Source organism: Aphanizomenon sp. UHCC 0183 (genome assembly GCF_009712065.1).
GTDB classification, from domain to species: Bacteria; Cyanobacteriota; Cyanobacteriia; order Cyanobacteriales; family Nostocaceae; genus Dolichospermum; species Dolichospermum heterosporum.
On record NZ_VILC01000031.1, the window covers coordinates 1 to 43745 of the forward strand.

At 37.1% G+C, this 43745-nt stretch carries 45 protein-coding genes; 16 read left to right on the top strand and 29 right to left on the bottom strand.

Annotation, left to right across the window (positions count from 1 at the left end; genetic code table 11):
* Positions 1 to 68: 68 nt before the first annotated feature.
* Positions 69 to 590 (bottom strand): acetyl-CoA carboxylase biotin carboxyl carrier protein, encoded by a 522-nt coding sequence (gene accB / locus FJR37_RS12580; RefSeq protein WP_039201845.1) that lies wholly within the window; start codon positions 588 to 590, stop codon positions 69 to 71.
* 298 nt (positions 591 to 888) lie between these two features.
* On the bottom strand, positions 889 to 1446 hold the full coding sequence (gene efp / locus FJR37_RS12585) for an elongation factor P (RefSeq protein ID WP_096665417.1): 558 nt from the start codon (positions 1444 to 1446) through the stop codon (positions 889 to 891).
* 315 nt (positions 1447 to 1761) lie between these two features.
* On the opposite strand from efp, the gene FJR37_RS12590 reads away from it, so the two are divergent.
* A complete protein-coding gene (locus FJR37_RS12590) occupies positions 1762 to 2868 on the top strand; it encodes a peptidylprolyl isomerase (RefSeq protein WP_168466173.1) in 1107 nt (368 codons plus the stop codon).
* Positions 2869 to 2957: 89 nt separating this feature from the next.
* Here FJR37_RS12590 and FJR37_RS12595 read toward each other — a convergent pair whose 3' ends face one another.
* Positions 2958 to 3563 carry a hypothetical protein gene (locus tag FJR37_RS12595; protein ID WP_168466174.1) on the bottom strand — a complete coding sequence of 202 codons (606 nt, stop codon included), beginning with the start codon at positions 3561 to 3563 and terminating at the stop codon, positions 2958 to 2960.
* Between the two features lie 238 nt (positions 3564 to 3801).
* Positions 3802 to 4320: a type I restriction endonuclease subunit R gene (locus FJR37_RS12605; RefSeq protein WP_168466176.1), complete on the bottom strand. Its 519-nt coding sequence runs from the start codon at positions 4318 to 4320 to the stop codon at positions 3802 to 3804.
* A 61-nt stretch (positions 4321 to 4381) separates the two neighbouring features.
* Here FJR37_RS12605 and thiL point away from each other — a divergent pair, with 61 nt between their 5' ends.
* Positions 4382 to 5425 carry a thiamine-phosphate kinase gene (gene thiL, locus FJR37_RS12610; protein WP_168466177.1) on the top strand — a complete coding sequence of 348 codons (1044 nt, stop codon included), beginning with the start codon at positions 4382 to 4384 and terminating at the stop codon, positions 5423 to 5425.
* A 98-nt stretch (positions 5426 to 5523) separates the two neighbouring features.
* Here the strand turns inward: thiL and FJR37_RS12615 are convergent, their stop codons facing one another.
* Complete coding sequence (locus tag FJR37_RS12615; RefSeq protein ID WP_039200023.1) at positions 5524 to 6537, bottom strand: type I glyceraldehyde-3-phosphate dehydrogenase; 1014 nt, start codon at positions 6535 to 6537, stop codon at positions 5524 to 5526.
* Between the two features lie 601 nt (positions 6538 to 7138).
* Between FJR37_RS12615 and murC the strand changes: the two genes are divergently transcribed.
* The 6 genes from murC (at position 7139) to FJR37_RS12645 (ending at position 12055) form a co-directional block, all read left to right on the top strand.
* Positions 7139 to 8599 carry a UDP-N-acetylmuramate--L-alanine ligase gene (gene murC / locus FJR37_RS12620; RefSeq protein WP_168466178.1) on the top strand — a complete coding sequence of 487 codons (1461 nt, stop codon included), beginning with the start codon at positions 7139 to 7141 and terminating at the stop codon, positions 8597 to 8599.
* A gap of 173 nt (positions 8600 to 8772) precedes the next feature.
* On the top strand, positions 8773 to 9777 hold the full coding sequence (murB, locus tag FJR37_RS12625) for a UDP-N-acetylmuramate dehydrogenase (protein ID WP_039200021.1): 1005 nt from the start codon (positions 8773 to 8775) through the stop codon (positions 9775 to 9777).
* A 141-nt stretch (positions 9778 to 9918) separates the two neighbouring features.
* Positions 9919 to 10266 (top strand): YbaB/EbfC family nucleoid-associated protein, encoded by a 348-nt coding sequence (locus tag FJR37_RS12630; protein ID WP_168466179.1) that lies wholly within the window; start codon positions 9919 to 9921, stop codon positions 10264 to 10266.
* A 246-nt stretch (positions 10267 to 10512) separates the two neighbouring features.
* On the top strand, positions 10513 to 10986 hold the full coding sequence (locus FJR37_RS12635; RefSeq protein ID WP_168466180.1) for a low molecular weight protein-tyrosine-phosphatase: 474 nt from the start codon (positions 10513 to 10515) through the stop codon (positions 10984 to 10986).
* Between the two features lie 193 nt (positions 10987 to 11179).
* Positions 11180 to 11404 carry a DUF2442 domain-containing protein gene (locus FJR37_RS12640; protein ID WP_235334539.1) on the top strand — a complete coding sequence of 75 codons (225 nt, stop codon included), beginning with the start codon at positions 11180 to 11182 and terminating at the stop codon, positions 11402 to 11404.
* Positions 11405 to 11821: 417 nt separating this feature from the next.
* Positions 11822 to 12055, top strand: coding sequence for a DUF433 domain-containing protein (locus tag FJR37_RS12645; protein ID WP_039200015.1), 234 nt, complete (start codon positions 11822 to 11824; stop codon positions 12053 to 12055).
* Here the strand turns inward: FJR37_RS12645 and FJR37_RS12650 are convergent.
* Both FJR37_RS12650 and FJR37_RS12655 read right to left on the bottom strand, forming a co-directional pair.
* On the bottom strand, positions 12052 to 13536 hold the full coding sequence (locus FJR37_RS12650) for a Fic family protein (protein WP_039200013.1): 1485 nt from the start codon (positions 13534 to 13536) through the stop codon (positions 12052 to 12054). The two genes, FJR37_RS12645 and FJR37_RS12650, sit on opposite strands and share 4 nt — an antisense overlap.
* 95 nt (positions 13537 to 13631) lie before the next feature.
* Positions 13632 to 14330 carry a hypothetical protein gene (locus FJR37_RS12655; protein WP_168466181.1) on the bottom strand — a complete coding sequence of 233 codons (699 nt, stop codon included), beginning with the start codon at positions 14328 to 14330 and terminating at the stop codon, positions 13632 to 13634.
* Between the two features lie 234 nt (positions 14331 to 14564).
* On the opposite strand from FJR37_RS12655, the gene FJR37_RS12660 reads away from it, so the two are divergent.
* On the top strand, positions 14565 to 14705 hold the full coding sequence (locus tag FJR37_RS12660) for a hypothetical protein (RefSeq protein ID WP_235334535.1): 141 nt from the start codon (positions 14565 to 14567) through the stop codon (positions 14703 to 14705).
* Positions 14706 to 14775: 70 nt separating this feature from the next.
* On the opposite strand, the gene FJR37_RS12665 is transcribed toward FJR37_RS12660, so the two are convergent.
* The 15 genes from FJR37_RS12665 to FJR37_RS12725 all read right to left on the bottom strand — a co-directional run bounded on the left by FJR37_RS12665 (position 14776) and on the right by FJR37_RS12725 (position 27560).
* Positions 14776 to 15390, bottom strand: a complete 615-nt coding sequence (locus tag FJR37_RS12665; RefSeq protein ID WP_168466182.1) for a PIN domain-containing protein — start codon at positions 15388 to 15390, stop codon at positions 14776 to 14778.
* Between the two features lie 15 nt (positions 15391 to 15405).
* Positions 15406 to 15858: a hypothetical protein gene (locus tag FJR37_RS12670; RefSeq protein WP_168466183.1), complete on the bottom strand. Its 453-nt coding sequence runs from the start codon at positions 15856 to 15858 to the stop codon at positions 15406 to 15408.
* A 142-nt stretch (positions 15859 to 16000) separates the two neighbouring features.
* A complete protein-coding gene (locus FJR37_RS12675; RefSeq protein WP_340626548.1) occupies positions 16001 to 16252 on the bottom strand; it encodes a type II toxin-antitoxin system RelE/ParE family toxin in 252 nt (83 codons plus the stop codon).
* A gap of 48 nt (positions 16253 to 16300) precedes the next feature.
* Positions 16301 to 16567: a type II toxin-antitoxin system ParD family antitoxin gene (locus tag FJR37_RS12680; RefSeq protein ID WP_039200006.1), complete on the bottom strand. Its 267-nt coding sequence runs from the start codon at positions 16565 to 16567 to the stop codon at positions 16301 to 16303.
* 500 nt (positions 16568 to 17067) lie between these two features.
* Positions 17068 to 18204, bottom strand: a complete 1137-nt coding sequence (locus FJR37_RS12685; protein ID WP_217355261.1) for a hypothetical protein — start codon at positions 18202 to 18204, stop codon at positions 17068 to 17070.
* Positions 18205 to 18234: 30 nt separating this feature from the next.
* Positions 18235 to 18699: a hypothetical protein gene (locus tag FJR37_RS26470; RefSeq protein ID WP_217355262.1), complete on the bottom strand. Its 465-nt coding sequence runs from the start codon at positions 18697 to 18699 to the stop codon at positions 18235 to 18237.
* 750 nt (positions 18700 to 19449) lie between these two features.
* Positions 19450 to 19668 (bottom strand): HNH endonuclease, encoded by a 219-nt coding sequence (locus FJR37_RS27735; protein WP_325064585.1) that lies wholly within the window; start codon positions 19666 to 19668, stop codon positions 19450 to 19452.
* Positions 19599 to 21509 carry a DNA primase gene (gene dnaG / locus FJR37_RS12690; RefSeq protein WP_168466184.1) on the bottom strand — a complete coding sequence of 637 codons (1911 nt, stop codon included), beginning with the start codon at positions 21507 to 21509 and terminating at the stop codon, positions 19599 to 19601. The genes FJR37_RS27735 and dnaG overlap by 70 nt, the downstream gene beginning before the upstream one ends.
* 180 nt (positions 21510 to 21689) lie before the next feature.
* Complete coding sequence (locus tag FJR37_RS12695) at positions 21690 to 22244, bottom strand: protoglobin domain-containing protein (RefSeq protein WP_039199993.1); 555 nt, start codon at positions 22242 to 22244, stop codon at positions 21690 to 21692.
* Positions 22245 to 22340: 96 nt separating this feature from the next.
* On the bottom strand, positions 22341 to 22802 hold the full coding sequence (locus tag FJR37_RS12700) for a hydrocarbon-binding protein (protein ID WP_168466185.1): 462 nt from the start codon (positions 22800 to 22802) through the stop codon (positions 22341 to 22343).
* Between the two features lie 133 nt (positions 22803 to 22935).
* Entirely contained in the window at positions 22936 to 23814 is an 879-nt protein-coding gene (locus FJR37_RS12705; protein ID WP_168466186.1) for a DUF4388 domain-containing protein, read from the bottom strand.
* 77 nt (positions 23815 to 23891) lie between these two features.
* A complete protein-coding gene (locus FJR37_RS12710) occupies positions 23892 to 24437 on the bottom strand; it encodes an ATP/GTP-binding protein (protein WP_168466187.1) in 546 nt (181 codons plus the stop codon).
* Positions 24438 to 24660: 223 nt separating this feature from the next.
* On the bottom strand, positions 24661 to 25032 hold the full coding sequence (locus tag FJR37_RS12715; RefSeq protein WP_039199981.1) for a roadblock/LC7 domain-containing protein: 372 nt from the start codon (positions 25030 to 25032) through the stop codon (positions 24661 to 24663).
* 624 nt (positions 25033 to 25656) lie between these two features.
* Positions 25657 to 26319 carry a response regulator transcription factor gene (locus tag FJR37_RS12720; protein ID WP_168466188.1) on the bottom strand — a complete coding sequence of 221 codons (663 nt, stop codon included), beginning with the start codon at positions 26317 to 26319 and terminating at the stop codon, positions 25657 to 25659.
* 23 nt (positions 26320 to 26342) lie between these two features.
* Positions 26343 to 27560 (bottom strand): sensor histidine kinase, encoded by a 1218-nt coding sequence (locus FJR37_RS12725; RefSeq protein WP_039199977.1) that lies wholly within the window; start codon positions 27558 to 27560, stop codon positions 26343 to 26345.
* A 332-nt stretch (positions 27561 to 27892) separates the two neighbouring features.
* Here FJR37_RS12725 and FJR37_RS12730 point away from each other — a divergent pair, with 332 nt between their 5' ends.
* The 4 genes from FJR37_RS12730 to FJR37_RS12750 all read left to right on the top strand — a co-directional run bounded on the left by FJR37_RS12730 (position 27893) and on the right by FJR37_RS12750 (position 31764).
* Positions 27893 to 28396: a Spy/CpxP family protein refolding chaperone gene (locus tag FJR37_RS12730; protein WP_039199975.1), complete on the top strand. Its 504-nt coding sequence runs from the start codon at positions 27893 to 27895 to the stop codon at positions 28394 to 28396.
* A gap of 538 nt (positions 28397 to 28934) precedes the next feature.
* On the top strand, positions 28935 to 30356 hold the full coding sequence (locus tag FJR37_RS12740) for an AAA family ATPase (protein WP_039199973.1): 1422 nt from the start codon (positions 28935 to 28937) through the stop codon (positions 30354 to 30356).
* 1 nt (position 30357) lies between these two features.
* Complete coding sequence (locus FJR37_RS12745) at positions 30358 to 31365, top strand: DUF4435 domain-containing protein (protein WP_039199971.1); 1008 nt, start codon at positions 30358 to 30360, stop codon at positions 31363 to 31365.
* 99 nt (positions 31366 to 31464) lie between these two features.
* Complete coding sequence (locus FJR37_RS12750) at positions 31465 to 31764, top strand: DUF2887 domain-containing protein (RefSeq protein ID WP_268811996.1); 300 nt, start codon at positions 31465 to 31467, stop codon at positions 31762 to 31764.
* 351 nt (positions 31765 to 32115) lie between these two features.
* On the opposite strand, the gene FJR37_RS12755 is transcribed toward FJR37_RS12750, so the two are convergent.
* The 4 genes from FJR37_RS12755 to speY form a co-directional block, all read right to left on the bottom strand.
* On the bottom strand, positions 32116 to 32883 hold the full coding sequence (locus FJR37_RS12755) for a ChaB family protein (protein ID WP_053540284.1): 768 nt from the start codon (positions 32881 to 32883) through the stop codon (positions 32116 to 32118).
* A 37-nt stretch (positions 32884 to 32920) separates the two neighbouring features.
* Positions 32921 to 33460: a Dps family protein gene (locus FJR37_RS12760; protein WP_152608806.1), complete on the bottom strand. Its 540-nt coding sequence runs from the start codon at positions 33458 to 33460 to the stop codon at positions 32921 to 32923.
* A 504-nt stretch (positions 33461 to 33964) separates the two neighbouring features.
* Entirely contained in the window at positions 33965 to 35932 is a 1968-nt protein-coding gene (locus FJR37_RS12765) for an ATP-binding protein (RefSeq protein ID WP_039199964.1), read from the bottom strand.
* Positions 35933 to 36107: 175 nt separating this feature from the next.
* On the bottom strand, positions 36108 to 37256 hold the full coding sequence (gene speY, locus FJR37_RS12770; protein ID WP_039199960.1) for a deoxyhypusine synthase: 1149 nt from the start codon (positions 37254 to 37256) through the stop codon (positions 36108 to 36110).
* A gap of 311 nt (positions 37257 to 37567) precedes the next feature.
* Here speY and FJR37_RS12775 point away from each other — a divergent pair, with 311 nt between their 5' ends.
* From FJR37_RS12775 to cobO, 3 genes are read left to right on the top strand one after another with little or no spacing between them, the layout of a single operon-like run.
* Complete coding sequence (locus FJR37_RS12775; protein WP_039199959.1) at positions 37568 to 37861, top strand: DUF433 domain-containing protein; 294 nt, start codon at positions 37568 to 37570, stop codon at positions 37859 to 37861.
* Positions 37858 to 38172, top strand: a complete 315-nt coding sequence (locus tag FJR37_RS12780; protein ID WP_168466189.1) for a DUF5615 family PIN-like protein — start codon at positions 37858 to 37860, stop codon at positions 38170 to 38172. Before FJR37_RS12775 ends, FJR37_RS12780 begins: the two co-directional genes overlap by 4 nt.
* A 22-nt stretch (positions 38173 to 38194) precedes the next feature.
* A complete protein-coding gene (cobO, locus tag FJR37_RS12785; RefSeq protein ID WP_039199955.1) occupies positions 38195 to 38881 on the top strand; it encodes a cob(I)yrinic acid a,c-diamide adenosyltransferase in 687 nt (228 codons plus the stop codon).
* A 299-nt stretch (positions 38882 to 39180) separates the two neighbouring features.
* Here cobO and FJR37_RS12790 read toward each other — a convergent pair whose 3' ends face one another.
* The 3 genes from FJR37_RS12790 to FJR37_RS12800 form a co-directional block, all read right to left on the bottom strand.
* Positions 39181 to 39879, bottom strand: a complete 699-nt coding sequence (locus FJR37_RS12790) for a hypothetical protein (protein ID WP_168466190.1) — start codon at positions 39877 to 39879, stop codon at positions 39181 to 39183.
* Positions 39880 to 40315: 436 nt separating this feature from the next.
* Positions 40316 to 41299 (bottom strand): RNA polymerase sigma factor, RpoD/SigA family, encoded by a 984-nt coding sequence (locus FJR37_RS12795; protein WP_039199951.1) that lies wholly within the window; start codon positions 41297 to 41299, stop codon positions 40316 to 40318.
* A gap of 633 nt (positions 41300 to 41932) precedes the next feature.
* Positions 41933 to 43663, bottom strand: coding sequence for an ATP-binding protein (locus FJR37_RS12800; RefSeq protein WP_039199949.1), 1731 nt, complete (start codon positions 43661 to 43663; stop codon positions 41933 to 41935).
* Between the last annotated feature and the right edge of the window lie 82 nt (positions 43664 to 43745).

The following is a 43745-nucleotide window of genomic DNA, read 5'->3' on the forward strand; positions in this document are numbered from 1 at the left end:
CCCCCGACTCCCCCGACTCCCCCGACTCCCCCGACTCCCCCTACTCCCCCGACTTCCCCATTTAATACTTAATCAGGGTTAATTCTCATTAAAGGCTGACCATATTCTACTGGTTCACCATTTTGAACTAAAATTTCCATCACCTGTCCAGAGACTTCGGCTTCAATTTCGTTCATTAGCTTCATAGCTTCAATGATACAGACACTTTGACCAGCTTTGACGCGATCGCCTACCTCCACAAACGCTGCTTCTCCTGGGGCTGGGGAACGGTAAAATGTCCCTACCATTGGTGATGGTACTTCAACTAATTTTTGATTAATTGGTGAAGAAGAATGAGGAGGTTGTGCGACTGAATTATCAACAACTTTATTGGTTACAGCCCCCTCAGTGGAACTTGGTAAGGCTGTAGATACCAACTGGGTTACACCAGCACTCACCACACCACTAACTGTTCCTGGAGCATTATTGCTAAAACTGACAGCTTTTCGGACTGTTAGCTCAAATTCATTATTTTTGAGGGTAACTTCCGCAATATCTGTTTGGGCAATAGTTACTAATAGCTGACGGATTTCATTAAAGTCTAATGTCACAATTATTTTACCTCGACCTAACTGTTAAATTAAAATTCTAAGTAAGGCAGGGATTTAATCCCTCTATAAAAAAGGGATTGAAATCATTAGCACCAATTTTAGATTTTGGACTTCGACTTCGCTCAGTCGAACGATTTTAGATTTTGGATTTTGTGGCAACTTTCCAGGTGATTAGGAACTCAATTGACATGAATTAAACTTATGCCACAACAGGGTTTTACCCCTGACGCTGACTCCTAATTCCTGACTCCTGCTGTATTCCTCACTATTCCAAATTGGTATCAAAAAAATAGGAAAATTATTCCCTGCCTAAATACTTATCTTCTCTGGTATCAATCTTAATCCGTTCCCCTTGGGCAATAAATAAAGGAACCATGATAGTTGCCCCAGTTTCCAGGATTGCGGGTTTAGTACCACCTGTAGCAGTATCACCTTTGACACCGGGATCTGTTTGCACAATTTCCAAAACTACAGAATTAGGAAGTTCTACTTCTAGGACTTGTTCGCCCCAGCGAATCACGTTAACTTCCATACCATCTTTGAGGTACTTGACGCGATCGCCAATTTGCGCTGAAGTTAATCTACCTTCCTCATAGGTTTCCATATCCATAAAGATAAACTCATCGCCTTCTTTATAGGTATGTTGCATCGTCACTTTTTCCAAAGTCGCTTGAGGAACGCTTTCCCCAGCCCGAAAAGTTTTTTCTAACTGTTTGCCAGTTTGGACATTTTTCAGTGTTGTCCGCACGAAGGCAGAACCCTTGCCTGGCTTAACGTGAAGGAAATCTATCACGCGCCAAACCGAACCATCTAATACAATTGAAACACCAGGTCGAAAGTCGTTACTAGAGATCATGAAACTTTCAAATTTTGCAAGACAATCGGCATTTATTGTACCCTTCCAGCGTCATAATTGGTTAGTTGTTATTTGTCAGTTGTTATTTGTCAGTTGTCAGTTGTTATTTGTCAGTTGTCAGTTGTCAGGGAAGAGGGAACAGGGAACAGGCAAAATTAATATTTCTTCCTCTGCCTCCCCTACTTCCCCTACTTCCCCTACTTCCCCTACTTCCCCTACTTCCCCTGCCTCTTCAATCCCTAGTCCCCCAATGTGGGAAGATAATCAATAAGTTACTTCCAGTCAACACTTTGATGCTGAAGAAAGGGAAATTTCATGTTGAACTTATTTAAGTCCTGGGTGAAGAACAGCCTAAAGGTAATATTGCTATTAACAATATTTTTAGGCATAAGTACGGCTGGGTGGACTCCCGCTAGTAACGCCGGCTTACCAGCAGGAAACGCAATTACCGACGGTAAGGCTTTGTTGCGCTATGCACTGCCAATAGATAATCAACCTGTACGTAAACTGCAAGCCAGTTTAGAGGATATTTCTAACCAACTGCGGGCAAATAAACGATGGGGTGCAGTTAATAATGACCTCAAGCAGGCATTGCGGATACTCGATAAACCTTCCCAAATATTAGCAAGCGTTCCGGAAGAACGCCAACCTCAAGCCGAAGCTTGGATGACTGAATTGAAATCTGGCATCATAGAACTGCAAGAAGTGGTTAAAACTAAACGAAAAGAACCCATTCTTGACGGTAGAGCTAAATTACTCAATCTTGTCAGTTTGTTAGAAGAATCAATGGTGAAGGAATTCCCCTTTGAAGTCCCGGCTGAGTATAGTAACTTACCTCAACTCAAAGGACGCGCTAGGATTGCTTTCAAAACTAATAAAGGTGATTTGACTGTAGTTGTAGATGGCTATAGCGCTCCCGTGACTGCTGGTAACTTTGTTGATTTGGTACAAAGAGGTTTTTATAACGGTTTAGAGTTCACCCGTTCGGAAGAATCTTACTTTCTCCAAACCGGAGATCCTGTAGGTAAGGAAGTCGGTTTTATTGACCCTCAAACTGGCAAATATCGGGCTGTTCCTTTAGAAATTTTGGTCAAGGGCGAAAAAGAACCAACCTACGGTATTACTCTCGAAGAAGCTGGGCGTTATTTAGATATGCCGGTTTTACCGTTTTCGTCTTTTGGTGCTTTAGTGATGGCACGTCCAGAAAATGAAGCTAATGGTGGTTCTTCTCAAGTTTTCTTTTTCCTTTTTGAACCAGAACTTACTCCCGCAGGACGTAATCTTTTAGATGGTCGTTATTCTGTATTTGGTTATTTGACTGAAGGTAGAGAGGTTTTAGATAAACTCAAAGCTGGTGATAAAATTGAATCAGCAACTGTTGTTAAAGGAATTGAAAATTTAGTTCAGCCTCAAGCAGCTTAATTAATTATTGAAGAAAAAGATCCCCGACTTCTTTAAGAAGTCGGGGATCTGACTCTTGCAGTGTTCACAAATCAAATAACGTCTTTCAATTAGTTCTTGAGTGTATCCATTATTTTCCTTAATTTAGCTAGAACGTTTTTTTCTAAACTTGTAGACCAACGATATTTATAATCTTCATGCTTGTATCTACTAACCTTTTCCTTGAGGTTTTCTATATATTCGATGAGTTCTGCCAAATCTTTTTCAGTTTTAACACCCCTAACAATACCAGCAGTTTTTAGGTAATAACTCCCTATTACATCTGCTTCTTCTTCTGAAGCATGATGATCTTTACGGTAATGGCGGATTTTACCATTCATTTCTTCAAAATAAGAGCCTAGACTTCTGACAAGAGCAAAATCTAGTTCATCTAGTTTTTTAGTTTCATAATTAATTTGTTCCTGAACTGATTTAGGAGAAGTGTCTGGTTCAGAAATAAAAGCAGAGGTTGGGATTGGATCAGAATTTTGAGATTCAGCATTACTAAAGATATACTCTAGAGTTTTTACACAATCCAGGAAAGATGATATATTGCGGGCAATTACCTGTTTCGTCTGAGTATTGATGATCGCATATCCAGAACCTTCATTAACTACAGCATATTGACCCTGTACTGTTACATAGGCGTTTGTGTTTATTCTTTTGATGTCACTCATTTGGTAAACTAAAAAAAATAACTATCTGTAGTATCCCCTAATTTCGACAAAAACTTGCATAACCAACCATTGTACCGGTTATCGCGCTTGATGCAATACAATTAAGAGGGCGCAGGCCCTGCGCCCCTACAGGCTTCTCCTAATCGTTTTAAAATTTGCAACACTTCAGCTAATTCATGTCGGCGGGGAAATAGGGAAAATGTGCGTGATACGTCATATTCAGGATTGTCTGTAATAGCTAGTTTAATAAATATAAATTCATCGCCATTTGTAGCCATACTAAATACTGATTTATCCCGGTGGGGAGTATAGTTAACATATAGGCTAATAACTGCGGTATTGCTGCGACAACTGGAATGCTATTTCGTTTAGATTCAACCACAAAAATCCAAAGTTTTTCCTGTACAACTAGGACATCAATAAAACCACGAATTGTTTCTTCTGGTTCTTCAATTTCTAAATTTATGCCATAGGGTGAACGAATTCGGTAAGGTGAATCTAGAAAACCTGCAAGTTCCAAAAGTGGTGAAACGACTAAAAGATTAATTGTCCCTTCTAATAATAGACCATCAATGCGATGATAATCATAACGCTGTTTAATGCGAGTAACACCCGATTGTTCTTGTGTATTAAGTTGGGGTAAGTCTGTCAACCATTCGTTAAAAAAGTTTTCATCTTCTGCTTGGTGTAAGTGACAACGAGTTTGTAAATCACTCAAACTTTTAATGGTATCTGTAATGCCAACAGTAGAAACCATCTCAATAGTCTCCTAGATGATACTTTTATTTTAATCTGTAAAGTAATGCGTAAATTTAATTATGAATAATAATTTATCTTCCCTGCGAGTTCGAGATATTGGTGAACAAGGTCTTTTAGAAAGATTACAACGTTTTTGTCCACCCGATATCATTGGTGATGATGCCGCAGTATTGGAAACTTTACCAAATCAATCTTTAATAGTGACCACAGATATGCTTGTTGACGGCGTGCATTTTAGCGATGTTACCACCTCTCCAGAGGATGCAGGTTGGCGGGCTGCGGCGGCGAATTTATCCGATTTAGCAGCAATGGGGGCAACTCCAATGGGAATAACTGTGGGACTAGGTTTACCGCCAGATGTAACTGTAAATTGGGTTGAGCGACTATATCAGGGCATGACAGAATGCTTATCAAAATATCATGTTCCCATAGTAGGTGGTGATATAGTGCGATCGCCCATTACCACTTTAGCAATTACCGCCTTTGGTCAAGCCAACCCCAATTTCATCATCCGTCGTGCGATCGCCCAAGTAGGAGATGCTATTGTGATCACAGGTATACATGGAGCGTCCCGTGCGGGTTTAGAATTACTCTTAAATCCCGAAATAGGTTACAACCTCAAAACAGCATCCAAGGCAGCCTTAATCACCGCCCACCAGCGCCCCAAGCCACGTTTAGATGTCTTACCCATACTCAAAGAAATTCTCACCTCCCCCTGCCCCCTGCCCCCTGCCCCCTGCCTTTTCCCTATCTCTGGCATGGATAGTAGCGACGGTTTAGCCGACGCAGTATTACAAATTTGCCGAGCCAGTCAAGTCGGTGCAGTTATAGAATCTAGTAAAATCCCCTTACCATCAGCCTTTGAAGAGTGGCTAACACCAGAAAAATCATTAGAATATGCCCTCTACGGTGGCGAAGATTTTGAATTGGTCTTGTGTTTACCACCCGAACCAGCATTAGCATTAGTGCAAAAACTAGGCACAAGTGCAGCCATAATTGGCACAATTACCCCAGGTTCAAACGTGATTTTACACCAAGAAAAAGCAGAAATCCCCGACCAAGTTCTCAGCCTCAGCCAGGGATTTCAACATTTTGCTCAGTAGGGGCGCAGTCCCTGCGCCCATTCCATGTAGGGGCGCAGGGCTTGCGCCCATTCCGTTAGTCAGTGGTCTTCAAACAAAGGACAACTGACAAAGAACAATTACGCCCATTTTTCAGCTACTAATTCCGCCAAATCAAGAACACGTTGGCTATAACCCCACTCATTGTCATACCATGCCATAACCTTCACCATGTCATTGCCCATAACAAGAGTCAAGCTGGCATCAACAACAGAAGATTCATCAGTACCTTGATAGTCAGAAGATACAAGTTCCAATTCGGTGTAACCCAAAATGCCTTTGAGAGGACCTTCAGCAGCCTCTTTCAGCGCTTGATTAACTTCTTCGGCAATAGTGCGCTTTTCAGTTTGCACTACAAAGTCCACCATAGAAACGTTAGGGGTTGGTACACGCAAAGCCACACCATTTAACTTACCCTTCAACTGAGGAAGTACCAAAGCTACTGCTTTTGCTGCACCTGTAGAAGTGGGAACAATGTTGATAGCTGCTGCTCTAGCCCGACGCAAATCACGGTGGGAAGCGTCTAGTAAACGCTGATCACCTGTGTAGCTGTGGGTAGTGGTCATTATGCCTTTAATGATACCAAATTTTTCATCTAATACCTTGGCAATGGGAGCTAAACAGTTGGTTGTACAACTAGCGTTACTGATGATGTTATGTTTGTTGTGGTCATAATCATGATGATTTACACCGACGACAAAAGTACCATCTTCATTTTTACCAGGGGCTGTAATCAAAACCTTTTTAGCCCCGGCATTTACGTGCCTCATTGCCCCTTCTTTGCTGGTAAAAACACCTGTTGATTCGATAATCAGGTCAATTCCCCATTCTTTCCAGGGCAAGTTATCTGGGTTGCGATCAGATACGCATTTAATTGTATTTCCATTAATTGTGATGGAGTTATCATCAGCACTAATATCTACACCTTTCAATTTGCCTAGCATGGAGTCATATCTAAGCAGGTGAGCATTAGTTCTAGGGTCGGATGTGTCATTAATCCCGACCAGTTGGATATTGCTATTTTCTCTTCCCACCCAGCAGCGGGCAAAGTTACGTCCAATGCGCCCGAAACCGTTAATTGCAACTCTAATCACTGTGTCTTGCCCTCTGTATTTATGCCTATAAGTTGATATCGTTGACCCCAATCATATCGCAAAGAGGGTGGCCATTTATAACCAGAAAGTTTTAGATCAACAAAAAAATACAGAAAGGAGTTCAGAGTTCGGGGTTCAGAGTTCGGAGTTCGGAGTCAGGAGTTAGAAAGAAGAAGAAAATTCTTCCCCTGTTCCCTGTTTCCAATGATGATTTTTATAAATTGAACAATAATTTCACTACCAATGTACTATTGTAGTCAATTCCGACAGAGGCTTTTAGTAAGTGATGCAAGTTGCTGTCTTTAAACCCATGCTACTTAGTTCTAAAACAATCATAACAAAATGTATTTAAATTTACACAATTTTCTTTCCCGATGTAGCAGAAATTTTCAGAATAATCTTATGGGCAGATTAAAAACAGCAAGAATTTTCGACCGGGGGGTAATCTGGCTCACAGAGCAAAACGAAAGTCAAAATTTAATCATTCAGCAGGGATGAATATTTTGGATGGCATAGTTAGGATCTGTAACAATCAAAATCCTGTTATGATACGCGTGTCTTATGTGGTTCTGGTGTGGTGTGGTGTAAGAGGTAAATAAAAATGAGTAATTCTATAGATTTTAGTGGCAGACCATTTCATTTCATTGGGATTGGTGGGATTGGAATGTCTGCTTTGGCTTATGTTCTAACTAAACGCCAATTGCCAGTATCCGGTTCAGATTTACGTGCTAACCATATTACGCACAAGTTAGAATCCCTGGGCGCTCACATTTTCAGTAAACAAGAAGCCAATAATTTGGCATTTTTTCTGTCAGAAGTAACGGCTAATACCGTACCATTAACTGCTCCAGAAAAGTTGTCTGCTGTGAAAACCGCTTTACCCCAAGTGATTTGTTCTACAGCTATTAATGCTAATAATTTGGAGTATAAAGCGGCTCTAGAATTAGGTTGCCCCATTTGGCATCGTTCTGATGTTCTCGCGGCTTTGATTGCTGATTACTACAGTATTGCTGTAGCAGGAACTCATGGCAAGACCACTACTAGTAGTATGATTGGTTATATGCTATTGCAAGCTGGGCTTGATCCGACAATTTTGGTCGGTGGTGAAGTTAAGGCTTGGGAAGGTAATGCTAGAATGGGTGCAAGCCGTTATTTAGTAGCAGAGGCAGATGAGTCCGATGGTTCTCTGGTAAAACACGCTCCAGAGATTGGTATTATTACTAATATTGAATTAGATCATCCTGACCACTATGAGACATTGGAAGAGGTGGTTGATACCTTCCAAACCTTTGCTCAAGGTTGCAAAACTTTGGTGGGTAGCATTGATTGTGAGACAGTGCGTGATAGGTTTAAACCAACCATTACCTATAGTCTTTACCCAGATAAAGGTGCTGATTACACCGTTACCAATATAGATTATCGTGCTGATGGCACAACAGCTTTGGTATGGGAAAAGGGTAAAGCTTTGGGTTTGTTAAATTTACAGCTATTGAGTCATCATAACCTCAGCAATTCTCTAGCAGCAGTAGCTGTGGGTAGAGTTTTGGGATTAGAATTTGGAGAAATTGCCCAAGGTATTGCTACATTTGAAGGTGCAAGACGACGGTTTGAGTTCCGAGGTGAGGCGGCTGGGGTGACTTTTATTGATGATTATGCCCATCATCCTAGTGAAATTCGCGCTACTTTAGCCGCTGCTCGTCTTCAAGCTAGACCGGGACAGAGGGTAGTTGCTATCTTCCAACCTCATCGTTATACGCGGACATTAACGTTTTTAGAAGAGTTTGCTGAGTCTTTTACTCATGCTGATTTAGTTGTGCTGACGGATATTTACAGTGCGGGTGAACCTGATTTAGGACAAGTGAGTGGACAGGATTTAGCTACTGCGATTAGTAAACACAATCCTGAAGTGGTTTATCAACAAACTTTATCTTTGGTTAGTGAGTTTTTACGGCAAACCTTATGTCCGGGGGATTTGGCACTGTTTTTAGGTGCGGGTAACTTAAATCAGGCTATTCCGGAACTGATTACCATCATGAGTGAACCAGCGATCGCCACTTCTTAGACTAAGAACTTCACTCTAGTAGTGTTGTCATCAATTCACTGCCATGGACAAAGATTCACCGATTCAGGAATAAAACCCTGTTGTCTTCTAAGTTTCACAGTTAATTGATGTCCTCACTATCTTGTCTGTTGCTATAAATAACAAATGTCAAAAATTCACTAATTGAAGTAAAAATGATAACTTCCCAGGGATTTGGCAAAATCTGCGAATTTTCTAATTTCACTCCACAACTGCAAACAAAAGATAATGTGGATAATAGTAAATTAATTTACCTACCAGGGACGAATTGCCCTTTAAAAACCCATACTTCTTTGTCAGCGTTTACTTCTTATCGAGTTGGTGGAGAGGCTGAGTGCTATGTTTCTCCCTATGATTTAGAGGCGTTACAAGTAAGTATTGAGTATGCAAAAGAAAATAATTTAGCAATCACAGTATTGGGTGCTGGTTCTAATTTGTTGGTGAGCGATCGCGGCATACCCGGTCTAGTCATCGCCACTCGTCATCTCCGGTCTAAAAACTTTGACCCAGCTACAGGTCAATTAACTGTATCCGCCGGAGAACCCATTCCTACTCTAGCATGGGAAGCAGCCGCTTTAGGATGGGAAGGATTAGAATGGGCTGTGGGTATTCCTGGAACTGTAGGCGGTGCAGTGGTAATGAATGCTGGAGCGCACAATAGCTGTATCGCAGATATGTTGGTTAGCGCTCAAGTTCTTTCTCCAGATGGAACTCTGGCAACTCTCACCCCGGAGGAATTAGGTTACACATACAGGAGTTCACTCCTCCAAGGTCGTAAGCGGATTGTAACTCAAGCCACCTTCCAACTGCAACCAGGAGCAGATCCTGTGCAAGTGACAGCTAGAACTAAGGAACATAAAAAACACCGACTCAGCACTCAACCCTACAGCTATCCTAGTTGTGGCAGTGTGTTTAGAAATCCTAAACCTTATTCTGCTGGTTGGTTAATTGAACAAACCGGACTCAAGGGTTATCAATTAGGAGGAGCGCAAGTCGCCCAACTTCATGCTAATTTTATCGTCAATCGGGGAGGAGCTAAAGCCAGCGATATTTTCTCCCTTATTCGTCATGTTCAAAATGAGGTGCAAGAACGCTGGTCAATTTGGCTAGAACCAGAAGTGAAAATGTTGGGTGAGTTTCACAAGCAGGTTGCTAAATAAAGGCAATAGGCAATAGGCAAGAGGCAAGAGTAATTAAATTACCAATTACCAATTACCAATTACCAATCACCCATCACCAATGACTAATCGCATCTATAATTGAATTTGATTTCTAAACAACCGTACAGCGGATAACCAGTTATGGCAGAAAAAGGACAGGGATTTGGCTTTGGCTTAGGCAAAATGAAAGAACTAGCCGAAGCATTTAAAAAAGCGCAACAAGTTCAAGAAGGTGCAAAGCGTCTTCAAGAAGAATTGGAGCAAATGGAGATTCTTGGAGAATCTGGTGGTGGACTTGTTAAAGTCGTCGTCAGTGGCAACCAAGAACCCAAACGAGTAGAAATTGCTCCATCTGCTTTAGAAGAAGGTCCAGAAGTGCTTTCTGATTTAGTCGCGGCGGCGATGAAAGATGCCTATAAAAAGTCCACCGAAACCATGCGAGAACGTATGGAAGATCTAACCAGTGGACTGGAATTACCTGGAATGTAGTCACTCAATTTTGGATTGACGATTTTGGATTTTGGATTTGGGATTGACTCCAACCTAAAGTGTAGAAGCTCAAAAATTTTGGCTTTGGGATTGACGTTAGCGAAGCGAGTATTGTTCCGTTATCAAGAATGGGGACTCGTACCAAATTTTTTTATCTAAAATCTAAAATCTAAAATTCCCGGTCAGTGGTCAGGAGTGTAAAATAACTGGCAACTGACACAAAGCTAAAACTTAAATCAAAATATTATGCCTTATAAGCTACTGTTTGTCTGCCTTGGTAATATTTGCCGATCGCCATCGGCTGAAAATATTATGAATCATCTCATTGACCAAGCCAGGTTAAATAATACAATTCTTTGCGATTCTGCCGGTACTGCTGGTTATCACATTGGTGCAGCACCGGATCGACGCATGAGTGCCGCAGCAGAGAATAAGTTAGGATTTAAACTCATTGGACAAGCTCGGCAATTTCAAATCCGTGACTTTCAAGAGTTTGATTTGATTTTGGCAATGGATCGTAATAATTATGATGATATCCTCGCTGTTGACCGCTCTGGGCAATATCATTCTAAAGTTAGGTTGATGTGTGATTTTTGCTCTACACACACCCTCAAGGAAGTCCCAGACCCCTATTATGGCGGGGTTGAGGGCTTTAATCATGTGATAGATTTATTGATGGATGCCTGTGAAGGTCTATTGAAACATATCACTGAGAATTAAAAATATCATCATTCCCAGATCCTCAGATCCCAACTTCTTAAAGAAGTCGGGGATTTAACGTAGGGGTAGCGCCCCCGGTATTTGGGGCATTGCCTTTAATCCCGCTTGGACAAAGTTAGCAATTTTTGATTCATCTTCAACAAATAGGATGTTCATAGATAATTAAAAATTAAGGGATGAAAGAATTAAGAATGTGTTGTTTACTGAAGATATCAGCGTTGATTTAATAGATGGACGCACAATTACAGTACCATTAGTTTGGTATCCAAAACTGCTTAATGCTACTCCTGAACAACGATTAAAATGGGAAACCTGCGGAGGTGGTTACGGTATTCATTGGGAAGAAATTGACGAAGACCTCAGCACAGAAGGTATGTTACGTGGCGCACCTGCACCAAGGAGTAAAATAGTCAGTTAAGGAATGTGAATTAAATAAGGTGCAAAAGTAGGGTGTGTTAGCGACAGCGTAACGCACCATTCCAGGTTACATCAGAATTGCAGGTTATTAAATTTGCGTTCCTTACCATATCCCGTACAGTAGAGTAAGAAGTTTTAGATTTGTGAGATGAACCCTAAACTTGGTGAAATTTGGCTTACTGATTTAGGTATAGCTGCAAAAATACGTCGAATTATCATGGTATCTTGTGATGACCCAGATCCACTATGAGCCTTGGTGATTTATGTACTACTAACCACCCAAAATCAGGTAAGTTTTTATGCTGAATAATTGCTCTCCATTCTACATCAAAAATGTATTAGCAAAGCGCACCAAAGGTATCGCACTTACTTCCATTTATTGTTAAACTAGGAATATAACTTGAAAATATCAAATACAATGTCTAATCATTCTTCAGTTATAAGTGTGTCTCCTGAAATTATGAGTGGTACTCCTGTTTTTACGGGAACAAGAGTTCCTATCCAAACACTGTTAGATTATTTAACAGCAGGAGATTCAATAGATGATTTTTTAGATGGTTTTCCCACTGTTACTAGGGAACAAGTAATTACATTCCTAGAGGAAGCAGGAAAACAAATGATTAGTAAGGTATCGCTCTTACTCTTTTATTAAACACTCTTATTCCAATACTCTAAACCATTGACAATCACATCTTCCAACCACTTCTTAAAACGTTCTGTCAGATTACTCTCTTCATCAGCATAAGAAAACTGAAATAGAGAATCTGTTAAGGCTTGGATATCACTAATATTTCTACTAATATTTCGTTCACCTTCTCCAGTATTATCTCTATGGTATGCACAAGCAGAACAAGCAAGTAATCCGAGATACTCGTGTCCTACTGCATGAAAAGAAAGTAGAATTGTTGTTGATGATTCTACATTGATCACCAATTGTATCCAACTGTGATAGGGGCTAAGATTAGCAAAGTAGCCTAATTGTTTAGCTGTTTCTACAACTTGAAAGCGATGATAGTATGATTTAGAATCTTCGGATGCAGCCGTAACTGTAAAACTCTCAGCATCACTTACTAGATTTTGCACAGATAACTTAATTTCGGTAGCGATATCTTGTAAACGAACAGATGCGATTTTAAACAAATTTTCTGCAAAACCTTCAACTTTTTGACGGCGTTCTGGAATGGTGGCTGATTTATTTTGCTTGATTTTGTTAGCGATGGAAGCAATAACAGCTTGAGCGCGTCTTGTTTCTGCTAAAACCTGTTCAGATAAACCAAGGCTACGAATAAATGACTGTTTTTGACTTTTAGCAAACAAGTTAATCAAGTTTGATAAGTCACCTTTATCTGCTTGTTCTGAAGCTCCAATATAAGCTGCTCTCTCGTCACCTGTAACAACCAAAGGAAACCATCCAGCTTGTATAAAAACTAAACTAGCAAGACAGCGAGCCACTCGACCATTACCATCTTGAAAGGGATGAATTTGTGTGAAGCGATGATGTAACCACGCTGCTTCAACTTCAGGAGGAATTTTTGCTATTTGATGTTCATGATGCCATTGAATCAAATTATCCATTTCAGAAGCGACCTGTTCTGGAGGGCAATATTCATCTATAGAGCCATCTTTTCTTTGTGGATTATTGGGTTGCTTCTTCCAGTCACCTCTGTTCAGATCAACACGAATAATTTGTCCTGTTTGTGTTTTTGCCTCTGTTGTATATTGATTCTGAGTGAGAAGTTGGTGTAACCCTTTGATGTAGGAAGTAGATAAACTTCTCTGTCGACCAACAAAATCAAATAATTCTTCGACCGCTGCTTCTTGATCTTGGATGAGAGATACAATTTGTCTGGTTGGGGGATTGGCAGAATTATTAGGATTATGAGCAATAAGAGCCTCATTAATTCCTTGTTCAATTAGTACACGAGTTATTCCTCTGTCTAGGGTATATAGTCCTTCAATAATTCCAGTTTCAATAGCAATCTCTCGACACAACCTTTCCATAAAGGTTTTGAATTCTCCAGAGGAACGCAGTCGTTCTGCTTGTTCATTCCAAACAGTGACTAAAGGTGGTAACTCGGAACTTGCTAAATCTTCCCAATTGGATGGTAAATTTTCTATTGGTTGCCACTGCATGAATAATCTCCAAAAAATTGATAGTACGGTAAAAAAACTTACAATTGTGTAGTCTCAGATATGGTGAGAAACATCAAACTTTTTTGTTCAAATCACTAATCTTCTATTAATTGAAAATACTTATTAGTATAATTTCTTTTCAAATAATCTTTGAATTCTGAATTAGGCATCTTGTTTACAATGTCTTGCACTGTTTTAGCTGCTGTATTACAAGCCCATTTAGCAGCAGCAGGTGTACTAATCCTTTCCAATAAAGGCACAGGACAATCTTTATTAATAACAGGATTTTTGTAAGTGCTTGGTTCACGAAGAATATTTAGTCCTGATAGTTTGTTTAAAATTGTCCTCTTTGAAGAAGGAAGATCATCACTATCAAGGTTTAAAGTATATTCATCCTTAGGCTTGAGATGAACTAATTCGTTACGCAGATTGAATAGAGTAACAAAATCTTGGTAGGGTTGAATACCTTGCTTTGGTCTTTTACCTGATATAGCTATGTAAGTTACCTCAAGCTTGAGTTTTATTTGTCCATTATATTCCTCAACGGTGGTTAATAGTGTTGCAAGTTTTTTTGCAACATCTTCTGGTTCTTCTTCTGGTTTTATATATGCTGTAGCTAGTTCCGGCAATTCATTTAGAAATGCCTCAATGGACATAGCTGAAAACAAAATAGCGGGAATTGCATCACTAATTCCGCGATCATTGTGAATCGTAGAATTCAAAAGGTAATCATTTTTTGCTTTATCGTGCAGAGGACCAGCATTTAGATGGAATAGAGTTACTATGTTGTCCATAATCTCCTTAAAGTAAACGGTTCTTCGGTTATTTTTATGGAAAACCTGGTTCAAAATCATTGAAAGCCTTATTGTGTAGGCATTTCATTGAAAATATGGAAACAATTGTTTATAACCCTTGTCCCGTAAGGGTTTTGTTATCATCAATCCTCAATTACCATAAAAGAGACGCAAGAGCCAAAAGAATTTGATGTTTTTATTACAGTTGATAGGAATTTATCTTTTCAACAAAATTTGTCTCAGTTCGATATTGCTGTAGTTGTTTTACAAGCATCTTCTAATAGATTAATGGATCTGAAACCTTTAGTTCCAAAAGTTTTAGATATTTTATCTAAAGTAGTGAAAGGTCAAGCTGTAGTTGTTAGTCTTGAATGATAAGGCGATTCCTGCGGATCGCTTCGCTATCGCTCTCACTCTACATTAGAAATGCGATATTACCCAATAATTAAGGCTGTGACTGCAACCAACCTAAAAAGTCTGTCGTTTTTGCAAAATATTTTTGTATACCTACTTTCTGTAATATTTGTTTAATTTCTTTTGTACCAAAGTCGTTAGAATTTCCACTCAAAAAAACTTTCTGCTCATTTAAAGATGTTTGTGCATGATCAAGAATACAATGTAAAATTAAATTGTCTGTAGGATCAGTAATAAGTAAATTATCCAGACTTGCACTGAGTATATCTGGTTTTAATTGTATTAGTTCTACAGAATTTTTAGCCCATTCTAAAATGTCAAAAAGACGAGTATTAATCTCATTAATTCTCTCATTATTCTTAATTATTGCTTGCTCTAGACATCGTTTAATTTCTCTAGAGTATTGAGAGTTAACATCTCCTTTAAGTTTTCTTACTTCATCCTTTAGGTTATCCCCAAACCGATTACTTCTGTTGCGCTCACTTTCTAGTACAGATAGAGCTTCCATACAACAAATTGCAGGAGTTATTATTTTAAGTCTTGTTGTTACTTCAGGATTTTGAGAGTAGACTAAGTTCTCAGTTTCTTGATCTTGGTTTTTTGCAAAATCAATAAAAAAATTTGTTTCTATATAAAGCGTAATCATTAAATTTGCTAACCTTTATTGTGCTGCATCAGCAATTTTATCTACAAAACCTATCTGAGTTAGTTCTTTTGATTTTGGTGGATTATCTGTTTTCCAATTATCAGCCAAATCTCTCAACCATCCTTCAACTAATGTTTCGAGATAATATTCAAAAATCCTCTTCTTATGACTAAATTCTGGATCATATTCAGATAAAACTTCATGAGTTGGAAAAGTGTAAATAGTTTTGAGATTTTCACCATCCCATTGAAAAATTTTAATTTCTTCACGGGTAGCAGTCATAGCATAAGGAATTATAACTTTATTATGTTCATACTCAAACTTGAGGATATCTTCGACTTTGGCAGTAATATCTTCTACAATATTTCTAGCTCTAACTTTTGATACTAAAAGTTTATTTCCGTTTTTATCCCAAGCTGTAATGTCAGATAGTTCTATTGTTTTGTTACTAAGCTGTGTAACGTCCATTTTTTTAATCCTCGTGACATTGACTATTGCAATATCTTCATTATAAATGCGATTCCTGCGGAGCGCTTCGCTATGGCTCTTAACACTACATCAGAAATACGTTAGTGTAGCTCACAGTCTGGTAAAATTTATCCTATTTATTCTATTGAGAATCATCAAAAACAGAGGGAAGATTACGACGACCACCTACTACCCGCAAAATTTCAATTCCATCATCCAAGACCCTATAAAAAATTATATAGCCTTCAATCAGTAATCCTCGTAAATCAGCACGTATTTCTGAGTAGCTTTTACCACTGTTTGGAAAGGAAACTAATTGTTGACATTTGCGATTAAATTCCTGAAAAAATTTTTCACCTGCTTCTAGGTTGTTTTGTGAGAAGTATTCAGCAATTTCGCTCGCTCAGGTCACGACTAGCGAGAATATTAATAACGTAACGATTCATTTTTGTATCTGTCCCTGTTGCTGAAAACGATCTAAAATTTGATTTACAAATGTTTCACCGTCAATAGGTGCTGTGTGTTCTGAAATTGCAATAGCAGCATCAATTTTTTCGCGCACTTCCTTAACCCATGCTGTCTCAGAACGATCATACTCATCTAGCAACTTGAGAGCGATTTCTAGGACTTCTTCTACAGAATGGTATTTCCCAGTTTGCAGCTTTGTTTCAATAAAGCGTTCTTGCTTAGGTGTAAGACTAATGCTCATAATAAATTTTGATTAAGTTGGCTATACATAATAAATATTGTAATATAATTCCAAAAATTTAATTATTTTCAAGGTGTTAGTGAAGCTTACCGTTCACGGTAGCGTTTTAAAGATAAGGTATCGCTCTTAATTTTACATCAGATAATGCGATTCCTGCGGAGCGCTTCGCTATCGCTCTTAACTCTACACCAGAAATGCGATCGCTTTAAGATTATAGGCGTTGCTAATTACAAGTATGAATTTGTTTCGCGCAAAGGCGCAAAGAGGAAGATTTTGAGAAATTTAATTCTTGACTTTTATACCTCAATTCAGCAACGCCAGATTATAAAGCTGACTTTTCCCGTTATCTTTCCAGTTGAGCAATTGCTTATTAGAACCCATGTCCCAAAGTCCTATTTTTTCGTTAATTATTCTCATTAAAGATCGTTTATTGAGAATTGGGCTTTATTCCAAAACCCTTATTATTTGGACGTTTCGGGACTTAACGGGAAAAGTCAGGATTATAAAGGTGGTAAACCTAGTTCCATCCATAATTGTTTCATATATGTATTTAATTTCCTCAAAACATAGTCAGCCATATTACCGGGAGTATTGTCATTTGTATAACAAAACTCTAAACAAATATATTTATTATTATGAACATTAATTAATATGTCTGGTCTAATTGTTGGTAAAAATGGATGGATCTTTTCACAACTCAATTCTAAATTAGATTGGTCTTGAATAAATATCTCATCGAGAGCATAATATAAAGCCTTATTAAAACGTTGATCACTTATTACTTTTTTGTATACATTGTCGTTGAATTTATCAAATGGTTCGGTTGCTGTTTTTAATGCTTGTTTTACAGGCCCACTTTTCCGTTTCCCTACAGTCATTGAACGACCTGATAACTGAAAATATAGAGGAGTTACAGCTAATCTATCTTTAGCGTGTTGTTTACTAATCCAAGATTCAGGAACTTTATAATCATTGATAAATTCTTCTTTTGATATATTTAACCCTGCTTCTTTAGAATAAGCTGCTATACAACCAACCAAAGCATTCGTAGGTAAATACATAATTTTAGTTGTCAGTATACCATTTAATGCAAGATTAAGACGATCAGAAGACCAATCAGCCCTTCTTTGAGTATGTCCACTTATATATGTATAAAGTGCTTTAAACTCAGCATTCCACATTTCATCTATAAAATCGTAAGACTGTTTAGCAAATTGAGCAACAGTATTTTCTGCTTCTGGGTAACAAAATATAAACCAAACTTCTGTAGGTCGAGGAACACTTCTAACTATCTTACTAAGATAATCGGTTTTTCGTTCCCAGATACTTATTACATCATTTAAATAATCTCTGATTAAATGTTTTTCCTTGGGTTTGTTTTCGTATTTATTTTTCAAATCCTCAAAGTCATTATCATTTAATTGAAAATCATAGCAAGTTTTACCATTATTAAAAATTTGAATAGTTCTTTTTGCAATATTTGGGTATTCTTGAATTAGTGGACCAGTAAAATCTATAAATGGAATTGTTCTATGAAACATTGTGCTAGAAAAACTTTTTGCAAAACCTTGCATAGTTTGTAAATCATTCTTTTCTGTTACAGGCCAAATAATAATAATTGGATATTGACGCAGCAATCCGTTTAAATCTCTAAAGAAACCTTTTACTTAATTACCATCTTCATCATCTAAACTTTCTAAATAATCAATAACAATACACAGTTTATTCGTATCATTATCTTTATTTTCCATAAAGAAATTATTTGAGATGCTATCTATGCGCTTAAATAATTTTGTTAATTTGGCAATAGATTCATTATCATCAATTATTAATTTACGTGCATCTATAGATTCGATTTTTTGAATTGGTATATGCTTTCTAAATTCCAATGAACTTATAAAAGTTGATTTACCCACACCAGAAGTTCCATACAAGAATAAAAGATATCCAGATAAATCTATATCACTGACAACTTGTATAATTTTTTCTTCAAACTCTGTAACGGGAACAATCAATTCTGCCATTCTGGCCATGTTTGTACCAATTAATTTAACTATATCTTCAAATTTTATAGGTATAACTAATTTTTTAGTTTCTTCAGCATCTTGACTTCTATTTAATACATTTTGCAATTTGGGATTCTCTATGCAATTGCTATTTAAGTCTATTATGTTAGATTTCAATAAATTATTGTTTTTATTAAAATCTAAATTTTGTTTATTATTGGATGATATTTCGTCATTATTGCTTTGACTATCATTAGATTGTCTAATGCTATCTGATATACTATTGATAATCCTGAACCTGGTACAGGAGTCGCCCGCAGTTTACGAGAACATAGTCAGTAACCCAGCCCTAAAGGGACTGGGCTTGCAAGAGTAATCAAGCAAGCCGTACTGACCAGACCACCCTGAGCGTTGTCGAAGGGTAGCCGTTATTTGAGTCACGACACCTCGGAATGCGTTCGCGCCAGCGTGCCGTCAGGCATAGCTAGTTCCCCGCTCTGTCGCTTGTGATTAAACAGTTCTAAGGTCACTGGAACAGTGTTGCAAGCCTAACAAGCTCTTATAACAGGTCGTTCGCGCCAGCGTGCCGGAGGCATCTAGCTAACATTACCCCAGAAATGGGAGTTGGTTTCCAGGTTCCAATCAAAAATCTGGTTTTAATTTTAATATCCACAGCGGTTAAAACCGCTCGTGCGGTCACTGAGCTTGTCGAAGTGTCGTTTCCCTCTCAGGTCTAAAGACGCTGAGTTTCCCACTTACCGGGTATTCTTATGAATTAGCAGCGCAAATTATTGGTTTAGCTTACGATGTCATGGAACTTATAACGCATCCGGCTCAAGCAAGTCATAAACTACGGATTGTTCCAGAATGTATTTGCTAATGATAGTACAAATATACAAGTATTAGGTTGCCGTAATTGTCACCACCACCCTGAGCCTTTGACTTTTTATGATGAAGATGTAACTGCGTCAGTTTAGAAATCAGGATTTTCAGGATAGAGACACGGATAGAATTATTATTTTTGACTAAATTAAATCGGTAATAGAAAATTGTCGCTGTTTCTCCAAGTCGTGTAAATGGATTTTTTCTATATATATGGCTTCAGCATAATATTTATCTTTTTCTGGTTCGGTTTGAGGGTCTATTTTTTCCCATTGTTCCATAAAATAACGATAGCGTTTTTCTCTGAATACTCTTTCCATACAAGCTAGTGCTGCTTGGATAACGTGAGGAGTTCGCAATATTTCTGTTTTATTTTTTTCATTGAGATGAAATATATGGGAAACTATGTCTAATTCTTCCCCTAATTCTAAATATCTATTTTGCACACTAGAAATTAAATCAACTTCATCAACTATGAATTCTGCCATTTGTTGCCACAAAAAGCGATGATGAGAAAGACTAAATTCTAAATTGCGGGTTTCTAAATCTTCAATAATTATTTGCCGCTGCTGGGAAGAATGAAGATAAATAATTAATAATAATGCCTCGGCTCGTTCTAGTAAACTCCGTTCAGTTGTTACTAAAGATAGCTTTGGGGTTTTAGTAGGTGGTCTGCTTGTGCGCGGAATTGAGGGTTTTATACTACCGGGTTTAATTTGAGTTAAGAGATTTTCAACTCTTAAAGGAATCAGTCTAGTATCTCCTAAACTCAGGATTTCTGCACAGTAGGAAACATAATAATTAAGTGTATCACTATTAACTATATTCTGCAATAGTTTAACTATTTGTTGGGTGACTTGTTGAAAGTCGGTGGCTTGTTTTAAATCTCGATTTTTAATAATATTTTGAATTTGCCAATCTAGCCAAAGTGGCGCATTTGTTAATAGTTGTTGATAATCTGCTGGGGTATGACTATGTAGATATTCGTCAGCATCTTTACCATTAGGTAAATTGAGAATTTTTAATTGGACTTCCCCTGTATAAGCCAAATTAGCAATTTCACCAATTGCCCTTTCTGTGGCGGTTGTTCCGGCTTTATCAGCATCGAAATTCAGGATTAATTGTTTGGATTCTGTGTAACGTAATAAGAGCCGCACTTGTTCTAAACTTAAGGCTGTACCAAGGGAAGCAACGGCGTTATTAATTCCGGCTGCATGGAGAGCGATCGCATCAAAATACCCTTCGACAACCACAGCTTGATCTACTTTAGAAATACCGTCTTTTGCTTCATCTAAAGCAAATAGGGTTTTCCCCTTACTAAATAATTCTGTTTCTGGAGAATTGAGATATTTCGGTTGTTCTTCTGTTAAAGTTCTGCCACCAAAAGCAATAACTCTGCCTTGAATATCACGAATGGGAATCATTAGGCGATCGCGGAATACATCATAATATCCGCCCCCTTCTTTCCGGGGTTTAATTAATCCCGCTTGTTCTACCAATTGCACCGGATAATGTTTACTTTCCACCAAATAACGGTAAAGAGTTTCCCAACCCGCAGGAGCATAACCTAAACCAAATTGTTGAATTGTTCCTTGTTGAAATTGACGAGTTTTTTCTAAATACTCTAATGCTTTTTGTCCTTGAGATTGTCTTAAAGTGTGTTGATAAAATTGAGCAGCGGAGGCGAGAACAGTATATAATTGATCACGTAAAGATATCTGCCGTTGTAATTCTTGTCTTTGTTCAGGTTCTAAAGTTTTAACCGGGACTTGATAACGCTTTGCTAAATCTAGTACCACATCTGCAAATTGGCGTTTTCCCAAATCCATGACAAACTTAATGGCATTACCCGCAGCTTGACAGCCAAAGCAATAATACATTTGCTTATTGGGACTAACTGTAAAACTAGGACTTTTCTCATCATGAAAAGGGCATAACCCGACAAAATCTTTACCCCGTTTCCGCAAGACTACATACTCCGAGACTACATCAACAATATCAGCCCGGAGTTTAACTTCTTCAATAGTGTCTGGATGTAAACGAGGAATTTGCATGAGAGGTAAACAGTGAGAAGTGATATCTATTATAGATGAATCACATCAAATAGACAGATACCGGACTTCTTAAAGAAGTCCGGTATCTTAGTATTACTATTTCATCTCCAGAAGTATCCTATAACCCTTGTAGAGACGTTCCATGGAACGTCTCTACATTGATTTCTGGAAATGTCTATATTACATATCAGATGCACCAGTAGCAATCAAACGTCTGAATAAGGCTGCTGACCAACCAGTTTCTTTAAGTACCGCAGCAGAAGAAACTTCTACATAAGCTTGTTCAATAAAAGCTAAATCAATCATACAAACTTTAGCCAAGGCATCTTTTAATTCATCTGATTTACCATCAGCTTTGAGTTTTTTACCGACTTTATCAACCACAACTGCCATTGCTGGAACTACGTGCTGAGGACCAATACCAATTTTCACATGAACCAAGCCAATGTGCCAACGACATTTTGCATATTCATCACCCCAATTATCCATACCTGTGAACATCTGATTAAACCAGTCAATAAAGGTGGCGTGTAACCGATGAACTCGTCCCTCAGTGGCATTTAAAATACCATTCATTTCTTCATCACGTCCCAGGTAAGCATAAAAATGATTTGCCATTTCTTCAGCAACTGCTGTTCCCCAATCTGTATTTGCTTGCATTACCTTTTTATCTTCAGCTGTCAGACCAATCCGAGTTTCCATGGTGGTCAAAAAAGCGCGAGGTTCAATAGCCATAATGAATCCTTAAAAATAGTTAGGTGTGGATTTAATTAACTTTTGTTGATACTCTATAAAAGATAGAGTATCAGTATTTCTCAAAATTTGGTATTCCTACAAAGGAGTGAATTCAAACACATCATGAGTACCACCTCTGAGAACTGAGTCAGTATGTGTTCCTCTCAACCGTTTACCAATTAGTTGTTCAACAGCACCCCAAACTGCACCCATAGTAAAAGTGCATTTACGGAGTGAACCTGCTACTTCACCAGCAGAACATAAGGTTTCAGTTGTATAGACTCTAATAAGTTCGCCGTCAGCAACAATTTTTTCAACGATACATAAACAAGTACCTTCTTTACCTAAAGCTTGTTTTAATTTATCTGCTGCATCATCTAATGAAAGTGTAGATCCTACTAAACCTAAATCTTCAGCTAACTTTTTACCCCTAGTACGACCGGCTGTAGTTAGGGCAATAGCTGTAGCTTTTTCCCCAAGAGCTTCTTCCATACCTGTAATAGCAGATTTAAAACAGACAATACTATTAAAATCGCCTAGTTCTTTGCGTAATGACATAATTCAAATTCTCAGTTAAAGGATTCTCTTCATTGATAGTCGTATCTGGATTTAATTAATGTCTGTTTTTACTCTGTAAAAGATAGAGTATAGAAATTTCTCAAAATTAAGCTAGTGGCAGTAACAGGATTAATTAAGCAGTTTTACTCCGCAGAAAACCGACTAAATTTTTGAGAAATGATTGACTAACTGCTGGCTTTTGAGTAGGCTCTGGAACTGGTTCAACTATGGGTATTTCGTAAGTAGAAACTTCCTCGGTCATGGAGACAGAAGTAGCCGCAACCATAAAATGTTCTTCTGCTAAACCAATCACAATGAGACGGAAAGCTATTTGCAATACTGTATCTACGGCGAGATTAAGTTGATCGGCGATTTTGGCTAGGGCAACTTCACCATTGGCAAATTCCCATACTTGCCATTCTTGAGCATTTAGCTGTAATTTGGGCTGTTTTGAACTTAGACCTGATAAGCCAGAGGTGGGATCTGGTAGTTTTTCAGCTAAGGCATTCCAGTCTCGTAATGCTCGCAATCCGATTAATATAACTTCGGTTGCGGACATACTCAAACCTGTCATTTCTCCCAATGGTAAAGCTGTAATTGGTTCAAATTTGAACTGACCATCTTTAATTTGAAATAAGGCACAGACTGGACGGAGAACCTGAGAGTTAAACAATAGTTTCAGTTGTTCTGCTTGGATTAAACCTTGAGATTTTAGGCACAGTCCCAAAGGTGAATTAATAAAACAGGCAGAAATGTGAGTCACCCTAGAGATTACCCGCTCACTCACCCATCCTCGTTGAGCAATTAACAATGTTAAACCTTGTTGATCTAAACGATCAGATGCAGCTACAACTCGTCCTTGATGCAGCCAAATATAATAAATTTGCTTGGCGTTAGTTTGATTTTTGTCAGATGACAATTCAATATGAAGTATACCTGTCTTTTTGCCTTGATCTAAAAATTGCAGCAGTTCTGGCAAAGAAAAATCTGCAAAGTTACCATTAATGGACATAATCAGCCTCCTTGATGAAGAAGAGATTTATTAAAACCCAGAACTCAAAATCCCAATTTGTACTTTCAAAAAAGCTCTTAACTCTCAACTGCACAACTTTCCATTAAGTGCTGTACTAAGTGAATTACTGCTTCTGCTACTGAGTCTCTTTCGTTAGGATTCACCTTAACTAAAGGAGGCCGATTCTGCTCATCTACATAACCAATTGCTAAGTATATATCTTCCTCTGCCCAAGCTCCGGGACGATCTGTATGGCTGATACCGATGATCATCGGTACACTAACTCTCGCTTGCATGAAGTTGATAATATTCCGTGCTTGACGAAATTCTCTTGGTCTATGGGCTGCGATGAGTACGATATAAGCGTGTGCTTTATTAATCAAAATATCCCACATAAAGTCAAAGCGAGTTTGACCAGGTGTTCCGTAAAGGTGCAATGCCATATCTGGACCAAATTGCAATCTGCCGAAGTCAAAGGCTACAGTGGTTCTTTTCTTCAGCAATGCTGTTTCATCAGTTGCACGGGTATCTGTATCTACAACTTCAATTTCACTAACGGAACGAATAAAGGTAGATTTACCAGCCCCTACAGTTCCTGTGACAACCAAGCGCATAATTTCCATCTTTATCACCCTTCGATACAAAAATGTTTACAGTTGCTCACATTTTTATTTTCTTCTTGTTTAATTCTGGCAAGGTTGGCACTATCCCGTACTCAGGCTGACACGACCAATCTAGCTACTTACTGCAAAAATAAACACATCCAATTAAGTAAAAAGTTCCCTAGAATCAGCAGTATTTATCTATTGGGGAACTCTGAATAAGTTACCTCCGAGGTGATGTGATTTACATGAGGATCAGCTTTAATTCTGCCAGAACTCGTTTGATTTCTAGCATTAGTAATCCTTGTTTAGCACTTTCACTGGCTAAAACTAGCAGCACGGCATCTTGACCACAACTAGTTAAGATACCAAAGCCTTTATTGCCTTCTACAAAGATTCGGTCAATAGTTCCTCTGGCTAATTCCATACCAATTCTTTCGCCTAAGGATAACATAGATGCGGACATGGCTGATACCCTTTCTTCATCCATTCCACCTGGCAAGCTGGCTGCTAAAGGGAGTCCATCGGGAGTAACAAGTGCTGCTCCCTGTACATCAGTAGTAGCACTAACAAAGTTTTGTAAAACCATGCTGAGTTTTTCTGAGTTGATAGCCATGATGATTATTCTCCGTTGTTTTAAATGGGAAAGTGGGTAGGAAAATCAAGTAAGTACGGAATTAAACAAACTGTTTTCACTTGTAGTAGTACAGTATCATTTATTTTAAAGAAACAATAATGGGACTGTGTAAATAGAGGCCTCTTTTTTAGTATCCTTGCGATTTAAATTATGCACCAGTCAAAACTAAGATGATACCGAAAAAATACGGAATTTAGTTTTTCTTATTATTAATATAAGTTAAGATTATTGCTTTGTTTGTCATCTTAAGCTGTGTAACTTATATGACACAAGCTTTTGAGGTGATTTAATCGGTGTCAATTTTGGGTATTTTGTTTTAGTTTTTGTTGAGAGTGTCAACTATAGGAAGTTTTAAGTATTGTGTATTAATTTTTGTCAATATTATCATTATCAAGTATGTCTAAGTAGGTGAACACAATAAAACCAAACTGTGTAAAGAAATGTAAAATCGCCCAAACCCTCTTCACTCTTGCCTCTTGCCTCTTGCCTTTTGCCTTGCCATAACGACAATTTTCAACACCAACCTACTTATGTAAATGTGGTGCAGACAAAAGGTTGTAATCTGAATAATGACTACATCAAAGAAACTACGTGCTATTTATTTCAAATATCTTGTTCTAAGTATGTCAAAAAACTATTGGCTAGGATAGCAGCTTGTGTGCGATCGCGTAAATTCAGCCGATTCAACATATTGGTGACATGATTTTTGACTGTACCTTCGGAAATATACAGTTTTTTGGCAATTTCTCGATTATTATCACCAATGGCAATTAACCGCAAAACTTCTTTTTCTCTGGGGGTAAGTTCCGTGAGGTTCGGTGGTACAGCTAATACAGCTTGGGGTAAGGTAGCCGGAAATTGAGTGACTAGTTTTTTGACTATTCCTGGTCCTAATTGGGAATATCCTTTGTCAACTGCACGAATGGCAACTGCTAACTCTTCTGAGGGTGTATCTTTGAGTAAATAACCCATTGCGCCATTTTGTAATCCGGCTTTCACATATTCATCATCATCAAAAGTTGTTAATATGAGAATTTTGCATTGAGGAAAATGCTGATTAATTTCTTTGGTAGCAGCAACTCCATCCATGATAGGCATTCTGATATCCATTAAAATTACGTTAGGTTGTAATTTTTCAACTAGATTAATTGCGGTTTGACCATTTTCTGCTTCGCCCACAATTTCTATATCTACTTCTAATTCTAATAAGGCTCTTAGACCTTGACGAATTAAACTTTGATCATCTACAAGTAAGACTGTAATCATTTTTATTGGTAATAGGTAATTGGCTATTCTATTGCTATCTCTGGATATGAATAAGGGATATCAACTATTATTTGACAACCATGATTATGGCTGCTGTTAATCCGAAATTCGCCTCCTAATGCTAAAGTGCGATCGCGCATACTTTGTAAACCAAATCCAGTAGTATTTTGCCCCACTTCAAAACCTTTGCCATTATCCTGAATTATTAACTTCAACCCTGCTAAAGTTGTTATTAATTCTAATTGAACTTCTGTAGCTTGGGCATATTTAGAAATATTCGTTAATGATTCTTGAATGATTCGATAAATAGGAGTGCTGATTTCCATAGACAGTGGAGAGATAATAGAAATTTGACAACTAGGTAAAATGCCATTATAACGCTGAAAATCCGCTGCAAGAACCTTAATTGCCTCCTCTAAGGTTTGTCCCTGTAAAGGATGGTATCTCATAGTAGAAACCGATTGCCGGACATCTTGTAAGGCTTTTGAACCAAGTTCTTTTGCAGTGGCTAAAAACGTCATCGCTCTAGGTATATCATGTTTTGATAATTTTAAAGCAGTTTCTAATTGCAGATTTAAAGCCGTTAGAGAATGCCCTAAAGAATCATGAATTTCTCTAGCAATGCGATTGCGTTCTTCCAAAGTTGCCTGACTTTCAATTTTCAAGGCATATTGACGAAGTTTTTCGTTGGCAGCTTGTAGTTTATCTCTACCTTGCCGTTCAGCTAAAACAGTATTCATTAGTAGTAACACAAATACTAAACTTAAACCAAATAGAACAGCCAAACTGAAACTAAAAAATCTAAATCTCTCCTGCGCTATTGGTGAAAATCTTCCATGAGGTATCCGTTGTCTCAGAGTAAATAGAAATAAAATAAATGAAGATAAAGTAACTGTTAATCGTCCGGGAAGTTGAAAAATTAAACAACTACGAGTTACCAAAATTAAATAGAGAAAGGGAAAAAGTCTGGCACTTCTACCACCGAAAAAACCAGTAATTAAAATTAAGATAACTTCTAATGCTGTATAAATAATTTTATTGGTTTTATTGAAAGTAGGCAATCTTAACCCCATTAAACCAAAAATTGTTAAACTACAAATTGTCAATTCTGGATACATTGCCGAAAAGCGCGGTGAGGGAGATGGCATTAATGCCATTAACGCTGAAAATCCCAATAATAGCCATTCTAAATACAAAAGAAATCGAAAAGGATGATTATTAAACTGAATAGGACGATTCATAATTGATTGATAGTTGATATAGTTACAAGGCTGAAATCCTCAACCTGACTTACAGCAAATTGTCATCAAACCCGGAACAAGAACCCCACCCCCAACCCCCTCCCCGCAAGCGATGAGGGGGCTAAGATGTACCTTATATGATTGGAAATCGCTGTAAAATATTTGTATCACGATTAAATTAAAATGGAACAAGCATAAGATATCTGAATGCTAATGTCATGACTAAAGTAATGGGTGTAGACGTGACTTTTGCCTCATGTGGTTACTGGGTGTTAGTCTCTATGATAGGAACATAGAAAACCGACATAACCAAACATAACCAAAAGGTAATTATGAAACTGAAGACATTATCACTAATTGCTGGTACTCTGGCTTTGACTTTAATCGCAACTCCCTTTGCAGTTCAAGCAGAACAAAATTCATCTTCACCCCAAGCTGGTCAGGAATGGCAAAAAGAAAGTCCAGCTAAAAAGTTGAATTTGACCCCTGAACAAAAAGCTAAAATAAAAGAAATTCGTAGCAATACCCGCACTCAAATTGAAGCTGTTTTGACACCCGAACAAAAGACTAAATTACAAGCTGCAATGGCAGAACATAAAGCACAACGTCAAGCGCAACGTCAACAAGGACAAGAGCAACGCAGAGAAGGACGTGGAAAAAGAGGAGATATTTTTGCTTCATTAGGCTTATCCACTGAACAAAAAGCTAAAATGAAAGAAATTAGAGAGTCATCAAAACAACAAATGGACGCGGTATTAACTCCTGAACAGAAAGCACAAATTAAGCAAATGCGGGAAAATATGCGTTCTCGTCGTCAACAAAATAAACCTCAATAATTTTCAACTATTCAAATAAGATTAAGTAGGTTAGCATTGAAAATCGTCGTTATGGCAAGGCAATAGGCACTCATGCAAGAGGCAAGAGTGAAGAGGGTTTGGGCGATTTTACTTTTCTTTACACAGATTGGTTTTATTGTGTTCACCTACTTAATAGATCAGGGGTGGGTATAAAAGCTCATCCCATTTTTGTGCAGATATTTTTCCAATAAATTAAGAATTATGGCACATTATGCTAGAATCAGGAATACACTTTAATCAAGTAATTAAGATGACACAATCTACACCCCAAAGATTTGTCCGCAGTGGTCGAGTATTTCCCGAAATTCAGTAGATCCAAGAAATAAAGGCTCAGGAAAAAGCTAGAATACAGTCATTTTATGAGCGTTGTTAGGGAATTTTTGAGCGATTAAAACCAGAAATATTAGATAAATACTATGGTTGGTATATTGCCATTGAACCGGATAGTGACGATTATTTTATTGATCAAGATAAAGAAGGCAAAAATTTGAAATAACTTCTATAAATTAAAAAAATCATGTATATACGAAAAGTTGAAATTAAAAATTTGTGGGGAAATAATTATTCATGGACACTCAATCAAGACGTAAATGTTTTGATTGGCAAAAATGGTTCAGGGAAATCAACAATATTACAAATGCTTAATGAAGCAGTACAGCCAATTGAAGACAGTCAACTTAATTTTAGATTATTTGATCCTATTGATGAAATTATTATCGAATTAGAAGATGATATTGTTATCAGAGTTGACAGCGAAAATAGGAGTATCACAGGTAATAAAGAAGGCTTCAACTATACATTAACTACATCATTTATTAATACTTTTGATGTTGTAGAAAAAAGTTTAGATCCATCTCTCACATTACTTGATTACGAATTGGATAAGTTAAAACTGGAATTTGTGACTTATCAAAGAGATTTATCCAATCAAGTAGAAGCAGCATTTAAAGAAAATGATAGAGAAACAAGACTAAATCAATTAGCTAAAATCGAAGCTATATATGAGCCTAAAAGAATATTTATTGAAATTATAAATGAACTATTTAGCCATACAGAAAAAAAATTTGATGAAAAGGAATTTTACTTTATAAAGTCAGGTATTCAAACCCCCATATTACCCAAAAATCTGTCATCTGGTGAAAAACAAATACTGCTTATTTTATTAAAAACATTATTGCAAGATAGAGAAGAATATATATTATTAATGGATGAGCCAGAAATATCATTACATATTGACTGGCAAAGAAGTTTAATTAAACATATCAGAAAAATAAATCCCCATTGCCAAATTATTATCACAACCCATTCACCCACGATTTTTTATCAAGGCTGGATTGAAAAAACAACTAGAATTGAAGAAATTAAATCTGTTGTTGACTTAGCAACAGAAACTCCTACAATTATAGAAAAAACCATACAATCACAAGGGCGCGTACAAAAAATAAAAAATGATTTTAATAGTTTTTCAGGCAGTAGATTTACTAAACTTTATCAATTTAATCGCCAAATTAAAGCGTATACTTCATTTACAAAAGATGAATGTCTGGAATTGTTGGATTTTCTCCAAGAAAATCAGATTGACCCTGATGTAATCACTTTTACTACTCTTATTTCTAAGCTGAATAATTATCCCGATGCAAAATACATTTTTGATTTAATAGAAGCAGAAACTTATACAAAAGTATCTCATGTCAAGCCTAATGACATTACACTTAACACTTTGATAAAAAAAGTTAATAAAGTGGAAGAAGGTCTGGAACTTATTCAAAATATAAGTAATAACGAAAAACTGCAATTATATCCTGATATTATAACTTTCAGCACTTTACTGGGGAAAGCTAAAAATACGGATGAAATTAATTTGCTGGAAGAAATGCGAGAGTATTATAAAATAAAACCAAATTATAGATACTTAAATAAATTAAAATTCAAAAAGTAATATGATGAGAAATCAAGATTATCAAATGTTGGCTGACAGAATGGTAGAAGATGCCTTTATGAAAGGTTGTGATATTTCTGTGTTAGTTGAAGATATTTATGATCAAAGATTTTGGGAATGTATTATTGAAAATGTCAGACCAGATTTAAAAGATAAAATTGATTTTCCAAATCCTACTGCCGAGGGAACTCGCGGAAAAAGTATTTTGAAAAAGTTTAAAAATTGCGTCAGTAAAAAAATTATTATTTGCGTTGATAGTGATTGCGAATACTTATATGATCCTAACATTTGGTATATTGCTGAATATATTTACCACACAGTTGTTTATAGTAAAGAAAATTTCCAATGTCATTATTTATCATTACATCAAATATCAAAGGATTTAACCACTAAACGTTATGATTTTAAAAGTTTGTTGGAAAATATTTCCCAGAGGGTTTCTCCAATATTGTATTTTTGGTTCTATTACAGAGAAAATAATGTCAGAGATTTTGATAATCTTATAAACAGTGAAACATTTAAAAAGATTTTAAGTTTTGAAGGTACACAATTCGATAATTTTGGAGATGATAACATCTTATGTCAGAATATTGAAGATAGAGTGAATAATATATTACAAGATATTAAAAATTCAATGGGTGAAGGTTGGTATGACGCAACTTTTGAACATGATATTCCTGAAATAAGACAACGATTAAGAGAACAATATTCAATAAAGGAAGAAGAGATTTTATTATTTTGCAATGGACATGGTGTGTTTGAGCAATTTGTTCAACCCTTTATGGAAAAAATTATTGAAATCTTGAAGAATCAAAGAATAGAGGAAGAAAAGCGGACTCTAAGTGCAGCCCCAGAAAAAGTTATTAATGAAACAATCAGTCGCATTGAAAATATGGCAAAAAAAGATATTGAAACTAAATTAAGTGACAGTTTTAAATATATTATTTATCATAATGTTGATCAGAATATGGAAAAAATTAAAGAAAAATTAGCTAAAGAATTGATATGATTTAAATAAGCCGGAAATGCAGGGCGATTCCTAAGTATAAAGGCGTAAAAAATTTTCCTCTGTGGAAATCAAAGAATTAGCCTGACGGATATATGGCTTATTTTTACCCTACAACAAGCAAAAAGTTTGATCAACCTGATGGAAAAAGCAGATGCGGCTAAGAGTCGTAATCTTTTAGAATTAGTAGAAAGAATGCTGGTTTACAAATTCTCATCCTATAGCCGTCAGGACTTAGAAGCAATGTTTGGATTAACAGAATGGCAGCAAACTCGGTTTTATCAAGAAGTAAAAGAAGAGACTGAGTTAGAAACTAAGTTAAAAACGATTCCTAGACTGTTAAATGAGGGGCTAACTGTAGAACAAATTGCTCGGATATTTGAGTTAGGGACTTCCAATTAAAAAAATACCCAAAAATTTCTTGTGGTGCGGGCATCTTGCCTGCTAATCATCAAGGACAGGCAGGATGCCCATCCCACAAAATTGGGTAATTTATTTTTTGGTGTTCCCTTAGATATCGAAGTGGTAAAACAAGCAATTAAACAGCAAAGTAGTAAATAGACATTTGATGAATAAATGTAGGGGCGATTAACCTGTTCCTGGATCTAAATAGCGGGCAAGACTTGTACTGAGCTTGTCGATAGCGTAGCGTGGCGTTAGCCATAGTATGCCCGCAACGCAAAAGTATTTCTCCAGATTAATAACTAGATAAATATTTTTTGCTAGATTGTGCAATTTGTTGTTTGCATATCCTTAGCGCAAAACTTTAACTTTTGAAAAAACTCCATTTTCGTCTTCATCAAATTGTTTATGAACTTCATCCCAAGCCATTTGTTCAGATGTAAGTTCGTCCATATTTTCATTCAGGGCGGTGTTATAACGTTGCATGAAGATCCGCTGGGCTTCTGGGGAAAGATGGGTGCGAACTTCAGGCGATAAATCATCTGGATTGTTACAGATTCCCGGACAAGGATGGGGTAGTGTTTTTTCAATGGTGTTAATTTCTTCACCACCAGCACTTTCGAGAATTAATTGAAATTCGCCACTGCGATCGCTCGGTACTTCTACCATCACTAAAAATTCACCAGCTTCTAAGCGGGTTTGATAGAGTGTAGCCTTGTCTTCTGGCATTCCTAAAGCAGTCAGAACTGATACTAAACCTGCACCAGCACTACCAGCGATCGCTCCACTTGCAGCCCCTAATAATATCGCCCCAATTGGACCTGCTGCTACAATTGGCCCAACAAAGGGAACAAACAATACACCTACACCTGTAAGCAAACTCAGGAACGAACCAAACAAAGAACCAAAAATTGCTCCTGTTCTCAAACCTCCGAGAATCACATCTCGCTTTGTAATAAAACCAGAAATTCGCGTTTCTGACTGAAAATTTCGCCCCATTACCGAAATATTATCCTTGGGGACATTTCTATCTAGTAACCGCCGAATTACATTATCAATTTGTTTCTCTTCTTTAAATACAGCGGAGATGGTACGTTCTGCTTGATATGCTTCTGGCACTTCTTTACTCCTAATATTTTGTGTTGACAAATATCAATTACACACCCACCGGAACTTTAGTTGCTGCTGGTTGTTTTTTTCCATCCGCTTCTACTGCTTCTCCTTCAATAAATGAACGCAACATCCAAGCCATTTCTTCATGTTTTTCCATCAAATCAGTTAAAAAGTCAGCAGAACCTTGATCATGAAATTCTTCACTACACTGATCTATATGATTTCTGAAATTGCGAATAATCTGCTCATGATCTTCCACCAATTGAGTCACCATCTTGGTTGCTGTAGGAATTTTATCGCTATGTTCTTTGAGGGTCGCAATACTTAAAAATCCTGCCATTGTACCAGTTGGATAACAGCCCAAAGTCCGAATTCTTTCAGCTATTTTATCAATATTTATTGTCAGTTCTTGATAGTGTTCTTCCCAAAGTTTATGCAAGGTGCGAAACTGCGGACCGACAACATCCCAATGATACTTTTTCGTTTTTACTAGCAGTACATTGGCATCTGCTAAATCAAGATTTAGCAAATTCATCACACCTTGACGCTGCTTTTCTGTCAAACCAATGTTTATCTTATGTATGGTCATTATTATTAATTCCGATTAGCACGTAAACACCTTATATGTTCTCAAAATACAGACATGATCTACATCAATCAAAGGTAAGATTAATGTTCAGTTACTTTTATATATTTAGGAATATGCTGATTATTTTTCTTTTGTAATCAAGCCAAAGCTGAAAATCATCCATATTCCTAAATTTTTGAAGAAAATGAGGAGATCGTGCTTATTCTTGATAAATCATATTTACTTCTTGTTACCTATAATTTTTTCCAAAAAGCCTTCTGGCAATTGGCTTTTATTTATAATTAGTTAATTTATAAAAATCACTCTGAGGAGAGAATAGCAAGAATAAGGGTACGCGGATGAGCGTAGATAAACGCGGATAAAGATGCGTTAATCAATGGATTTATGTAGGATATCAACTGGCTTTGAAAAATAGCAAATAGTTCTTCCTTATCAAATCTACGATAACAACTTTTTAACCGGATGTTAAGCCTCTTCACTTATAAAGTTACAAAAATTTTAATTTTCTGGAATAACACGTTGAGAAGGTTGCACCGCACTATTGCTATGGATATTACTAATGATTTCGTTTGCACTTCTAGCATCCATATTAAGTTGTGCCTTCTCTAATTCAAGTTTGTCATACAAAAATTTATGTCTTAAATCAAACTCAGTGAATATCTCACTCCACTTTTTAACATAAATTTTATAATTATCAACAACCTGTACTAGAGATTTTTCACCATGAGACTTAGCACTTTGTATTTCTCTTTCAATATATTTAGATTTGTCAAAATCATTACCAATTAAATAAAATTCCCAAGTCACGTTAGAAGCATTAAATTCATCTTGTTCCAAAATTACTCCCATATATTTTTTAACCTGCTCTAATTCTTTTGAACCAAGCTTCTTTTGAGGATGTTTTAGCTCTACAACTACATTATTGATAGAAGAATTATTTAAAAGCTGCCGTACCATAAATATATCCATTTCTTTATTCTTGTCAGGATGATCAATAGAAACAATAGGCTTTTCTCCTCTTAATAGATAAGTATACCTACGTAATGCTTCTTCAAACTTTGGTTCAGCAGCAGTTACAAGATGATATTGCTCACCAAAAATCCAGTAATGATTTTCTACAAATTTTTGAATATGATCTCGTTCGTTAGCTTCTAAATCTTGATTGAAAACTAAATTTCTCAACTGATCAATAGCTCTGTATCTATCTTCTATTAATCTTACAGTTTTAATAATATTTGTAAGTTTGGTAACTTTTAAAGATTCAGATAAATGTTCTAAATCAGAAGAAGTTAACTTGATAATTTCTCCTAATACATCAATTAATTTAGTTCTTTCATCTGAATCAAGAATTAAATTCAAAAAATGAACAAATACTTTCTTTTGTTCAATATTGAGAGAACTAAAAATTTTTGGCTCTACCTGATATAATTCTTTGATAAAATCTTCAAGTTCAGCTTTTCTGTATTGATCCCAAGTATTATTACTAAATCTTGGGAAAGCATTATTTCTTCTAAATTCATCTATTATTACATCCGATTTTGTCTTCAGAAAAATTTTTCTTCTATTTTGAAGCTGTTGATTAATAAAATGAATCAAAGAATTATAAATTTGCTTATTCTGTATATTTCTCCATCCAAAATGTTCTTGATCAAAGAACTCACTTTTAACAAAAACACTATGAGAAAAATGATCACCTTTATTATTAAGAGTAGTTGTATTTTTATCTATTTCTTCACCTTTGGAATTAATACAGTAATATCTGGAATATTCATTCTTTAGAGATTGAGACCAGCGAATAAATTTCAAATTAAATAAATATTGACCAATTTTATGTTCTAATTCAGTGAAATCGCTAATGAAATTAGATTTATAATCTAAATCCATATCATTTATTTTAATTGAAAAGTTTTTCATTGAATTTAGTTCAAGAAACCAGCTAAATTCTCTATATAGATAGATATTAAGATCATCATTAAAATCATTAGATGTAATTGTATGAATATCATCAAAAAAAACTGTTGTTCCTGTTTTTTTATCAGTTTCTACCTCTTCTGAGATATCATAGTTATCCAATTGTTTATGATTTATATTTATGCTATAACTATATCTTTTTCCTTCTTTTTCATAAATAGTATCCCATTGTGCTGAGGAAGAAAAAGTAAAAAAAGTTAATCTGCCTATACCATTGTTACCGTGAATATGTGATAGATTCTTGGCAGTACCAAAATTAATTTGTTTATTCGATTCATAAAAGAGTGAAAATCTATTTGGATCAGCAATACCACATCCATTATCTATAATTTTTAGTTCTGATATTCTTCCCAAGTCATCAGATTGCATTATTATATTAATTTCAGTAGCCTCCGCATCAAAACCGTTCCATATATATTCTGCAATGGATGATAAATAATCATGGTTTTTAAGTGCTTGGTTGATACCTAATGAAGTAATTTGAATATTTTTCATATTTTTATATTGGATGATTTGTGATGTTATATCATGTATCAAGTTTTAAAATGATTGGAACCATCCACAATATATCATAATAAATGGGAGATTAATCGTTCATAAGTTAGTAGGTTGCGTCAAACTTAATAAATTATTAGCTGCTGACGCACCTTACTAATATGACTTTAAAACCCTAACCTTTCACAGGTGTACCGCAAGGATAAGTAGCCGTTTTTTCCTTACTACCCTCACTCACAGGCTTGTCCTTAGCCGCTAGATAATCTTTCTGCAAAGTATCTAATAAAGCTTCCCGTCCATCATACAACCGCTTTAGGGGACGGGGTGGACATTGATTAAGAGTGTATGCTGTCACCAAAGGTAGAGCAATTGTACTATCGGTATAACAAACAATAGCGCTAGGTAACTCATCTGGGTCAATTTTACCCCAACTCACAGCTTCAGCAGGAGTCGCCCCAGACAAACCACCAGTATCAGGACGGGCATCAGTAAACTGCACAAAGAAGTCATGTCCCCGTTCTTCCAATCCTAAAACCTCGTGAAGTTGCGGTTGTGTTTGTAATAAAAAGTTCTTAGGACTACCACCACCAATAATTACCGCCGCACTTGTCCCCTCGTTTTCTCGCGCCCCATAAACAATCGCTGCTGTTTCATTGACATCAATAGAAGGATCTATTACCAGCTTTGAACCTTCTAAAGCCAAAGCGGCGACATTCATCCCTATGGAACTATCCCCAGGAGAAGAAGTATAAATAGGTACGCCACACTCATAAGCTGTCGCCAATAAACAGGAATTTTTCACACCCAATTGCTTTTCTATTTCCCAGACGCACTTACCCAGTAAATGATGAAATTCCGCAGTTCCCATACGTTTTTGGAAGGGTTCAGCTTGGAGAACTTTGCGAATAAAAGCGTCCGTTTCTAGCAGTACATCGTAACCAAAAACAATGTCATAAATTCTAATTGTCCCCTCTTCTCGTAATTTGACATCATCTAAAAAGGGACTACCGGCAAATAGTTCAAAACCCAAACCATAGTGCATATCATGGTAAAGATTCGCACCTGTGCAAATCATCCAGTCAATAAAACCATTGCGAATTAGGGGCGCAAGGGCGGAAACGCCAAAACCGGCTGGTGTCATCGCCCCAGATAGGCTAACTCCCACAGTCACACCCTCTTGAAACACTTCCTTAGTTAGCAGTTGACAGGCTTCCCGCAACCGGGCTGAGTTGTAAGCGGTAAAATAGGTATCAATCAAGTCAACCACGCTAACATTTTTAGACATGGGAATAGGTGCAATTTTCTTACCTGGCTTTTGTGACATTTTTGGGAAATCCTGAATAGCAAATACACTGGATATAATGTTATCGCATTCAAATGTACGGAAGTTGCTAAAATGTTCTGAAGCGATGTAAATTAGTGGTTTTTACGAGGGGCAAATGAAACAAGATGTAAAAGATATCCTAAAACTGTTCCCTGTTCCCTGCCCTCACAGACAACTTATTCAGCAAGCCCTACTTACACAATTCGTATAACTGGCACTCAAAGCGATCGCACTCACTCTCAAAAATAAGAAATGCGATCGCTCTTTTCGGTTTACAATAAGATTATTTCAGAGGATTAAGTCAGAAACCGATGCCAACCCTCACAGACATTTCCACTTTGATTGTTAGCACACCAGGTACTTGTGGTGGTCGTCCGCGCATTGCAGACACTCGCATTACTATTCAGTATATTGTCAATGAGATTAAATCTGGTATGACTCCAGAAGAAATTATTGAAGATAAGCCTTTTTTGACAATTGCAGGTATTTACACTGCGTTGGCTTATTATTATGCTAATAAGGAGTTACTCGATGCTGAATTTGCCGCATATCAAGAAGAATGTCAGCGACTTGAAGCAGAATATAAAACAGGATATCTCTCGTGAATCGTATTTGCTTCTATTTGGATGAAGACACTATCAAAACCGCACTTATACAAGCATTAAGAAATGCTGATTTGGATGTTGTTACAGTTGCCGATGTTAAGAGATTGGGTTATGCCGATGAAGAACAACTAATATGGGCAACAGAACAAAAGCGAGTAATTTATAGTTTCAATATCGGTGATTTTTGCAGATTACATCGTGATTTTATAGCTGAAGATAAAAGTCATACTGGCATAATTTTGGCTTCACAACAGCAATACTCAGTTGGTCAACAACTCCGAGGATTATTGAAACTGGCTGCTGAGTGTTAACAGTTATTTATCAACAGGGTTTATGAAAAGCGACACACCAGAAGAACTAAATACAGATCCAGCAGATCAAGAAATTTCCCGGTTAATTGATGAGGTGATTTCATCATCCCAAACTGATGAGAAATACCGTCAGAAAATGCAGCGACGGAAAGAAGTCCAAGATCAACGTATAGCTAAAGCCATACCGGAAAAAGGCTTAATTATCGTTAATACTGGTCATGGTAAAGGTAAAACTACAGCAGCTTTGGGAATGGTATTGCGATCGCTCGGACATGGACATAAAGTAGCCATAGTGCAATTCATCAAAGGCGCATGGGAACCAGCAGAAAAACGTGCTTTTAGCCACTGGGAAAACCAACTCGAATTTCATGCAATGGGAGAAGGCTTTACATGGGAAACTCAAGATCGTGATCGTGATCTTGATAAAGCTGCTGCTGCTTGGGAAAAATCCCTAGAATTTATCAACAACCCAGACTTTAAATTAGTTCTCCTCGATGAAATTAATATTGCTCTGAAACTGGGTTATTTACAGGTTGAAGAAGTATTAGCGGGTTTAGCTCAAAAACCAGCAGACAAGCACGTAATTCTCACGGGAAGAGGCGCACCACCGGCATTAATTGAAAAAGCCGATTTAGTCACTGAAATGACATTAGTTAAGCATCCTTTTAAGGATCAAGGGGTGAAAGCTCAAGCAGGAATTGAGTATTAATTCAAATTGGTCATTGGTCATTGGTCATTGGTCATTGGTCATTAACTTATTTCTCCCTGCTTTATAGCATTTCCTAAGGAATATGAATTAAATAAAGTGCAAAAGTAGGGTGTGTTAGCGACAGCGTAACGCACCATTTCAGGTTAAGTCAGAATTGCAGGTTATTAAATTTGCGTTCCTAATCATATCGAGTATATTTATAGCCTCCTCCTCGCTTGCGGGGAGGGGGTTGGGGGTGGGGTTCTTGTACCTCACTAAAAAATGCTATATCCCAAGGACAATTATTTACGTCCACCTACTTATTTAAAACCATCGCTTTCTTGTTGACACATCTGCAAAATTTCCCTATCATTAGAACTTACAGAACTCAACTGATGATAGTCTTGTAAAGTTACTGAATAAGGATAAGTTGTGAACTCATTTTCATTAACTTTAGGGATTGTACTAGCTGTAGCAACCTCTATTGCACCAACTTCACCGGGAGAACTTTTCACCGTCATTGCTAATTCTCCTGACTTAGCCAAAGTTCCTTGAAAACAACTAAATTCAGAGTGAGGAAAATACAAAGCACCAATAATTTTACTTTGTTGTTTTTGAAAGAGAATGTAACCTTGTCCTAATTCATTTGGTGTGGATGATTGTCCATAAAGATAAGTCCCATCTTGTTCGGGAAATTGGATTTGTCCTTTTCTCCCCAATTCTCTCGTATTTGTAGATAATGCTGTGATATTTTCTGTTAACTTATCAGTAGATATCTGATTAGAAATATTCACTGGTGATTTTTGCATAGCTTCCTCTTTAATCACAGCAGGATCAAAGTTAATTTGTCTTTGGTTGATAGGTACTACATAATTAGTAGTTAAGGCTGTTGACGAGAGGAGTTTGTAATGTTGTTGACTAGAATAACTAATACCTAAAATACCAACCGAAACAATTAGTCCAACAATGGGAAATTTAAATTGGCTAGAAGTCATTAATTTGGAAATATGATTAAGCATCGGATTTCTCCTGTAATAAAGCTAACTATTGTTCTTTACTGGATTTTTGCCATAATAACTGAATACTCATTACTGACGATTCCCTCAAAAGTTTTATCTATATATTTAATTTTAAATTCAGCAAAAACTCACCATTTATGTAAATTTGGGGAATAATCTCAGATTATCATTAGTTAATAAATTTATCCATCACTTCATAAAATCCTCCACCGGAGGGATGTAAAATCGAGATTGAAAATTCTCAGCCTGTTTCATTGTTTAATTCTTGTATTGATCTGCCAGTAAATACAACTTCCCATCTACAGATTTCGCAAAATAAATCAGAAATTTGCAGAACCTTTTCTATTTCTTCAAAAAAAATCGCCCCCTGTTTTGAACTCAGGAGGCGCATCACCAAGAGGAATGCTTCAAAATACGCTGTTGCGTGTATACTGTTTTAGCTGGCAACGTATTCTTTGACATTAGCTCGACGGCGACGTAAATGTGCAAGGGCTTGATGCTCTAATTGGCGGACTCGTTCCCGACTGAGGTTCAACCGTTCACCAACTTTCGCCAAGGACATTTCATTTCCATCTTCTAAACCAAAGCGTAAGGCGACAACTTGACGCTGTTGGGGTGTGAGTTCTGCAAGTAAATTATTCAAGTCTTGACGTAGAAACTCTTGAGTAGTGTAATACTCAGGGGAAGGACCGTCATCTTCCAACATTTCTTGTAATTCGGTATCTTGGTTTTCACCGACGCGCACATCTAAAGAGACTGGTTGACGCGCCATATTCAGATATTCACGAATCTGAGCCGGTTCTAACTCCAGTTCTTTGGCGATTTCTGTCGGTGAGGGTGATCTTCCTAGCTTTTGTGCTAACTCCCGTTGAACTTTTTTAATTTTGTTCAATTTTTCGGTAATATGGATTGGTAGGCGAATGGTTCGACCTTGTTGGGCGATCGCTCTGGTAATTGCTTGACGAATCCACCAGTAAGCATAGGTTGAGAACTTATAACCCCGCATAGGATCAAATTTCTCCACACCCCGTTCTAATCCCAAAGTACCTTCCTGGATTAAATCCAGAAATTCCATATTTCGCTTTTGATATTTTTTTGCAATAGCTACAACCAAGCGTAAATTAGCCTCAATCATTTTTTGCTTGGCTCGCTTACCTTGTACCATCAGATGATTTATTTCTGTTTCTGATTGATTAACACGGGCAGCCCATTCTGATAAACTAGGTTCATGATCAATTTCCTTCCTCAAAGCTTCTTTAGCTTCTAGCAGCGCCATCATCTGCTGTACTTGTTTACCGTAGATAATCTCTTGTTCACGGCTTAACAAAGGTACACGACCAATTTCTCGCAGATAGGTTCTGACCATATCAGCGGTAAATTTGGCATTGACATTCTCTGTATGATTTTTAACTGTAGGCATTGGTGCTTTTATCCTCTACTCCTTAAACATAATCAATATTTTTTTAACAAAGGCAATTCGTAAGCTTACAATATACATCACTGGATATGAAAAGCTACCATCAAGCATGATTGATATTGATCCAACTTTATGAAGATGTTGTTAGTCTAAAAATATGTCTCCTTACCCTCTCTATAATTTTGATTTTGGAGTTTTAGCAGAAATACATTGGGTTGGTGGCTAGAATTCTTTTGTTTAAGTTATCTAGTAGTCGTTTTGAAACCGGAGTCAGTATGAGTTTACATTGGTTTTATGTTACGACAAACAGAGTCAATAGTAAAGTTCCCAGATAATAAATACTCTAGTCATCAAGCCAAAAAGTTGATGATTATGGAAACTATTTTTTTTTAACTTCCAAAAACTGTGTTCGCATATCCATAGTGACGCGAAAACCCCTCCAAAGTTGCTTTTGATTAGCCGGATAACCGAACTGAGCTACTTGGATAATGGAGGGATGTTACGAAATTGTTAGTTGTCCGTTGTCCGTTGTCCGTTGTCCGTTGTCCGTTGTCTGTTGTCTGTTGTCTGTTGTCCGTTGTCCGTTGTCTGTTGTCTGTTGTCTGTTGTCTGTTGTCCGTTATTGACTTGAAACTACTAAAAACCTAAATCTGCTTTTGCTAGTTCAGCAGCGGTGAATACTTCCTCATCTGTTTTTTCTTCCCAAGCGATCGCACCAATTTCGGAATAAAAGGTAGAATCATAGGGACGAGTCCGCACGACTACTGGCATAGGAACAGCATGACCCAAAATTAAAGCTTGTTGTTTAGAGTCCAACTTAGCTAAGACTGAGCGTAAACCACCCGCACCAGATACACCTGTAAAAATAGCATCAATATCTTTTTCGTCATTCAGCAAAGCGGTGATTCGAGTCCCAATCTGAGACATGACTTCATTATCTATCCCTGATGGACGTTGATCAACTACCAAAAGCGTGACAAAATATTTTCGTAGTTCTCTAGCAATAGTTCCAAAAATTGTACTTTGTACCACTCCTGGGTCAAGAAAGCGGTGTGCTTCCTCTATTGTAATCATTAATGGTGTCGGCCGATCCAAAGGATTTTTACTTTGGAGAAATTTATCAGCTTTTTTGACATAATGCTCATGTATCCGTCTGGTAATCATATTTGTCACCAACATATATGAGAGCATATTGGACTGGGAACCAAATTCGATAACTACGTTTTTTCCAGCTTCTAAAGATTGGACGATATTTTTAATATAATTTTGCGGACAAGCACTTCGCATATATTTTAAACTATCTAAGCGAAAAAGTTTCCGCTGTAATGCCATAATTGAGCCTTTGTGTCCGCGTTTTTCGTCACAAAACATCTCAATATCTTCATTACTCATATTTAGTAATTGAATAATCCACGATTTACCCAACTCTGTAAAGAGGATATTAGCATTATCTAAAGCCGCTTCTGAAAGTCCTAAATCACGATTACATAGTTTAATATCTTCAACTTCAACCTGTTCATAGCTTAGATATAGTTCTTGTGCGTCTCTTACACCTCGGCGTTTAGTTGAATCTGGATCAAGTGTGTAAACTTCAACTTGTCCGGGAAATAGTTGTTTTAAACCTTTTACAGTATTAACGTTCTTTCCTTCTGCGACTGCTTCCCAACCATATTCTGAGTGCATATCAAAAATCAAGTTAACAGCCGCATTTTTACGAATAACCCCGGCTAAAATTAAGCGCGTCAGGAAAGATTTCCCAGTCCCCGATTTACCAAAAATCCCATTACTCCGTTCCACAAAGCGGTTTAAATCAATGCAAATCGGCACATCCATATCTAAGGGTTTACCGATTGAAAAGTTGTTACGATGAGGGTCATCTTCCCAGCCAAACACTTTGCGGAAGTCCTCCTCATTGGCTTCGTAAACTTGGCTAAAGTGACTAGGAATAGTTTTCACAGGTAATAATTCCATCGTCGTACTGGTTTGGGGTTGAAAGGATGCTAAACCAGTGGACGATGGGATAAAAGAATTAGGGGATTTACCATTGTTAGAAAAGCCAGATTCTGGAGATTCAGGGGTAAACATCAACATGGGTGCTAGGTTGATCATCCCATAAGTACCGCTACCTGCTAATACTTCACGCAGAAAGCTATCTTCCCAATTGGGAGGACTAGCTGTAATGCGGTCATTCGCCATACCCAAGGATACATCTGTTAGCATACAGAAAAAGCGCGATCGCATCCCTTGTACCACGAGAAATTTACCTACCCGCATATCTTCGACAGAAATATCTGGGTGTAATCTGACCTCCAAACCCCCAGTCAGAGAACCTTCAATAACAGAACCTAATGGTAATCCCAAATTCATTTTTGTTTGTTGTTCGTTGTTCGTTGTTATAGCAGGGAACAGGGAACAGGGAACAGGGAACAGGGAACAGGAAATATTGATA

Excerpts from the sequence above, each read along its gene's own strand:
- FJR37_RS12635 (WP_168466180.1), top strand. The coding sequence starts at position 10,513 with ATGCCTTATAAGCTACTGTTTGTCTGCCTTGGTAATATTTGCCGATCG.
- FJR37_RS12745 (WP_039199971.1), top strand. The coding sequence starts at position 30,358 with ATGATGAGAAATCAAGATTATCAAATGTTGGCTGACAGAATGGTAGAA.
- murC (WP_168466178.1), top strand. The coding sequence starts at position 7,139 with ATGAGTAATTCTATAGATTTTAGTGGCAGACCATTTCATTTCATTGGG.
- FJR37_RS12590 (WP_168466173.1), top strand. The coding sequence starts at position 1,762 with ATGTTGAACTTATTTAAGTCCTGGGTGAAGAACAGCCTAAAGGTAATA.
- FJR37_RS12630 (WP_168466179.1), top strand. The coding sequence starts at position 9,919 with ATGGCAGAAAAAGGACAGGGATTTGGCTTTGGCTTAGGCAAAATGAAA.
- FJR37_RS12645 (WP_039200015.1), top strand. The coding sequence starts at position 11,822 with ATGTCTAATCATTCTTCAGTTATAAGTGTGTCTCCTGAAATTATGAGT.
- FJR37_RS12595 (WP_168466174.1), bottom strand. The coding sequence starts at position 3,563 with ATGAGTGACATCAAAAGAATAAACACAAACGCCTATGTAACAGTACAG.
- FJR37_RS12700 (WP_168466185.1), bottom strand. The coding sequence starts at position 22,802 with ATGTCATTACGCAAAGAACTAGGCGATTTTAATAGTATTGTCTGTTTT.
- thiL (WP_168466177.1), top strand. The coding sequence starts at position 4,382 with ATGAATAATAATTTATCTTCCCTGCGAGTTCGAGATATTGGTGAACAA.
- FJR37_RS12790 (WP_168466190.1), bottom strand. The coding sequence starts at position 39,879 with ATGCTTAATCATATTTCCAAATTAATGACTTCTAGCCAATTTAAATTT.
- FJR37_RS12800 (WP_039199949.1), bottom strand. The coding sequence starts at position 43,663 with ATGAATTTGGGATTACCATTAGGTTCTGTTATTGAAGGTTCTCTGACT.
- FJR37_RS12730 (WP_039199975.1), top strand. The coding sequence starts at position 27,893 with ATGAAACTGAAGACATTATCACTAATTGCTGGTACTCTGGCTTTGACT.
- FJR37_RS12720 (WP_168466188.1), bottom strand. The coding sequence starts at position 26,319 with ATGATTACAGTCTTACTTGTAGATGATCAAAGTTTAATTCGTCAAGGT.
- FJR37_RS12650 (WP_039200013.1), bottom strand. The coding sequence starts at position 13,536 with ATGCAGTGGCAACCAATAGAAAATTTACCATCCAATTGGGAAGATTTA.
- FJR37_RS12665 (WP_168466182.1), bottom strand. The coding sequence starts at position 15,390 with ATGATTACGCTTTATATAGAAACAAATTTTTTTATTGATTTTGCAAAA.
- FJR37_RS12710 (WP_168466187.1), bottom strand. The coding sequence starts at position 24,437 with ATGGAAATTATGCGCTTGGTTGTCACAGGAACTGTAGGGGCTGGTAAA.
- FJR37_RS12725 (WP_039199977.1), bottom strand. The coding sequence starts at position 27,560 with ATGAATCGTCCTATTCAGTTTAATAATCATCCTTTTCGATTTCTTTTG.
- dnaG (WP_168466184.1), bottom strand. The coding sequence starts at position 21,509 with ATGCAAATTCCTCGTTTACATCCAGACACTATTGAAGAAGTTAAACTC.
- cobO (WP_039199955.1), top strand. The coding sequence starts at position 38,195 with ATGAAAAGCGACACACCAGAAGAACTAAATACAGATCCAGCAGATCAA.
- FJR37_RS12670 (WP_168466183.1), bottom strand. The coding sequence starts at position 15,858 with ATGGACGTTACACAGCTTAGTAACAAAACAATAGAACTATCTGACATT.
- speY (WP_039199960.1), bottom strand. The coding sequence starts at position 37,256 with ATGTCACAAAAGCCAGGTAAGAAAATTGCACCTATTCCCATGTCTAAA.
- FJR37_RS12605 (WP_168466176.1), bottom strand. The coding sequence starts at position 4,320 with ATGGTTTCTACTGTTGGCATTACAGATACCATTAAAAGTTTGAGTGAT.
- efp (WP_096665417.1), bottom strand. The coding sequence starts at position 1,446 with ATGATCTCTAGTAACGACTTTCGACCTGGTGTTTCAATTGTATTAGAT.
- FJR37_RS12775 (WP_039199959.1), top strand. The coding sequence starts at position 37,568 with ATGCCAACCCTCACAGACATTTCCACTTTGATTGTTAGCACACCAGGT.
- FJR37_RS12765 (WP_039199964.1), bottom strand. The coding sequence starts at position 35,932 with ATGAAAAATATTCAAATTACTTCATTAGGTATCAACCAAGCACTTAAA.
- FJR37_RS12740 (WP_039199973.1), top strand. The coding sequence starts at position 28,935 with ATGTATATACGAAAAGTTGAAATTAAAAATTTGTGGGGAAATAATTAT.
- FJR37_RS12695 (WP_039199993.1), bottom strand. The coding sequence starts at position 22,244 with ATGGCTATTGAACCTCGCGCTTTTTTGACCACCATGGAAACTCGGATT.
- FJR37_RS12680 (WP_039200006.1), bottom strand. The coding sequence starts at position 16,567 with ATGAGCATTAGTCTTACACCTAAGCAAGAACGCTTTATTGAAACAAAG.
- FJR37_RS12655 (WP_168466181.1), bottom strand. The coding sequence starts at position 14,330 with ATGGACAACATAGTAACTCTATTCCATCTAAATGCTGGTCCTCTGCAC.
- FJR37_RS12705 (WP_168466186.1), bottom strand. The coding sequence starts at position 23,814 with ATGTCCATTAATGGTAACTTTGCAGATTTTTCTTTGCCAGAACTGCTG.
- FJR37_RS12795 (WP_039199951.1), bottom strand. The coding sequence starts at position 41,299 with ATGCCTACAGTTAAAAATCATACAGAGAATGTCAATGCCAAATTTACC.
- murB (WP_039200021.1), top strand. The coding sequence starts at position 8,773 with ATGATAACTTCCCAGGGATTTGGCAAAATCTGCGAATTTTCTAATTTC.
- FJR37_RS12715 (WP_039199981.1), bottom strand. The coding sequence starts at position 25,032 with ATGGCTATCAACTCAGAAAAACTCAGCATGGTTTTACAAAACTTTGTT.